A 55734-nucleotide genomic window follows, 5' to 3' on the forward strand; every position below is an offset into this window, starting at 1 on the left:
CGATCACGTCCGCGCGGGCCCGCGCGAGCGCCTCCCGCTCGGCCGCACCCACCGATTCGCTCATGTGTTCGACGGTAGCCCCGACCCCCGACAGTCGAGGCCGGAACGCTGAGACCCCCTCAGGAACCCACCGCCTCGCGCGATGAGTCCCGGCCCTCCCGCCCGTCCACCTCTCGACGCACCTACGCGGAAGGGACCCCCATGACCGCGACCGACCCGGCCGACACCGCGACCCTGCTCGCCGCCACCCGCACCGAGCGGGCCGCGCTCGCCGACGACCTCGCCGGCCTCACCGCCGCGGACTGGGCGACGCCGTCGCTGTGCGACCGCTGGTCGGTCGAGGACACCGTTGCCCACCTCACCGCCGCGGCCAGCGTCGGACCCTGGCGGTGGCTGCGCAGCGTGCTCGGCGCGCGCTTCGACTTCGACCTCCACAACGACCGGCGCCTGGCCGAGCAGCGCGGCGCGACGCCGGCCGAGACCCTCGCGCGGTTCCGGGCGATCATCGACAGCACGACGTCGACCTGGGGCCCGAAGGCGGCGTGGCTCGGCGAGGTCGTCGTGCACGGCGAGGACGTCCGCCGGCCCCTCGGGCTCGTGCGCATCCCGCCGGTGGCGACGACGACGCCGGTCGCGGACTTCTTCGCGTCCCGCGACTTCACGGTCAGCGGAAAGACGGTCTCCACCGGCCTGCACCTGCGCGCCACCGACGGCCCGTTCGAGGCCGGCGAGGGACCCGAGGTCACCGGCCCGACCCTCGCGCTCCTCATGGTCATGGCCGGTCGCGCAGCGCACCTCGACGACCTCGACGGCCCCGGGGTGGCGACGCTGCGGGAGCGCCTCAGGTAGACCGGGGGTCAGCCGTCATCGTCATCGTCGTCCCCGTCGGCGTCGGCGGGCTGCTCCGCCGGCGCCGGCTGCTGGACCTGCCCACCCGGCGCGGGCTGCTGTCCGGGGACGGGCGCCGGCGCCTCGACGACCTGCCCGGTCGCGGGGGCGTCGTCGTCGTCCCCGCCCGGGGCCTCCATCTGCGGGAACTGGAACACCAGCACCAGGCCGATGATCGCTGCGAGCACCGCGAGGCCGGCGCCGACCCGATCCTTCGTCATCCCTGTCCTCCTGGTCTCGACGGGCCGGTTCAGTCGTCGACCGGGACCTCGCCGAAGAGCACGAGGCTCAGGACGAAGTAGGTGACGTAGAGGGCGAGCAGGACGACGCCGTGCCAGCGCCGCAGGCGCCCGGTGGCGAGGAAGACCGCCGACAGCACGGTGAACACGAGCAGGACCGGCATGTGCCACGCGAGCGTGTCGTCGTCGACGAGGATCGCGCCGCCGATGAGCAGGACGATCCCGAGCTTGCCGGTCACCGAGAACACGACGCTGCCGATGACGTTGGCGATGCCGATCTCCGGCGCGCCACGCCGCGAGGGCTCGACGGACAGCAGGATGTCCTCGAGCGTCAGGGCCAGCGTGGCGATGGTGACGCCGAAGACGGTGCCCTCGATCTCGAAGTTCTCGAGGATGCCCTCGGTGCCCTGGCCGGCGATGAGCGCGCCGACGACGAGGCCGATGAGGGCGATCACCGCGAGCACGATCGTGCCCGCCGGCGAGGTCTGCCGGGCCTTGAGGAAGCCCTGGTCGACGTGCAGGTCGGGCGGGAGGTGGAAGCCGCCCCCGTTGTCGTCGCGGCCCTCGGGGCCGTCACCGCCCCGCGGGCCGCTGCCGGTACCGCTGCCGGTGCCGCCGTCGCCCGGGCCCTCGCGGGTGAGCGTGGCGGTGCCGCCCCCGCCCGCGCCGACGCCGGCCTTCTCGAGCTGCTCGTAGAGCTCGGCGTTGCGGAACACCGGGCGGCGCGCGGAGTACTCGCGGTAGGCGATCCAGCCGACGAACGCGACGAAGAGCAGCAGCAGGACGACGCCGATGCCCACCGACAGCGCGCCGGTCAGCGCCAGCGCGTACATGACGACGGGCGCGGCGACGAACAGCGCGAGGTAGCTCTTCGGCACGTCGACCGGGCAGGGCGCCACGATCGCCATCAGCGCGAGCACGATCCCGGTCATCGCGATCGTCGTCCCGATGACCGTGCCGAGCGCGACCTCGCTGAGGTCCTCGACGTTCAGCGCGATCCCGAACGCGAGGTCGTCGAACTCGATGCCGGTGAAGACCACGGCGATGAGGAACAGCGAGACCGCCCACCGGCTGGCGACGCCGACCAGGTAGCCGATCAGTTTCTCGGCGCTGTAGACGAGCACCGCGATGCCCAGGACGAACTCGATGATGGGTATCGCGGCCATGCGTCAGCTCCTCGAGTACGCCGATGTCACCAGAGATCGCGCCGTGGGTGATGGTGATCGGGATCATCCGTTGGTGCAACGGGTTGACGTGGGTCACAGATCCGCGTAGGGCCGGATGGCGCAGTGACGTCCGGACCGGGCGGGTGACGCCGTCGGCACGGGTGGCGCCCACGGGCGCGGGGCCCGGAGGATGCCCCCGACGCGCCCAGCCCGCGAGGAGGAGTCGGACGGATGAGCGACCTCGAGGTCGACGTCGTGGTGATCGGCGCCGGTCCGGTCGGCGAGAACGTCGCCGACCGCGCGCACCAGCAGGGCCTTTCGGCCGCCGTCGTCGAGGCACGCCTGGTCGGGGGCGAGTGCTCGTACTACGCGTGCATCCCGTCGAAGGCGCTGCTACGGCCGGTGGACCTGTACGCGGCGACGCAGCGCATGCCGGGCGTCGCCGAGGCCGTGTCGGGCGGCGTGGACGTCGCGGCGGTGCTCGCGCGGCGGGACGCGTTCGCCGCCGAGGACGACTCCGGGCAGGCGGACTGGCTCTCCGGCGCCGGGATCACCCTGCTGCGCGGGCACGGCCGCCTGGCCGGCGAGCGCGCGGTCGAGGTGACCCACCACGACGGTACGACCACCTCGGTCGCGGCCCGCTACGTCGTCGTCGCCACCGGCTCGACGCCGGCGCAGCCGCCGATCGACGGGCTGGACACGGTCGACGCCTGGACCAACCAGGAGGCGACGCAGGTCAAGGAGGTCCCGGCGTCGCTGCTGATCCTCGGCGGGGGCGTGGTCGGGGTCGAGATGGCGACGGCGTTCCGGCGGCTCGGCGCCCAGGTCACGCTCGTCCAGCACGGCGAGCGGCTCATCCCGGGCACCGAGCCCGAGGCCGGGCGCCGGCTGCAGGCCGCGCTCGAGGCCGACGGCGTCGACGTCCGGCTCGCGACGTCGATGACGGCGGTCCGGCGCGACGGCGACGAGGTCGTGGCGACGCTGGACGACGGGTCCGAGATCCGCGGGTCGGAGCTGCTCGTGGCCGCCGGCCGCCGGCCCGCCACGTCCGACCTCGGCGTCGACACCGTCGGGCTGGAGCCGGGCAAGCCGCTCGACGCCGACGAGAGCACCACGGTGCTGGGCGACTGGCTCTACGCGGTCGGCGACGCCAGCACCGGCGCGAAGCTGACGCACATGGGCAAGTACCAGGCGCGCATCTGCGGCGACGTGGTCGTCGCGCGCTCGCGGGGCCAGGAGCTGGGCGGGCGGTACTCCCACCACGCCGCCACCGCGGAGCACACCGCCGTCCCGCAGGTGATCTTCACCGACCCGCAGGTCGCGGCCGTCGGGTACACCGAGGCGGGGGCCCGCGACGCGGGGCTGCCGGTGCGCGCGGTGTCCTACGAGATCGGCAGCGTCGCGGGCGGGTCGCTGCACGCCGACGGGTACGACGGGTTCGCGACGATCGTCGTCGACACCGACCGGGGCGTGATCGTCGGCGCCACCTTCGTGGGGCAGGACGTCGCGGACATGGTCCACGCGGCGACGATCGCGATCGTCGGCGAGGTGCCGCTCGAGCGGCTCTGGCACGTCGTCCCGTCGTTCCCGACGATGAGCGAGGTCTGGCTGCGCCTGCTCGAGACCTACGGCCTGTAGCCCAGCGCGGTCCGCGTGGCGTCGTCGAGGCGGCGGGCGGCCTCGTCGTAGGACGTGTCGTCGGGCTGCAGGCTCAGCACGACGACGACGGTCGCGGAGCGTCCCACGGGCACGTTCGCACCGCCGGTGGTGGCGGCGGGCACCGTGGTGCCGGAAGCTGCACCGATCACCGGTGATCAGCGGTGACCGTCGTCGGAGAGGACCCCGCGTGCCCGGATTCGTCCCGACGGGCGCCCTGCTGACCCCGCGCTCGTCGTTCGCCGCGACGCGGCTCGACGACGGGCGGGTCCTCGTCGCGGGCGGCACCGCCCCCGGCGGGGCGGGCGTGCTCGACGCCGAGGTGTACGACCCCGCGGCCGGTACGTGGAGCGCCGCCGGCGCGCTGACCGGCGTCCACGTCGCGCCGCAGCTCGTCGCCACCGACCGGGGCGCCGCGGTGGTGGGCGGCGACCCGGGCGGGGTCGACGTCCTGCTCGAGACGTGGGACGCGGCGACGAACGGGTGGAGCGCGCACGTCGTCGAGCCCTCGCTGGCCGCCGCGGACGGCGTGCGGCGGGCGTCGGACCACCTCGACGTGCTGTGCGGCACCCGGGGACAGCCGGACCCGTTCGGGGCCGCGCGTCTCGTCGAGGTCGGCCTGGCCGACGGCCAGGTCAGGCCGCGGCCGACGCCCGGCTACAGCCGGTCCCACGCCTTCGTGACCACCCTGGCGGACGGCACGCTCCTCGCGTGCGCCGGCGTCGGGCTCGCCGTGGGCGCCGGCGGGGCGCCGGTCGAGTACGTCGCGCGGACCTCGGAGAGCCAGGACCCGGTGACCGGGGCGTGGACCCCGACCGGGCGCCTCGCCGTGCCCCACCTCACCGTCGACCGCTCCGGCCCCTACCTCGTCGCCCTCGGCACCGACGCCCTCCTCGTGGCCGGCGGCGACCAGGTCGACGGCCGCACCGACGTCGTCGAGCACTTCTCCGCCGCGACCGGGCGGTGGATGCTGCGGGCGCCGCTGCCCGACGCCCGCGACGGCCACGCCGTGGTCGCGCTCGGCGAGGAGACGGTGCTCGTCATCGGCGGGGAGACCGCGGACGGGGTGCGGGCGGACGGCTACACCTACGACGTCGCCACCGACGCCTGGAACGCGACCGACGCCATGACGCGGCCCCGCACCGGCCACGCGGCGGTGGCCCTGACCGACGGCTCCGTGCTCGTGGTCGGCGGCGCCGACGGGAGCTGCGAGCGCCTGAACTGAGAGCCCCCGCCGGGGATGACCGCGCCGGACAACGGGAACCAGCCCCGGTGCAGACGCTGCGGATCGTGCCGGACCTGCGGAGCTCGGTCGTCGAGGAGATGCCCGCGACCCAGGCCCTGCTGTTCACGTCGCGCCGCGCCGACGCCGACCCCGCCCTGCTCGCCGACCCGCGGGTGTCGCCCTTCACCCCGTGCCGGCTGGTCGCGGCGCTGCGCGACCCGGAGCTCGCCGTGCTCGAGGTCGCCGAGCCGCTGTGGACGGGGGAGTGGGTGCGGGCGCTGCGCTGGATCGCGCTCGCGAAGCTGCTCCGGCCGCGGATCACGGTCGCGACCTACGCCATCGAGAACCTCGACGCCCGCGCGCGCCTGGCCCCTCGCGCGCTGGCGCACCGGCCCGTCCTCGGGGCCGTGGTGACGCGCCTGGCCGTCGTCGCCATGGGTGTCTCGCTGCTGCTGGGGCTCGACGCCGTGGTGTTCGGGACGAGTGGCGCCGCCGAGAACTACCGGCGCGCGTTCGGGTGGGCGCTGCGCCGGACCCGCCAGACCGTGCTCACCCCGCGACTGAGTGCGTGCAGTGTCTGCGGCCCCCGGGTCGAGGACGTCACCCGCGAGCCGACGGTGCTCTTCCTCGGCACACCCAGCGAGCGCAAGGGCTTCGCGGTGCTGACCGCGGCCTGGGAGCGGGCCGGCGCGTCCGAGCGGGGCTGGCGGCTGGTGGTCGCCGATCCGAGCGGGGCGACCGACCGGGCCGTGCCCGCCGGGGTGTCGATCGTCGCCGACCCGCCGCGCGCGACCGTCCACGCCCTGCTGCGCACCGCCGCCGTCGTCGCGATGCCGTCGGTGCGGCGGCCGGGGTGGCGCGAGCAGATCGGGCTGCCCCTGGTCGAGGGCCTCACCCACGGCTGCCGCGTCGTCACGACCACCGAGACCGGCCTCGCCGACGACCTGCGCGACCACCCCCGCGTCGTGCTCACCACCCCCGGCGACGTCGCGGACCTCGCCGCCGGGCTGCGCCGCGCGATGGACGCCGACGACCGCCCCGCCCCGCCCGGTCCGCGGGGCGCCACGAAGAGCGACGTCGTGGCCTGGTGGCTCGATCCCCTTGACACGTCCGCGGATCGGCGCTGATCTCCTCACGAGGGGGGATGAGCGTGATCGGCTGGCGACGGCGTCTCGGGGTGGTGCTGGCGGGCGCCGCGCTGCTGGCGGCGGGGTGCTCGGGCGGTCCCGACCGGTCCGCGCCGGCCCCGTCCGACCCCCCGTCCGACCCGCCGTCCGACACCCGCCTCGCCGAGCAGCTCGCCGCGACGACCAGCGGCGACGCCGCGTTCGTCCACCTCCGGGCGCTGCAGGGGGTCGCCGACCGGAACGGCGGGCAGCGCGCCGCGGGCTCGCCGGGCTACGACGCGAGCGTGGAGTACGTCGCCGGGGTCCTGCGCGACGCCGGGTTCCGCGTGGAGACGCCGGTCGTGACCGTCGAGTCCGACGAGGGCCCGCCGATCACCACGCGCAACGTCGTCGCGCAGACCACCACCGGACGCACCGACGAGGTGGTGCTCGTCGGCGCCCACCTCGACAGCGTCCCCGAGGGCCCCGGCATCAACGACAACGCCAGCGGGTCGGCGGCGCACCTCGACGTCGCGCTGGCCCTCGGCAGCGCACCGCCGGTGCAGAACGCCGTGCGGTTCGTGTGGTTCGGGGCCGAGGAGGACGGGCTGCTCGGCGCCCAGGCCTACGTCGACGGCCTCACCGAGGAGCAGCGCCGCGACATCGCCCTGATGCTCAACACCGACATGATCGGCTCGCCCAACGCCGCCTACCTCACCTACGACGGCGACGACGCCGACCGCACGGCGGACGATCCCGCGCCGCCGGGCTCCGCCGTCATCGAACGCCGTCTCAAGGCGCGGCTCGCGGCGATCGGCGTCCCGGCCGGGGACGTCGACCTCGCCGACGACTCCGACTACGGCCCGTTCGTCGACGCCGGCATCCCCGCCGGTGGCGTGAACACCGGCGACGCGCCGCTCAAGACCCCGGAGCAGGCGGCACTGTGGGGCGGCGAGCCCGGCGTGCCCTACGACCGCTGCTACCACCGGGCGTGCGACACCCTGACCAACATCGACCGCGTCGCGTTCGACCGGATGGTCGACACCATCGCCTTCGGCGTCGGCCTGTTCGCGGTCGATCTCGGTGGCGTGCCGGACCGCGCCGCCCGTGACCGGTAGTGATCGCGCCGGCGCGCGGGGTACCGAGTGCGGATACCTCTGGTCTCGCCCCACCCCGACGGAGTGGAATCACGTCTCGCCGCGCTCGTCCGTGAGCCCCGCGTCGGGCTAGAGAGTCCCAGGAGTGGAACCGTGAAGAAGCTGCTCAACGACCCGGCCGACCTCGTCGCGGAATCGCTGCGCGGGGTGGAGCGTGCGCACCCGGAGCTGCGCATCGACCACGAGAACCGGATCCTCTACCGCGCCGACGCTCCCGTGTCGGGCAAGGTCGGGCTGCTCTCCGGCGGGGGCAGCGGCCACGAGCCCGCGCACGCCGGGTTCATCGGCCCGGGCATGCTCGACGCGGTCTGCGCCGGCGAGGTCTTCACCTCCCCCGTGCCCGACCAGATGGCCGAGGCCACCAAGAACATCGACGGCGGCGCGGGCGTCCTGCACCTCGTCTGGAACTACACCGGCGACGTCATGAACTTCGACATGGCCGCCGAGCTCGCCGCCGCGGAGACCGACACCGAGGTCCAGGCGGTCGTCATGAACGACGACGTCGCCGTCGAGGACAGCCTGTTCACCGCCGGCCGCCGCGGCACCGGCGCCGCGATCGCCGTCGAGAAGATCGTCGGCGCCGCCGCGGACCAGGGCCGCAGCCTGTCCGAGCTGGCCGACCTGGCCCGCCGCGTCAACGACAGCTCCCGCAGCATGGGCATGGCGCTGACGTCCTGCACCGTCCCGGCGAAGGGCACCCCGACCTTCGACCTCCCCGAGGACGAGATCGAGATCGGGATCGGCATCCACGGCGAGCCGGGCCGCCGGCGCGTCCCGCTCACGTCCGCGCACGAGATCGCCCAGATGCTCGTCGACCCGATCCTGGCCGACCGCGACTTCACCGGCGGCGAGGGCGTGTTCGTGTTCGTCAACGGCATGGGCGCCACCCCGCAGCTCGAGCTGTACCTGATGTACAACGAGGTCGCCGCGCTCCTCGACAAGGCCGGGATCGTCCCGGTCCGCTCGCTGGTGGGGCCCTACGTCACCAGCCTCGACATGGCGGGCTGCCTGGTGTCGATCACCCGTCTCGACGACGACATGCTCCGGCTCTGGGACGCCCCGGTCGCCACCGCCGGCCTGCGCTGGGGCATGTGATGGCGGGGGTCGACACCGACGCCCTGCAGCGCTGGCTGCGCGCGTTCGCCGCGTCGGTGGCCGCGGAGAAGGACGCCCTGACCGGCCTCGACGCCGCGATCGGCGACGCCGACCACGGCGCCAACATGGACCGGGGCATGGCCGCGGTGGTCGCCTTCCTGGACGCGACGCCGCCCGCGGACCCGGCGGCGCTGTTCAAGCAGACCGGGATGACGCTGGTGAAGTCGGTCGGCGGAGCCAGCGGCCCGCTCTACGGCACCCTGTTCCTGCGCATGGCCCCCGCCACCGGCGGCGCCGCGGCGCTGGAGCCCGACGTGTTCGCCAAGGCGCTGCGGGCCGGGCTCGACGGGGTCGTCGCGCGCGGGAAGGCCGAGCCCGGGGACAAGACGATGGTCGACGCCCTCGCCCCGGCCCTCGACGCGCTCGACGCCGCCCTCGCCGCGGGGGAGTCCCTCGCGGCGGCGTTGCGGGCGGCCGCGGACGCCGCCGAGCGGGGCCGCGACGAGACGACGCCGATGCTCGCGCGCAAGGGGCGGGCGAGCTACCTCGGCGAGCGCAGCATCGGCCACCAGGACCCGGGCGCCACCTCCGCGGCGCTGCTCGTCGCCGCGGCGGCCTCGGCCGTCGCCGACCAGGAGGCCGCGTGACGGTCGGGATCGTCGTGATCTCCCACAGCCGGGCCCTCGCGGAGGCGGCGGTGGCCCTGGCCGGGGAGATGGACGCCGGCGGCGGCGTGCCGGTCGAGGTCGCCGCCGGCGCCGACGACGGGGGCTTCGGCACCGACGCCGTCGCCATCTCCGAGGCGCTCGCGAGCGCCGACCAGGGCGACGGCGTCGTCGTGCTCATGGACATGGGCAGCGCCGTGCTCTCCGCGGAGCTCGCGCTGGAGCTGGTCGACGACGAGGTCCGCGAGCGGGTGGTGCTGTGCCCGGCGCCGCTGGTCGAGGGCCTGGTCGTCGCCGTGGTCAGCGCCGCCGGCGGGGCGTCGGCGGGCGAGGTCGCGGCGGAGGCGGGGGACGCGCTGGCGGCGAAGTCGGGCCACCTGGGCGGCCTGGACGGGACAGCCCCCGCCGCGGCCGTCCCCGCGCCGGCGCCGGCCGGCGCGGGCGAGGAGACCGGCACCTTCACCGTCCGGATGCCGCACGGGCTGCACGCGCGCCCGGCGGCGGCGCTGGTCGCGGCGGTGCGGGCTCTCGACGCCGACGTGCGCCTGCGCAACGTCACCCTCGAGGGCCCCGAGGTGTCGGCGGCGAGCATGTCGAAGGTGGCGACCCTCGGCGCGCTCCAGGGCCACGAGGTCGCCGTCCGCGCGTCGGGTCCCGACGCCGGCCGGGCGGTGCACCGGCTGCAGGAGCTCGCCGAGGACTCCTTCGGGGAGACGGCGCCCGCGGCACCCGCGCCGGCGCCGGCCGCCCGGGGGACGGGGCGCCCGATCCCCGCCTCGCCCGGGGTGGGGATCGGCGCGGTGAGCGTCGCGGCGCCCGCCGGGATCACGCTCCCCGCGCCCGTGGCCGGCACCCCGGCCGAGCAGCGCGCCCGCCTCGACGAGGCCCGGGCGCGCGGCCGCGAGCACCTGCGCGCCGTCCGCGACCGGGCGGCCCGCGAGATCGGCGAGGCCGAGGCGACGATCTTCGACGCCCAGCTGCTGCTGCTCGACGACCCCGACGTGCTCGCCGACGCCGAGACCCGCATCGAGGGCGGGGCGGACGCCGCGGTGGCGTGGGCGGACGCCATGGACGCCGTCGAGGCGGCGCTCGCCGCGGCCACCGACGAGTACCTGCGCGGGCGGGCGCGCGACGTGCGCGACGTGCGCGACCAGGTGCTGGCCGCCCTGGGTGGTCACGCCGAGCAGGCCGCGGCGTCCGACGGCGTCCTCGTCGCCGACGACCTCACGCCCGCCGACGCGGCGGCCATCGAGCCGGGACGCACGCCGGCGGTGGTCCTCGCCGGCAGCAGCCCCACCGCGCACGCGGCGATCCTGCTGCGCGCCCGGGGCGTGCCCGCGGTGGTCGGGGTGGGCGCCGAGCTGGCGGCCCGCGCGCGGGAGGCCGGGGTGCTCGCCGTCGACGGCACCACCGGCGAGCTGGCCGTCGACCCCGACGAGACCGTCCTCGCCGACTTCCGCGCCCGCGCCGCCGCGCACACCCGACGCCGCGACGACGCGCTGCGGCGAGCGCACGAACCGGCGGTCACCCGGGACGGCACCACCGTGCTCGTCGGCGCCAACGTCGGCTCCGTCGACGACGCCGCGGCGGCGGTCGGGGCCGACCTCGCGGGCCTCGTGCGCACGGAGTTCTCCTTCCTCGACCGGCACGACGCGCCCGACGTCGACGAGCAGGAGGCGGCGTACCGCGCGATCGCCGAGGCGATGGGAGGGCAGCGCATCACCCTGCGCACCCTGGACGTCGGCGGTGACAAGCCGCTGGACTACCTGCCGATGCCGGCCGAGGCGAACCCGTTCCTCGGGGTCCGCGGGCTGCGGCTCGCGCTCGCCCGCCCGGAGCTGCTCGCCGACCAGCTCGAGGCCGTCGTGCGGGTCGCCCACGACCACCCGGTCGACGTCATGTTCCCGATGGTCAGCACGGTCGACGAGCTCGACGCCGCCCGCCGGGCGCTCGACGGCGCGGTCGAGGCCGTCGGCCGGGGCCGCCCGGACCTGCGCGTCGGGATCATGGTCGAGGTGCCGGCGGCGGCCCTCAAGGCGGCCTCGTTCGCGCCGTCGGTCGACTTCCTCTCGATCGGCACGAACGACCTCACCCAGTACGCCCTGGCCGCCGAGCGCGGCAACGAGGACCTCGCCGCCCTCGCCGACGCCCTCGACCCCGGGGTGCTCGCGCTGATCGCGGCGACGGTCGCCGGGGCGGGCGACGACGTGCTGGTCGCGGTGTGCGGGGAGGTGGCCGCCGACGAGCAGGCGGTCCCGCTGCTGCTCGGGCTGGGCGTGCGCGAGCTGTCCGTCGCCCCCGCCGCCGTCGGCGTCGTCAAGCAGGCGGTGCGGGAGGTGGACCTGGGCGCGGCGGGGGAGCTTGCCCGCACGGCGCTGACGTGCCCGGACGCGGCGGCGGTGCGGGGGCTGCTCGGGTAGCGCGCCGCTACGAGGGCGGGCGGGAGACGTCGTCGACGGTCAGCGTCCCCAGGTCGGTGTTGGCGATCCAGACCTCGGTGCCGTCCGGCGACACGGCGAGGGCGACGCCGTCCGCGTACTCCTCGACGAACCATCCGCTGGTGACCGCGAGCGTCGCGACGTCGACGGCGGCGAGCACCGGCGGGTCGGTGGCCAGCGTCGCGAACACCCGGGTGCCGTCGCGGGCGACCGCGAGCCCCGACACCGGACCGGGCAGGGCCACCTCGTCGACCGGGGTGGTGCGGCGGGGGTCGACGACGGTCAGGGCGTGTCGCGGGTCGGTGCTGCCGAGGTAGACCACGTCGCCGTCGGGTGCGGCGACCGCGAGGTGGGCGGGCGCGCCGAGGCGGATCGACGTCGCGGGGGCGCCGGTCCGGACGTCGACGACCTCGGCGGTGGATCGGCGGTCGTCGACGGCCAGCAGCCGGGAGCCGTCGGTGCCCGCCGCGAGGTCGGTGGCCCGGCGGTCGAGCCGGCCCACCACCCGCCCGGTCGCCAGGTCGACGACCGCGACGCCGCTGCGGACCGGGACGAACACGGTCGTCCGGCGGGCGTCGACCACCGGCGCCCCCACCGTCGGCTCGGGCAGCGGGACGGTGGCCGTGACGGCCGAGCGTCGCAGGTCGACCACGACGAGCTCGTCACCCGCGCGACGGGTGGTGGCCACGAACAGCCGCTCCCCGGCCGCGTCGGCGACGGCGCCGACGGTGCGGCCGTCGCCGAGCCGGATCTCCGTGATGACCGTGCGCCCGCGGACGTCGAGCACCGTGACCGTCCGGCTGCCCGCGTTGGCGATGACGGCCTCGGTGCCGCTCGCGGTGAAGGCGACGGCGACCGGGCCGACGCCGATGGAGATGCCGGTCCCGGTGTAGCGGCGCACGGCGGCGACACCCGCGACGAGCACGACGGCGACGAGGGCGACGACCAGGGCGCGGCGGAACCACGGCGGCCACGGCCAGGGCGTCAGGGAGGACCAGCGGTGCGGCGCGACGACGCGGTCGGTCGGCGCCGTCTCCGGCGGGGGCAGGGGAGCGGTCGGCCGGCGGCGCAGGGCCGCCGCCGCGTCCGCGGCCAGGGCGCCGGCCCGCGCGTACCGCGCCCCGGGGTCCTTGGCCATGCCGCGCGCGACCACCTCGCCCAGCGCGGCGGGGACGTCGTCGGGCAGGACCGGGGGCGAGCGGTAGAGGTGCGCCCCGACCAGCGCCGACGCGTCCCCGTCACCGAACGGCGCCGTCCCCGTGAGGCACTCGTGGAGGACGCAGGCCAGCGCGTACACGTCGGACCGGGCGTCCGCGGGCTCGGCGCGCAACCGCTCGGGCGCCATGTAGGCGAGCGTGCCGATCACCACGCCGTCCTCGGCGGCGAGGCTCACCGACCCCGCGGCGCGGGCGATGCCGAAGTCCGCGAGGTGGGCGAAGTCGTCCGGGCCCACGAGGACGTTCGACGGCTTGACGTCGCGGTGCACGAGCCCCGCGGCGTGGGCGGCGTCGAGCGCGGCCGCGACCTGGGTGATCAGCGCGACCGCGCGGCGCGGCTCGATCGGTCCGGACCGGAGCAGGGTGCCGAGGTCGGTGCCGTCGATGAGCCGCATGTCGAGGTAGAGCTGGCCGTCGATCTCGCCGTAGTCGTGCACGGGCACGACGTGCGGCTCCCGCAGCTCGGCGGCCGCCTCGGCCTCGCGGCGGAACCGCTGCCGGTAGGCCTCGTCGGCGCCGAACCGGGGGTGCAGGAGCTTGAGGGCGACCCAGCGCGAGCGACGGGTGTCCCACGCCCGGAACACCTCGCCCATCCCGCCGCTGCCCAGCGACCGGCCCAGCCGGTAGGGACCCAGCTCGGCGGTCACGCGGCCCAGCGTCCCCGAGCGGCGACGCGGTCACCAGCGTCCGTCGGCGTCAGGGAGCGTCAGGCGGGCGCGGTCGCCTCGGCGCGACTGAGCGCGAAGCCCTCGTAGCCCTTCGCGGCGACGTCGTCGCAGATGCCGCGGTAGACGCCGACGCCGCCGACGTAGGGATAGAGGCTGCGGTGCTTGCCGGGGATGTTGGCCCCGACCCACCACGAGTCCGCGCGGGGCAGGAGCGTCATCCCCGTGACCTCGTCGTGGTGGGCGACCCAGCCGTCCTCGGCCTCGACGGTCGGCTCGATGCGCTCCACGCCCTGCTCGTGCAGGTGGCGCAGGCAGTCGGCGATCCAGTCGACGTGCTGCTCGATCGAGACCGGCATGTTGGACAGCACCGACGGGCTCTGCGGGCCGGTGATGATGAACAGGTTCGGGAAGTCGTGGGTGGCGATGCCGAGGTAGGTCCGCGGGCCCTGCGCCCACTTGTCGGCGAGCGAGAGCCCGCCGCGCCCGGTGATGCCGAGCTTGTAGAGCGTGCCGGTCATGGCGTCGAATCCGGTCGCGTAGACGATGCTGTCGACCTCGTACTCGCCGTCCGCGGTCCGCACGCCCGTCGGCGTGATGGCCTCGATCGGCGAGCGCCGGACGTCGACCAGGGTCACGTTCTCGCGGTTGTAGGTCTCGTAGTAGCCGTTCTCCAGCGGCGGGCGCTTGGTGAAGAACGGGTGGTCCTTCGGCGCGAGCATCTCGGCGATCTCCGGGTCGTGCACCCGCTCCCGGATCTTGTTGCGGAGGAACTCGGCGGCCGTCTCGTTGGCGTCCTCGTCGAGGAGCAGGTCGTTGAACGTCGTGCCGAGTCGGAAGCCGCCCTGCGCCCACGCCTCCTCGAAGATCACTTGGCGCTCGTCGTCGGGGACGGACAGGGCGGTCCGCTCGGCGACGTCGTAGGGGAAGCCGAAGGCCGTCTCGCGGGTCCGCGCCCAGATCCGCGGGTAGTCGTCCTTGATCTTCCGGTCGAAGTCCTCGGTGACCGGGTGGTTGCCGCCGGCGATGTCGTAGTTCGGCGTGCGCTGGAAGACGGTGACGTGCGCGGCCTCCTGGGCGACCTCCGGGATGAGCTGCACGCCCGTGGCCCCGGTGCCGATGACGGCGACGCGCTGCCCGGTGAAGTCCACGCCCTCGTGGGGCCAGAGCCCGGTGTGGTACCAGGCGCCCTGGAAGCTGTCGCGGCCCGGGAAGTCGGGCAGGTTCGTCGTCGACAGGCAGCCGACCGCGGTGATGAGGAAGCGCGCCGTGATGCGCTCGCCGCCCGCGGTCCCGACCGTCCAGCGCCCGGCGTCGTCGTCCCACGACGCACTCGTCACGGTCGTGCCGAAGCGGATGTCGCGGCGCAGGTCGAATCGCTCGGCGACCGTCTGCAGGTAGCGCAGGATCTCCGGCTGGGTCGCGAAGCGCTCGCTCCACGTCCACTCCTCGAGGAGGTCGGTGGAGAGCCGGTCGGAGAAGCTGTAGAAGTAGCTCTCCGAGTCGCACCGCGCGCCCGGGTACCGGTTCCAGTACCAGGTGCCGCCCACGTCGTCGGCGGCCTCGAGCACCAGCGCCGACAGCCCGAGGGAGTCGCGCAGGCGGTGGAGCATGTAGAGGCCGGAGAACCCGGCCCCGATCACGAGAGCGTCGAGATCGCTGCGGTCGGTCGACACGGCATCGGACATCGGTGTCCTCCTCGTCCGGCGTCCCGACGGACGCCGTCGGCGCACGCCCGCGGTCGCCGGCCCCCGAGGACCGGCGTGTGTCGAGCGTCACCACATGGTGACGGAGAGGCGTCGGATCCTCGACCGCCGGACGGCCGCTGCATCGGTCCGCCGGGCCGCTCAGGCCGCTGCGACGGGCTCCTCGGCCGGCTCGAGGGCGGCCGCGACGGCCCGGACGGCGTCGGGGTGGGTCAGCAGCGCGAGGTGCCCGACGCCGACCTCGACGTTCTCGGCGTGCGGGTCGGCGCTGGCCTGCCAGGGCACCGCCGCGTCGTGGCGGCTGTAGATGCTGGTGAACCGGACGCCGGGCGCGGTCGGGGCGCGCAGCCCGGCGCGGAACTCCGCGCAGCAGGACCCGGTCAGGCACGACAGGCGCGCCAGGCCCCGGACCCCGACCGTCCCGGCGGCGACGACGCCCGCGGCCTGCAGCAGCAGCGGCCAGCGCAGGCCGTAGAGGTCGAACGGACTGCCCAGCGTCACCAGCGACGCGACGCACCCGGCCGTCGTCGGCCGGGCCGCCGCGACCCGCGCGAAACTGCCCGCCGCGGCTGTGCCCGACGACCCCGACCCGGCCGCCCACGGCGTCGGCGGCCTCGACGACGCGGGCGCTGACGGCGTCGACGGCGGCGCCCGCGCAGCCCAGCCCGGCCGCGCTGGTGACGGTGGCGACCTCGTGCCCGTGCCGCTCGAGGCGACGCGCCAGCGGCAGCAGGACGGGCTCGGTGGCCGCCATCCCGCCGACCAGCACCACCGGCCCGCCGTCCGCGCGTTCCCGGGGGTCGCGGTCGTCGTCCACGTCGTCGAGCAGCGCCATCACCGCGCGCCCGGCCCGCTCCAGGACGGCCGTGACCGCCTGCTCCCAGCCCACCTGTGTCATCGGTCGACCTCCTGCCCCTCGCGCGGCGGCTGCACGGTCAACCGATCCCGCTGGCTACCCGCCCGGGCCCGCGGCCGCACCCGGGCGTGTGGGAGGCCGGAGGGGCGGGGACACCTCCCGGGTTCGTGATCGGGGAGGCCGTCGGGGGAGGCAGCATGCGCGTGGCCGGTGCCGGCACCCCGCCCGTCGTCACCCGGCCGTCCGCGGGCGGGCTCCTCGCGGCCGCCCACCCGGGCCCCGCGGTCGCGGTGGCGACGGTCGCGGCGCTGCTCGCCGTCGACGCCGGGCTCCCGGCCGGGACCGCGGTCGTCGTGACCGGCGCCGTGCTCACCGGCCACCTCACGCTCGGCTGGGCCAACGACCTGCTCGACCTCCCGCGCGACCGCGCCGTCGGCCGCGCGGACAAGCCCCTGACGACGGGGCGGACGAGCACCCGCGCGGTCGCGACCGCGCTCGCCGTCGCCGCGCTCGCCTGCGTCGTGCTGTCGGTGGCCCTCGGGTGGCGCAGCGGGCTGGTCCACCTCGTGCTCGGCATCGGGTCGGGGCAGGCCTACAACCTCGGCCTCAAGCGCACCGCGCTGTCCTGGCTGCCCTACGCCGTGACGTTCGGGACGCTGCCGGCCGTCGTCGGCCTCGCCGCGGACGTCCCCGCGTGGCCGCCGTGGTGGCTGGTCGCGGCCGGCGCCGCGCTCGGGGTCGGCGCGCACGTGGTCAACGCGCTGCCCGACCTGGCCGACGACCTGCGCACCGGCGTGCGCGGGCTGCCGCACCGGGTGGGGGAGCCCGTCGCGCGTCCGCTGGCCGCGGCGCTGCTCGTCGCCGCCTCGCTGCTGGCCGCGTTCGGACCGGCCGGTGTGCCCGCGGCCTGGGTCTGGCCGGTCCTGCTCGTCGTCGTCGCGCTGGCGGCGGTCGCGCTCGCGGGCCGGGGCCGCACGCCCTTCCGCGCCGCCCTGGCGATCGCGCTGCTCGACGTCGTGCTGCTCGTGGCCGCCGGCTGATGCGGGCCTCCCGGGATCGCTACGACCTGGCCGTCGTCGGTGCCGGACCCGCCGGGACCGCCGCCGCCCTCGGCGCGCTGCACGCCGAGCCCGGGCTGCGCGTGGCGCTGCTCGACCGCGCCGACTTCCCCCGCGACAAGGCCTGCGGCGACGGCGTCGCCCCGCACGTCCTCGACCGGCTCGCCGACGTCGGCGTCACGGGCCTGCTCGACGACCGGGTGCCCGTCGCGCGCCTGCGCCTCGACCGCGGCGGCCGGGGTGCCGAGCGCACGATGGCGCGCCCGTCCTACGTCGTGCCGCGCCGGGTCCTCGACGCCCGCCTCGTCGAGGCGGCGCAGGCGGCGGGTGCGGAGCTGCTCCGCCACCGTGTCCGCGACGTCGCGATCGGCGCCGAGGTGGTGCTCGACGACGAGGTCCGCGCGCCGCTGGTCGTCGGCGCGGACGGGGCGCGCTCGGTGCTGCGGCGCCGGCTCGGTTGGGCGCCCGGTCCGACCGCGCTCGCCCTGCGCGGCTACGCGCCGGTCACCGCGGGCCGCGAGGGCGCGCAGGTCATCGCGTTCGGCACCCTGCGCCAGCCGTCGTACGCGTGGTCGTTCGACCGCGGCGACGGGTTCGCCAACGTCGGGTACGGCGAGGTGCTCGGTGACGGGCCGGCTCCGGGCAAGGCCGAGCTGATCGGCCACCTCGAGGACCTGCTACCGGGCAGCACCCGCGACGCGGGCGACTGGCGCGGCCACCACCTGCCGCTCTCGGGGCCGCGCTGGCGCCCGCCGGACAGCCGGGTGCTCCTCGTGGGCGACGCGGCGGGGCTCGTGAACCCGATGACCGGCGAGGGCATCTACTACGCGGTCGCGACGGGCATCGCCGCCGGTCGGGCCGCCGCGCGGGCGCTCGTCGACGGTCGGCCGGCGACGGCGGGGCGGCGCTACGCCCGCACGGCCCGCGCGCACCTCTTCCCGCACCTGCGCCACACCGCCGCGGCCGGGGTCCTCAGCCGCACCGGACCGGTCCTCGACGCCGGGCTGCGCGCCGCGGCCGGCGACCAGCGGGTGTTCGACGACCTCGTGGAGCTCGGGCTCGCCCGCGGCCGGATCACCCCGGCCGTCGCCCGCGGCCTGGCCCGCTCACTAGTGCCCGCCCTCGGAGAGAAGAGGCGACCATGCGCGTCCTGAGCGTCCGCGGCGCCCTGCCCGACCACCGCCACCGGCAGGAGGACATCACCGAGGCGTTCGCCGGGGCGATGCTGCGCGGTGCGGTGAACCGGCCGGTCCTCGACCGGCTGCACCGCAACGCGGGCGTCGAGACCCGCCACACCGCGCTGCCGCTGGAGCGCTACGGCCGGCTGCGCGACTTCGGCGAGGCCAACGACGCGTTCATCGCCGCCGGCGTCGAGCTCGGCGCCCGCGCCGTGGTCGACGCGCTCAAGGCCGTCGACCTCGCCCCGTCCGACGTCGACGTCGTCGTCTCCGCGACCGTCACCGGCCTCGCCGTCCCCTCGCTCGACGCGCGCATCGCCGCGGCGATCGGGATGCGGGACGACGTCGTGCGCGTCCCGATCGTGGGCCTCGGCTGCGTGGCCGGGGCCGCCGGCGTCGCCCGCCTGCACGACCTCCTCGCGGGCCGGCCGGACGCGATCGCGGTGCTGGTCAGCGTCGAGCTGTGCTCGCTGACGCTGCAGCGCGACGACGTCTCGACGCCGAACCTCGTCGCCAGCGGGCTGTTCGGCGACGGCGCGGCCGCGGTCGTGGCGGCGGGATCGGCGCGGGCCGCCGAGCTGGTCGACGACCGGCGCGTGCAGCCCGAGGTGGTGGCCACGCGCAGCCGGCTCTACCCCGACTCCGAGCGCACCATGGGCTGGGACGTCGGCGCGGGCGGGCTGAAGATCGTGCTCGACGGCGCGGTCCCCGACGTCGTGCGCCGGTACCTCGGCGACGACGTCCGCCGCTTCCTCGCCGACCACGGGCTCGACCGCGAGGACATCGGCTTCTACGTGGCGCACCCCGGCGGTCCGAAGGTGCTCGAGGCCCTCCAGGACGCGCTGGGCGTCGACCGCGCGGCGCTGGCGGTCACGTGGGACTCGCTGCGCCGCATCGGCAACCTCTCCTCGGCCTCGGTGCTGCACGTCCTGGCCGACACGCTCGAGACCCGCCCGCCGCGTCCCGGCTCGTCCGGGCTGATGCTCGCGATGGGCCCTGGGTTCTGCTCCGAGCTGGTGCTGCTGCGGGTGCCGGCGTGAGCGCGGTGCTCTACGCGCTGCTGGTCCTCGCCGTCGGGGCCCAGCGCCTCGGGGAGATGGCGCTGTCCCGGCGGAACGCGGCGTGGGCGTTCGCGCGGGGCGGCGTCGAGACCGGGCGGGCCCACTTCCCGGCGATGGTGGTGCTGCACACCGGCCTGCTCCTCGGCTGCCTCGCCGAGGTGTGGCTCGCCGGGCGCCCGTTCGTGCCCGCGCTGGGGTGGCCGATGCTCGCGCTGGTCGTCGCCTGTCAGGGCGTGCGGTGGTGGTGCGTCGCCGCGCTCGGGCCGCGGTGGAACACGCGCGTCATCGTCGTGCCCGGAACGGCGCCGGTCCGGACGGGCCCGTACCGGTGGCTCGCGCACCCCAACTACGCGGTGGTCGTCGTCGAGGGCGTCGCGCTCCCGCTGGTGCACACGGCGTGGGTCACGGCTCTGGTGTTCACGGTGGCGAACGCGGCCCTGCTGACGGTGCGGCTGCGCGTCGAGCGGCGGGCCCTGCGCGCGGCGGTGCCCGCGTGACCCGCCGCGTCGACCTGCTCGTCGCCGGCGGCGGACCGGCGGGCCTGGTCACCGCCCTGCACGCCGCCCGCGCGGGCCTGGACGTCGAGGTGTGGGAGCCACGCCCGGGCGCGGTCGACAAGGCCTGCGGCGAGGGCCTCATGCCCGGTGCGCTGGCCGACCTGCTGGAGCTCGGCGTCGACCCGCCCGGCCACGCGTTCCACGGCATCCGCTACGTCGCCGGCGAGCGGCGCGCCGACGCCGCGTTCCGCGCCGGCGCGGGCCGCGGCATCCGCCGCACGACGCTGCACGGCGCGCTGATCGCGGCCGTCACCGCGGCCGGTGCCCGCGTCGAGCAGCGGGCCGTCGGCGACCTGCGCCAGGACGACGAGGCGGTCGTCGTCGACGGCGTGCGCGCCCGGCACCTCGTCGCCGCCGACGGGCTGCACTCGCCCGTGCGCCGGGGGCTGGGCCTCGACCCGGCGCCCGCGCGCCACCGCCGCTACGGGGTGCGCCGGCACTTCCGCACCGCGCCCTGGTCACCCTTCGTCGAGGTGCACTGGGCGCCCGACGTCGAGGCGTACGTGACCCCGGTGGCCGACGACCTCGTCGGTGTCGCCGTCCTGGCCTCGAGCCGCGGCACGTTCCCCGACCGACTCGCGGCCCTCCCCGGCCTGGAGGCGCTCCTCGACGGAGCCGAGCCGGCGAGCGCCGTCCGCGGGGCCGGACCGCTGCGCCAGCGCGTGCGCCGGCGCGTCGCGGGGCGGGTGCTGCTGGTCGGCGACGCCGCGGGCTACGTCGACGCGCTGACGGGGGAGGGCCTCGCCCTGGCCTTCGCGCAGGCCGGCGCCGCCGTCCGCGCGATCACCGACGGCGCGCCGCAGCGCTACGACCGCGAGTGGGCCCGGCTGACGCGGCGCTACCGCTGGCTGACCGGGGCGCTGCTGCTCGGCACCCGTCCCCGCCCCGCCCGCCGGGCGCTGGTCCCCGCCGCGCGGATGCTGCCGCCGCTGTTCGACGGCGCGGTGAACGGGCTGGCGCGCCCGGTGGGGGCGTGACCGCCGACCGAGCGGCCGAGCTCGCCGACCTCGCCGCGCGGATCGCGGACTGCACGGCGTGCCCGCGGCTCGTCGCGTCCCGGCAGGCGGCCGCCGCAGCCGGTACCGGTCCGTACTGGGCGCGCCCCGTCCCCGGCGTCGGTGACCCGGCCGCGCGGGTCCACGTGCTCGGCCTCGCGACCGCGCCGCACGGCGGCAACCGCACCGGCCAGGCGTTCACCGGCAACCCCACCGCCGACACGCTCGTCGCCGCGCTGCACCGTGCCGGCCTCGCGAACCGGCCGACCTCGGAGCACGCCGGCGACGGGCTGCGCCTGGGCGGGGCCTGGATGGCGTCGGCGGTGCGCTGCCCGCCGCCCGACCACCGCCCGACCCGCACCGAGCGGGCCACGTGCGCGGGCTGGCTGACCGCGGAGCTCGCGGCCCTGCCGGACGTGGCGGTCGTGCAGTGCCTGGGCCGTCTCGCGTGGGAGGCGGCGTGCGACTGGGCAGGGGAAAGGCCGCGACCGCGGTTCGCCCACGGCGCCGAGCACGTCGTCACCGCCGGACCGCGCCCGGGCCTGCGGCTGCTCGCGTCCTACCACCCGAGCCCGCAGAACACCCGCAGCCGGCGCCTCACGCCGGCGATGCTCGACGCGGTGCTCGCCCGCGCGGTGACGGCGTCGTCACCGCACCCGTAGGCGCCGCCCGGCCCGCACCACCCGGCCGACCTTCAGCGGCACCCACCGGGCCAGGGCCCGCACCAGCTGCGTGTAGCCCGGCGTGGGCCCGACGTAGAACGCGATGCCGCGCGGCCCACCGACCATCTCGCCGTTGCGGACGTCGTAGCGCGCGCCGTGCCACGGGCAGACCAGGCAGCCGTCCTCGTCGACCCGGCCGTCGGACAGGTCGCGCAGCTGGTGGCGGCAGCGTCGCCCCACCGCGAACGGCTCGCCGCGGCTCGTGCCCACCGCCCACGCCCCGACCCGGCGGACCTCGCCGGGGGCGGGCTCCTCGATCTCGGTCCAGGTGCTGGTGTCCTCGGTGCCCTCGGCGTGCGTCACGCGCTGCCTCCCCGCGTCGGGCGGCCGCCGGCGACGGTCCGCGCAGGAGGGTGTCCGAGGGGCTCACGTCGAAACGGCCGGCCGCACGAGGACGCCCCCGCCCGCGGACCGCGGCGCCCCGATCGCGCACGCGATCGGTCGTTCCTCGGGCTCAGGAGTCGGAGAACGCCTCGCGGCCGAGGACGCTCGCGGCGCCGTCGAGGTAGGCCTGGCGGTAGGCCGGCGGGATCCACTCCGCGGTCCGGAAGACGGTGAGCGCCGGGTCGTCGTACGTGGCCTCGAGGTGCAGCGGCGCCCGAGCGTCACCGGCGTCGGGGTCGCCCTCGGCGTGGGTGTCGTCCGGGGTCGTGGTCATGACGTCACAGGATGCCCGCCCCGCGCGCGGCGAACCACCTCATACCGGTGGAGATGCGCGACGCGGATGAGGGCGAAAGCGCTTTCGCGGGCGCGGGCGAGATCGCCACGACTCACCAGGCCGTCGGCTCCAGCTCGGCGGTCACGGCCCGCCAGGAGAGGGGTTCACCGCAGTGCGAACAGGTCGTGCGCGGCTCGGCGAGGTGCCCGCACGCGCGGTGCACGAGGCGCACGGGCGGTACGTCGTTCTCGTACCTGTCGCCCCACGCCATGAGGGCCAGGAGGACGGGGTAGAGGTCGGCACCCTTGGTGGTGAGGCGGTACTCGTGGCGCACGGGGCTGTCCTGGTAGGGGACCCGCTCGAGGACACCCTCCTCGGTGAGGACCCGCAGCCGGTCGTTGAGCACGTTGGCCCCGAGGCCGAGCTTGGTGCGGAAGTGCTCGTAGCGGCGGTGCCCGCGGAAGCACTCGCGCAGGATCATCATCGTCCAGCGCTCGCCGATCACCGACCAGGTGCGGGCGACCGAGCAGTAGACGTCGCCGAGGTCGTCGTGTCGCACGACGATCAGCGTAGGACTCTTTTCGAGTCGGAGCAGCTTGTCGGCGTGCACGGGGCTGGCTACGGTCACGTGCACGGCGAGTGCGACACCGAGACCGGGAGGTCGGCGTGCCCTTCTACCAGTTCACCGTGCCCAGCGGAGACCCGACGTTGGAGCACAAGGCCGAGGTGGCGGCGGCGATGACCAAGGTGCACTCCGAGGTCACCGGCGCCCCGAGCGCGTACGTGCACTGCTCGTTCGTCGAGGTCCCCGCGGGGAGCGTCTTCGTGGCCGGCGAGCCGGTGACGGGCCCGCGCATGGTCGGGATCATCCGGGACGGCCGCTCCGCGGAGGTGCGCGGCCGCCTGCTGCACGGTCTCGCCGACGCGTGGTGCGAGATCACGGGGATCGCGAAGAAGGACGTCGCGATCTTCCTGCAGGAGGTCCCCGGGGCCAACGTGCTCGAGGACGGGGAGATCCTCCCGGAGTCGTCGCAGGACCCCGGCGCCATCTCCTGAGCTCGGCCGCACCGATCAGCTCCTCGCGCCGGACCCGTCTGTCCGTGTGGGATCGACACACAGGAGGCGGCACGATGCGGACACTGATCTTCGGCATGAACGCGAGCCTGGACGGCTACGTCGCCGCGCCCGGCGACGACCTCGGCTGGAGCGCGCCGAGCGACGAGCTGTTCGGGTGGTGGCTCGAACGGGAGCAGATGATCGGGACGTTCCTGTACGGGCGCCGGCTGTGGGAGACCATGTCCGTCTGGTCGACCGGCGACCAGCAGCCGGGCGCCACCCCGGCGCAGGTCGCGTTCGCGCGGAACTGGCGGGACACGCCGAAGGTGGTGTTCTCCTCGACGCTCGACGAGGTGGACGGGGCCCGCCTGGTCACCGGCGACGCGATCGCGGAGGTCACCCGGCTCAAGGCCGGGGACGGCGCACCGATGCGCGTCGGCGGCCGCACGCTCGCCGCGGCGGTGATGCGGGCCGGCCTGGTCGACGAGTACGAGGTCGTCACCCACCCGGTCCTGCTCGGCGGCGGCGCGCCGCACTTCGGCGCGCTGGACGGCTGGGTGGACCTGGACCTGCTGGAGACGCGGACGTTCCCCGGCGGTGTGGTGCTCACCCGGTACGCGACGAGGCGGTGAGCACGCCCGGCGTCACCGCGTCACCGTGTCATCGCCTCACCGCGTCGCGGGGAGGCCCAGCCAGGGCTTGTCGGCCGCGTCGAACCCGGTGAGCTCGGCGATCTCCCCGTCGACGACGTGCAGGACCGCGAGGGTGAACAGCCGGTACTCCGGGTCGTCGGGAGCACGGCGGTACAGCGCGGCGGCGGGCATGCGGTTGAGCGTCGTGGCGGTGCAGCGCCAGTCGTCGTAGCCGGGCCCGAAGAGCCCCGCGGAGACCCAGCCGTCCACCGCCTCCCGGGCCGTCCTGCTCACGGTGCCCGGGTCGGGCAGCATCGCGAAGCGCAGGTCCGCGCGCATCAGGGCGGCCAGCCCGTCGAGGTCGTGGCGCTCGTGGGCGTCGATGTAGGCCGCCAGCACGCCCCGCTCGTCGCTCGACAGCTCGTGGGTGGCGGGAGTCCGCCAGTCGAGGCGACGGGCCGGGAGCTGCGCGCGCACCGTCACCCGAGCCCGCTGCAGGGCGTTGGTCACCGAGGCGACGGTCACCCCGAGGGCCTCGGCGGCCGTCGACGCCGGCCAGCCGAGGACGTCGCGCAGCACGAACACCGCCCGCTGCCGCGGCGGCAGGTGCTGCACGGCGACGACGAACGCCAGCTCGATCGTCTCCCGCGCCACCACCGCGTCCTGCGGGTCCTCGGGGAGCATCCGGTCCGGGTACGGCTGCAGGTACGGCACCTCGACCTCGGGGTCGGGCACCCCGGACGGCACGGGTGTGCGGTCGGTGCGCTTCGCCAGGAAGTCGAGGCAGGCGTTCGTCGCGATCCGGTAGAGCCAGGTCCGCACCGTGGCGCGGCCCTCGAACGAGGCCCGCTTGTGCCACGCCCGCAGGAACGTCTCCTGCGTCAGGTCCCGGGCGTCCTCGACGTTCGCGAGCATCCGGTAGCAGTGGACCTGCAGCTCGCGGCGGTGGGGCTCCGTGACGAGAGCGAACCGCGCCGCGTCGCCCGATCGGGCCGCCGCGATGAACGCGGCCTCGTCGGTGTCCGGCAGGCCGGTGTCGGTCATGGTCGTCGATCCTTCCAGCGGCGTCAGGGGACGCCAGGACCGACGACGGGGCGCGGGATTCCTGATCGGTGTCCCGCTCGGGCGGCCGGTGACGGGTGCGGCGAGGGCGGGCGGCGGGCGACGAGAGGCCTGCTCGGACCTGGGCGCCCCCGGCAGGATTCGAACCTGCGACACCGGCTTTAGGAGAGCCGTGCTCTATCCCCTGAGCTACGGGGGCCCGGGCCCAGGGTAGCGGTCGCCCCGATCGATCCCCGCGCGCCGTTTCGCACCGGCGCCGGTTCGGGAAACGGTTCGTCACCGCCGGCCGGAGGCCGGCGGTCGGGACGGCTCCGCCGGCCGTTGAGCCAGCAGCACCGGCGGAGTCGTCGCCGCTCGCCCGCGGCGCGCTCGCGCCGGGTGTCCTCGGTCAGGACACCTCGGACGGCGCGGGCACCGCCTCGGCCGGCAGCCGCGAGGACGGCACGTCGACGCGCCGGGAGCGTTCCGCGGCCTCGGCGAGCGCGCGGTGGAAGCGGTCGGTCTCCGGTCCGCCGTCGGTGACGACCACCCGGGAGCCGCGCTCGGTGGCCCCGACGGGCGTGGACAGCAGGCCGATGCCCGGCTCGGGTCCCTCGACGCGCGTGACCTCGAGCTGGGGGAGCCGGTGGAACGCGACCTGCGCGTCCGGGTCGGGCCCGTCGCGATCGGGATCGCGATCGGTGACCACGAGGACATCCTGCGTGAGCAGGAGCTCGGTGGTCCGGCGGCGCGGGCGGCCCCGCCCGAACCACCCCGTGGTCCCGACGACGACGTCGGTCCGCACGGCGTGCGTGACCTCGGGCAGCGGGTCGCGACCCAGCCCGCGGACCTCGGCCTGCTCCTGGATGAGCGAGATGACGGCGGTCGGCAGGCTGTGCACACCGATGACACGCGATGACGGCTGACGGTGGGTCCCCACGACACCCCTCCCCGGTGGGCGCCCGAGCCGGGGATCCGTCACCCGGAGGTGCTCGCGACGCCGCACGGGTGAGTTCGGGGTGAATGAAGGGCGTGTTACACGTGCCCTCCGTGTGGGGGACGGTGGGGGCATGAGCGACCACGCCGACGCCGCTGCCGAGGTAGCTGCCGAGGATGCCGACGTGGCCCGGGCCGCGGACCTCCTGGCGCGGGCCGAGCGGGTCACCGTGCTCACCGGCGCGGGGGTGTCCACCGACTCCGGCATCCCCGACTTCCGCGGCCCGCAGGGCGTCTGGACACGTGACCCGTCGGCCGAGCGGCTCTCGACGCTGCAGGCCTACGTCTCCGACCCGGAGGTGCGGCGCGAGTCGTGGCGCCAGCGCGCCGTGCACCCGGTGTGGCGGGCGCGCCCCGGTCCTGCGCACACCGCGCTCGTCGAGCTCGAGCGCTCCGGGCGGCTGCTCGCGCTGCTGACCCAGAACATCGACGAGCTGCACCAGGCGGCCGGGTCGTCGCCGGACCTGGTCGTCGAGCTGCACGGGACGGTGCACCAGACGCAGTGCCTGTCGTGCGGCGCCCGCGCACCGATGCCCGAGACGCTCGCCCGCGTCGCGGCCGGCGAGGAGGACCCGCCGTGCGTGCTCTGCGGCGGTGTCCTCAAGTCGGCGACGATCTCGTTCGGCCAGGAGCTCGACGCGGGCGTGGTCATGCGGGCCCGGCGGGCCGCGGTGCAGGCCGACGTGCTGCTCGCCGCCGGGACGTCGCTGGGCGTGCACCCGGCGGCGGGCGTCGTCGACCTCGCGGCGGCCGCGGGCGCGGCGGTGGTCATCGTCAACGCCGAGCCGACGCCGTACGACGACGTCGCCACGGTGGTGCTGCGCGGCGGGACCGGCGAGCTCCTCCCGCGGCTGGTGGCGGGCCTGGACTGATCAGCGCGTGAAGTCGGTGAGCACCCGCTGCACCGGCGCGGGCGCCACCGCGACGTCGCCCCGGAACGGCTGGTCGATCGCGACGGCGACGAAGAGCAGCACGCCGATCGTGGCGGCGAGGCTGCCGGTCATCAGCAGGTGCAGCGCGGTGCTGCGCAGCCCGAAGATCATGCCGAAGCCGATCGTGACGACCGCGCCGAGCACGAGCGCGATCCACAGCACGACGGGCAGGCCCTGGCCGACGAAGTCGAGGCGCTGGGAGCGGAAGGACACGACCTCGGCGAAGCGGTCGGCCTCGACGGCGACGTACTGCTGCTGGATCGGCGTGTCCGCGGGCAGCGTCGCGAGGCGGGCGGCCATGCGGTCGAGGACCTCGGCCACCGCCGGGTCGCCGGGCTCCCCGCGGCCCATCGCGGGCCACTCCTCGGTCACCACGGCGGCGGCGTAGTCGCGGACGTCGGTCTGGATGCCGGCGCGGACCTCCGGCGGGAACGCGGCGCTCTCGCGGTAGAGCCCGCGCAGGGCGCTCGCCTCCTGGCCGACGACCTCGGAGGCCCGGCTGAACTGCTGCCAGGTCACCACGACGACGAAGGCCAGCAGCACCGCGTAGATCACGCCGACGATGGCGATGAGGTAGCCGGCGACGTCGTTGTGCTCGCCCTCGGCGAGGTGGGGCCACCGGCGGCGGACGAGCACCTGGAGCCCGATGACCAGCGCGGGGACGACGACGACGAGCAGGACGAACAGCGCCCAGACGGGCAGCACGGTCATCGGGGCCCCGGGTCCGCGGCGGACACGGGCGGAGCCTAACGGCAGAGCGGGGTGGGCCGACCGGCCCGGCCGTGCGAGCGCGCGGCCACCGGAGCACGATGCGCCCATGCCTTCCGTCGACCTCGCCCAGGTGCCGCAGCGTCTCGCCACCGGGGCCTTCATCCTCAACTCGGGCCTGCAGAAGTGGTCCGGCGACGAGGAGACCGCGTCCGGGCTGCACGGCTTCGCCTCGGGCGCCTACCCGTTCCTCAAGGACATGGACCCGCCGACGTTCCTCAAGGTCCTGTCCGTGGGGGAGATGGCCGTCGGCGCGACGTTGCTCGCCCCGTTCGTCTCCGGCCGCGTCGCCGGCGCCGCGCTGACCGGCTTCTCGTCGGGCATGCTCGGGCTCTACCTGCGCACGCCGGGGATGCACGACGGCAGGCTGCGCCCGACCCAGCAGGGCACGCCGATCGCCAAGGACATCTGGATGCTCGGCATCGGCGTCGCGCTCCTGCTCGGCACCGGGCGCCGGCGCGCGGAGAAGAAGGCCGAGAAGCGGGTGTGGAAGGCCGAGCGGCGGGCGGCGCTGGCGGAGGCGAAGGTGTCGCAGACCGCGGCCCGGCTCGCGGAGGAGCGCGGTTGACACGCCGCGGATCGGTGACCCCGTCCCCATGACGGGCGCGGCGGCGGTGACCGATGACGACCTCGGGGACGTCGGGGACCTCGGCCTCTTCGGTCCGACGTCGGTGACCTGGCGGGTGCAGCTGGAGCCGGTGCTGTGGGTGGCCGGGATGCGGGCGCTGCTGCTGCAGTCGCTCCACCCGCAGGTCATGCGGGCGACCTTCCAGAACTCCGCCCTGTTCGACCCGAAGAAGGCGTGGCCGCGCTTCCAGCGGACCGTCGGGTTCGTCGGCACCCGCACGTTCGGCTCGCGCGCCGACGTGGAGGAGGCGGGCTCGCGCGTCCGCCGCCTCCACTCGACCCTGCGCGGCCGCGACCCGGACGGCACCGAGATCGCCCTCGACGACCCGGAGAACCTCCTCTGGGTGCACAACGCCGAGATCGACTCGTACGTCGACGTGGCCCGCCGCGCCGGGGTGGTCGACGACGCCGAGGCCGACGCCTACGTCGCCGAGAGCGTGCGGGCCGCCGAGGTCGTGGGCCTCGACCCGGCGATCGTCCCGGCGTCGCGGGCCGAGCTCGCCGCGTACTTCGAGCGCGTGCGCCCCCGGCTGCGGCTCACCGACGAGGCGCGCCGGGGCGTCGGGGGCCTGCTCACGCCGCAGCCCGGCGCGCCTACCGGGATCGCGCTGACGCTGTCGTCGGTCGCCGCGATCTCGTTCTCGACGCTGCCGCGGTGGGCGCGGAGGATGTACGGGCTGCCGGGCCTGCCGACCACGGACCTCGGCGTCACCCTCGCCCTGCGCGCGCTCTACACGGCGACGACCCTGCTGCCCGACATCCCCGCGCCGCCCGACGTCGCCCGCGCCCGCCGGCTCGTCCGCGAGGCCCGCGAGGTCCGCGAGGCCCGCGAGTCCCGCGCGGGCTGACCGGTCCCGCGGTGACCGCGCGGGAGTGACGTGGTCACCCCTGGTGTCAGCCTGGCGGCCACGCTGACACTGGACGTCAGGGAAGCCCCCACGATCACTCACCGAGGAGAGCCCGTGGCCGTCACCGAGGCGTACATCGTCGACGCCGTCCGCACGCCGGTCGGCACCCGCAAGGGCGTGCTGGCCGACGTGCACCCCGCCGACCTGGGCGCGCACGCGCTGACCGCCCTGGTGGAGCGCACCGGCATCGACCCCGGCGCCGTCGAGGACGTCCTCATGGGCTGCGTCTCGCAGCTGGGCCCGCAGGCCGGCGTCATCGGGCGCACCGCGTGGCTCTCGGCCGGCTTCCCCGAGCACGTGCCCGGCACGACGATCAACCGCGCCTGCGGCTCCTCGCAGCAGGCCCTGCACTTCGCCGCCCAGGCGGTGCTGTCGGGCACCCAGGACATGGTCATCGCCGCGGGCGTCGAGAACATGGCGATCGTCCCCATCGACGCCAACGCCGCCGTGCTCGAGCGCATGGGCACGCGCCGCGAGGGCCCGGGCTGGATCGAGCGCTACGGCGAGCAGGAGATCAGCCAGTTCCGCGGGGCCCAGCTCATCGCCGAGAAGTGGGGCCTGCGCCGCCCGCAGCTCGAGGAGTTCGCGGTCGAGAGCCACCGCCGCGCCGCCCGGGCGACCGACGAGGGTCGCTTCACCGGCCAGATCGCGCCGCTGAACGGCCTCGACCGCGACGAGGGCATCCGCCCGGACACCAACGTCGAGAAGATGTCGACGCTGCCGCCCCTGCGCGAGGGCTACGAGATCACCGCGGCCGTGTCCAGCCAGGTGTCGGTCGGCGCCGCGGCCCTGCTCGTCGTCTCCGAGGATGCGCTGCGCACCCACGGCCTCACGCCGATCGCCAAGGTCACGACGCTGTCGGTGGTCGGCGAGGACCCGGTCCTCATGCTGACCGGCCCGATCCCCGCCACCCGCGCCGTCCTGCGCCGCGCGGGGCTCTCGATCGACGACATCGACCTCTTCGAGTGCAACGAGGCGTTCGCGCCCGTCGTGCTGGCCTGGGCGCAGGAGACCGGTGCCCCGCTGGAGCGCACCAACGTCAACGGCGGCGCCATCGCCATGGGCCACCCGCTCGGCGCCACCGGCGCGATCCTCGCGACCAAGCTGATCCACGAGCTGCACCGCACCGGCGGCACCCGCGGGCTGCAGACGATGTGCGAGGGCGGCGGCCAGTCCAACGCGACGATCATCGAGCGGGTCTGACACCGTCACCGCATGGAGCTGACTGATCGCGTCGCCGTCGTCACCGGGGCCGGCGGCGGCATCGGGCGGGCACTGGTGGACGCGCTGCGCGGGGCGGGCGCCCGGGTCGCGGCCACCGACCGGGACGGGGCCCTCGGCGGTGTCGACGCGGACCTCGTCCGCCCCCTCGACGTCACCGACGCCGACGCCACCGCGGCGATGCTCACCGAGGTGGCGGGCGCGCTCGGGCCGGTCGACCTGTTCTTCGCCAACGCCGGCGTCGCCGCGGGCACCGATCCGGTCGAGACGCCCGACGACGTCTGGGACACGGTCCTCGACGTCAACGTCCGCGCGCACATCACCGCCGCGCGCCTGCTGCTGCCCGGGTGGCTCGAGCGCGGCGAGGGCTACTTCGTCGCGACGGCGTCGGCGGCGGGCCTGCTCACCCAGATCGGGTCGGCGCCCTACGCGGTCAGCAAGCACGCGGCGGTGGCGTTCGCCGAGTGGCTCTCGGTGACCTACGGCGGGCGCGGCCTCCGGGTGAGCACCGTCTGCCCCATGGGTGTGGCGACGCCGATGCTCGAGGTCGACCCGGGCGGCATGGGCTCGCGGGCCACCGGCGCGGTCCGGGCGGCCGGCGAGGTGCTGACACCCGAGGCGGTGGCGGACGCCGTCGTCGAGGGCGTGCGGCGCGAGGAGTTCCTGATCCTGCCCCACCCGGAGGTGCTGACCTTCTTCCGGCGCAAGGGCGACGACTACGAGCGGTGGCTCGCGGGGATGCGCCGGCTGCAGGACTCGCTGGGCTGACCGGCGACTCGTGCGCCGCTGCGCCCTGCTGCCAGGATGCCGCGCATGGCCGACGTGCTCGCCCTGGCCCGCGAGGAGCGCGGGGAGCTCGCCGACCTCCTCGCCACGCTCACCCCGGAGCAGTGGGACGCGCCGACGCTGTGCTCCGGGTGGTCGGTGCGCGACGTCGTCGCCCACGTCATCAGCTACGACGTGCAGGGCATGACGGGGTTCGTGCGCACCCTGGTGCAGTCGGGCTTCTCCCCGGACCGCGCCAACCGTCGTGCCGTCGACGCCCTGCACGAGCTCGACCCGTGGAACCTCGTCGACCTCGTGCGCCGCTACCGCACCCCGGAGGGGGTCGCGGCGCGGTTCGGGTACCGGGTCGCGCTCACCGACGGCACCATCCACCACCAGGACATCCGCCGTCCCCTCGGACTGCCGCGCACCATCCCGCCCGAGCGGCTGCGCACGGTCCTCGCCTTCGCCGTGATCGCCCCGCCGATCCACGCCGCCCACCGCATCCGCGGGCTGCGCCTGGTGGCCACCGACGTCGACTGGACGTGGGGGAAGGGTCCCGAGGTGACCGGCCCGGGCGAAGCGGTGCTGATGGCCGCGGCCGGGCGGGCCGACGCCCTCGACGAGCTCGACGGCCCGGGCCTGGGCACCCTCGCCGGCCGGGTGCGGGCCTGATCACGCCGACCTAGGGTCTCCGGCGTGGACGTCCGCTTCTGGTTCGACCCGATCTGCCCCTTCTGCTGGATGACGAGCAAGTGGCTGCGCCTGGTCGCCGGCCAGCGCGACCTCGCCGTCGAGTGGCGCTTCATCTCGTTGCGCCTGGTCAACGCGGGGGTGGACTACGCCGCGCAGTTCCCGCCGGAGTACGAGGCGGGCCACACCGCGGGCCTGCGCGGGCTGCGCGTGGCGGCGCGGACGCGCAAGGAGCACGGCACCGAGGCCCTCGACCGCCTGCAGGAGGCGTTCGGCCGCCACGTCTTCGAGCAGGAGCCGGTGCCCGACACCGCCGCGGCGCGCGAGGCGCACGGCTCGGACGCGTTCCTGGGGGCCGTGCTGACCACGGCGGACCTGCCGACGTCGCTGGCGGAGGCGGCCGACGACACCGCCTGGGACGAGGTCGTGCAGGCCGAGACCGACGAGGCGCTCGCCCTGACCGGCCGGGACGTCGGCACCCCGATCATCCAGGTCGACCCGCCGGAGGGGCTCGCGTTCTTCGGCCCGGTGATCAGCCGGATGCCGACCGCGGAGCAGGCGGGCGAGCTGTGGGACCACGCGGTCGGGCTCGCACGCTTCCCCGGGTTCGCCGAGCTCAAGCGCTCGCTGCGCGAGCAGCCGCAGCTGCCGTCGTTCGGCGTCTCCACCGACGAGGTGGGCGTCGTGGAGGACTGGCACGGCGGGAGCCGCCGCCAGCACCGGTGATCTAGCTGGCGCGCAGCTGGTAGTCCCCGCGGCCCTCGTCCCACTCCATGGTCACGAGGTCGCGGGCGCGGGCGGCGCGGGCGAAGGACAGGAAGTTCGAGAACCCGTAGCGCTTCTCCGAGAACCCCGGCTCGCGCTTGCGCATCTGGTCCTTGAGCCCCGAGAGCTGGGGCGGGCCGCCGGCTCCCTGCAGGTCGCGGACGGTTTGCGCGAGCAGCGCGAACGCCTCGTCCTCGGCCGACGCGTTCTCCGGGAAGGCGACCTCGGGGTCGCCCGCCGCGGTGCCCGGCGCGAGGGCGAGGACGCCGCGGTTCTCGAGGTGGCGCAGCAGCTCGCCGAAGCCGCGGAAGCCCTGGTCGCCCTCGTCGAAGGTCGGGTCCTTGCGGAGGATCGCGCGCTTGAGGGTGGAGGCGCGCACGGGGCCGTCGGTGGCGCGGGCGAGGCCGGCGAGGGTGCTGGTGACGACGGCGTCGAGGTCGGGGTCGGCGGCCGCCGGCGGCTCCTCCCGCTCGACGGCCGGGGCCGGCTCGGGGGCGGCGGGCTCCGACGGCGCCGCGGCGCCCGGGCGGCGGCGCGCGGGCCGGCTCGTGACCGCGCGGCCCTCGACGCCGGGCAGCCGGTCGTAGAAGAGGAACTCGTCGCACGCCGCGGGCAGGAGCTTCGACGTCGACGACTGCACGCCGATGCCGATGACGCGCTTGTCCATCTCGCGCAGCTTGTGCATGAGCGGGGTGAAGTCGGAGTCGCCGGTGCCGATCGCGAAGGTGGTGACGAACCCGCGCTCGTAGGCGAGCTCGATCGCGTCGACGGCCATCTTGATGTCCGCGGCGTTCTTGCGGGACCCGCCGATCCGCTGCGGGATCTCGATGAGCTCGACCTGCGCGCGGGCGAGCAGGCGGCGGTCCTCGTCGAAGGCGGACCAGTCGCCGTAGGCGCGGCGCGTCACGACGCGGCCCCGCTCGGCCAGCGCGTCGGCGACCGGCCCGAAGTCGAAGGGGGACACCCCCAGCCCGTCCCGCGCCCCGATCGCGAGGTTCTCGTAGTCGAGGAACAGGGCGATGCGTTCGTCCTCGGGAGCCACCGGGGCAGCGTAGGCCCCTGGTCCGGACAGCGGTCCGGGCATGACGATTGCGTTGCAGACCTTGCGTGCTCGGATAGTACGTGCTCGGATTGAAGCGGAGGTGGTCGACCGATGGACCAGAACCTGTTCAACGACATCTGCCTGCAGCAGCTGCGGCTCTCCGGCGTGCACGAGGGCGAGACCGTGGCCGTGCTGACCCGCGGGGCCGAGCGCGGGGAGTACGCCGACGCGTTCCTGTGGGCGGCCCAGCAGCTCGGGGCAGCGACCTTCCACCTGCGCCTGCCCCCGCCCGCCAGCGCGTCGGGCGCGTGGGCCGTCGGCGACTCCGGCCTCGGGAACATCCCGCTGGCCGTCGAGGCGCTGAAGTCGGTCGACATGCTCGTCGACTGCACGTTCCTGCTCTTCTCGCCCGAGCAGTTCGCGATCCAGGACGCCGGCACCCGCATCCTCACCGCCGTCGAGCCGCCCGAGCTGCTGGCCCGGCTCATGCCGACGACCGAGCTGCGCGAGCGCGTCGAGTACGGCGCCGACCTGCTGGCCAAGGCGCAGACGATGCGCATCACCAGCCCCGCCGGCACCGACGTCACCTACCGCCTCGGCGTCTACCCGACGATGAGCGAGTACGGCTACACCGACACCCCCGGGCGCTGGGACCACTGGCCCGCCGCGTTCGTGTTCACCGGCGGCGCCGACGACGGGGTCGACGGCCAGATCGTGCTCTCGCCGGGCGACGTGCTGCTGCCGTTCAACACCTACGTGCAGACGCCGGTGACGCTGACGATCGAGCAGGGCTTCATCCGGGACATCCGCGGCGGTCTCGACGCCGAGCTCCTCTCGAGCTACATCACGAGCTTCGACGACCCCCGCGGCTACGGCATGAGCCACGTCGGCTGGGGCCTCGACGAGCGCGCCCACTGGCACGGGCTGACCCAGTTCCCGGGCGGCATGGGCATGGAGCTGCGCAGCTTCTACGGCAACGTCATGTTCTCGATCGGCCCGAACAACGAGCTCGGGGGCCCGAACGACACCCCGTGCCACTTCGACATCCCGATGCGCGGCAACTCGCTCTACCTGGACGACGAGCTCGTCGTCGACCAGGGTGAGCTGACCATCCCCGAGATGAAGCCGGTGGCGACGCGGTGACCGATCACCACATCGGGATGATCGTCCCGAGTTCCAACCTGACGATGGAGACCGAGCTCCCGCGCATGCTCGCCGCGCGGGAGCGGGTGCTGCCCGACGACCGGTTCGTCTTCCACGCGGCCCGGGCGCGCATGCAGCACGTGACGCCCGAGCAGCTCAAGGCCATGAACGAGCAGGCGGCCCGCGCGGCCACCGAGCTCGCCGACGCCCGCCCGGACGTCGTCGCCACCGCCTGCCTCGTCGCGATCATGGCCCAGGGCCCCGGGTTCCACTGCACCGCCGAGGACGACATCACCGCCGCGCTGCGGGCCGAGGGCTCGTCGGCCCCGGTCGTCTCGAGCGCGGGCGCCCTGCTCTCGGGCATCGCGGCGCTGGGGGCGAAGCGCGTCGCCATCGTGACGCCGTACATGGAGCCGCTGACCCAGGCCGTCGTGGCGTACCTGGAGGACGCGGGCGTCGAGGTCGTCGACTCCCTGTCGCTGCAGGTGCCCGACAACCTCGCCGTCGCCCGGCTCGATCCGCAGGACCTGCGGGAGCACCACAAGAAGGTCGACGTGAGCGGCGCCGACGCCCTCGTGCTCTCGGCGTGCGTGCAGATGCCCTCGCTGCCGGTGCTCGAGGCCGTGCAGGACGAGGTCGGCCTGCCGGTGCTGTCCGCGGCCACGGCGACGACCTTCCGCATCCTGTCCGAGGTGGGCCTCGAGACGCGCGTGCCCGACGCCGGCGCGCTGCTCGACGGCACGCACGCCGACCCGGGAGCGCTCACCCGCGTGGCCTGACGCCGTGCCCGGTCGTGACCGGAGGGCCCCTTCGCTCGCATCGATCGAGCGAAGGGGCCCTTCGCTCAGACCAGGGAGCGAAGGGCCTCGCGCGTGGCCTCGAGCGCGGCGGCGGGGTCGTCCCAGAACACCATGTGCCCCGTGCCCGGGACGTCGACCACCGAGGCCTCCGGGTTGGCCTTCGCGGCCTCCTCGGCGCCGGCCGCGGTGACGACGGGGCTGTCGCCGCCGTGGATGAGCACCGTCGGGGCGGGCACCGAGGGCCAGATCGCGAAGAAGTCCTCGGACTCGAAGCCCGCGTGGGTCGCGACGATCGCGTCGCGCGAGATCGACCCCATCCACCGGGCGCGCAGCTCCTGCTCGCGCCGGGGCCAGCGGGGCCAGGACGCGGCGACGTCGTCGGCGGTCGCGCCCGCACGGGCCTGGTCGAGCTGGCCGAGGAACGTCTCGAGCGTGGTCGGGTAGGGCCCGCGCCCGGGCCCGCTCATGGGCGGGTCGACGAGGACCGAGCCGCGCGCGTCGATCCGCCCGGCGGCGGCGGTGGCCGCGACGATGCGCGCGCCCATCGAGTGCCCGAGCAGGATCGGGCGCTCCAGGCGCAGCCCGCGCACGACGGCCTCGACGTCGCGGGCGTAGGTGTCGAGGTCGTAGGCGTCGCCGTTGTCCGACAGGCCGCGGCCGCGGACGTCGAGGACGACCGGACGGACGAGGTCGGTCAGCCCGCGCACGACGAAGTCCATGCTGATCGCCGGGCTCGTGATGCCCGGGACGACGACGAGCGGCGGGCGACCCTCGGGGCCGTAGTCGAGCAGGTGCAGCAGCGGGCCGCGCGAGCGCACCCAGCGGCTGTCGGCCGGGACCTCGCCGAGGTCGGCGAGCGCCGGCTGGGACAGGACGCGGCGGTCCGCGGGCTCGGGCTGTGTCACGTGTCGGCCTTCCGGAAGGGGTCGTCGAGGTAGGACACGGCGTCGTCGAGGGCGACGACGTCGGCGTACTTCGCCTGCAGGTCGAACAGTGCCGCGTCGTGCGGGGCGCGGGCACGGTCGCCGCAGGCGTCGGCGACGACGAGGGTGTCGAAGCCGGACTGGACGGCGTCCACCGCGCTCGCCCGCACGCAGCCCGAGGTCGTGGCGCCGCAGATCACGGCCGTGTCGACGTGCAGGCCGGTGAGGAGGGACGCCAGCGCCGAGCCGTGGAAGGCCGAGGCGCCCTTCTTGACGACCACCGGATCGTGCTCCCGGCGGTCGAGGCGCGGGTCGAGGGCGACGGCCTCGCTGCCCTCGCGCAGGGTGCGCATGCCCGGGGCCTTGCGCAGCCAGGCGATGGCGTCGCCGTCGGCCTCGGCGGGGGTGTAGCTGATGACGGTCCAGACCACCGGCGCGCCGCCGCGGCGGGCGGCCTCGACGAGGCGGTTGGTCGCCGCGACCTCGACGGTCAGGTCCGAGCCCGACGGGAACGCGGCCTCGGTGAAGCCGCGGGTGAGGTCGACGACGACCAGCGCCGGGCGCGGCCCGCGGGGCACGGCGGCGCCGAAGCCGGCGCGGGCGTAGACGGCGTCGACGTGGTGCTCACCGGCCACGGCGCAGCTCCCTGATGAGGTCCTTCTGGCCGCGCAGGCGCCCGAGCAGGTAGCCCTGGAACACGCCGACCGCGGCGACGCCCGCCAGCGCGGCCCAGCGGCCGGCGTTCGGGGGCAGGAGCATCGCCAGGCCGTCGAGCGCCTCGCCGCTGTCGGGGGTGGCGGGTGCGGGCGAGGTGGGGGATTTCCTGCTGTCTGACGCCGGCGTGGACGCCACGCTGGCATCCCCGGGTGCCGGCGCGGCGTCGGTGGACGCGAGCTCGGCGGCGAGGTTGCGGGCGAACTGGTCGAGCAGGCGGCCGGAGACCGTCGTGATCGCGCCCTTGCCGAACTGCGCGATCTTGCCCCGGATGAGCAGGTCGGTGTGCAGGTCGAGGGTCGAGCCGCCGGCGGCCTCGGCCACCGACAGCACGACGTCGGCCTCCGCGTCGCCGGCGCCGTGGGCGTCCGACGCCCGGGCGGACATGCGCAGCGTGCGCTCCTCGGGCACGACCTCGGTGAACCGCAGCGTCCCCGCGTAGGCGGCGCTGATCGGGCCGACCTTGACCTTCACGCGGCCCTTGTACGCCTCGCCGTCGCGGCCCTCGAGCGTCGCGCCCGGCAGGCACCCGGCGACCCGCTCGACGTCGTTGAGCAACGAGAACACCGCGTCCGGCGCGGCCGGCACGTCGAGGTGGTTGTCCAGGATCACGCGTTCGTCCCCCGTCGTGAGCAGGCCGTCGCGTGGACCGCGTCGACGATGGTCTGGTAGCCGGTGCAACGGCACAGGTTCGCCGAGAGCGCCTCGCGGATGTCCTCGCGCGACGCGTCGGGCTGCTCGGCCAGCACGCCCTCGGCGAGCATGAGGAAGCCGGGCGTGCAGAAGCCGCACTGCAGGGCGTGGTGGTCGCCGAACGCCTGCTGCAGGTCCGAGAGCTCCCCGTCCCGGGCGAGCGACTCGACCGTGCGGACGTCGGCGCCCTCGGCCTGCACCGCGAACACGAGGCACGCGCGCGCCGGGGCGCCATCGATCAGCACGGTGCACGCCCCGCACACCCCGTGCTCGCAGCCGACGTGGGTGCCGGTGAGGCGCAGGTCGTGGCGCAGGACGTCGGCGAGCGTGCGCCGCGGTTCGACGACGACCTCGTGCTCGGCGTCGTTGACCGAGAGCGTCAGCAGGTGCGGGTCGTTCACGGGGTGGCTCACGAGGTGCCCTCCAGCGCGTCCAGGACCGTCCCGGGGTGGATCGGGGTGGTGTCGAGCTCGACGCCGGTGTGGCGCAGGGCGTCGTTGACGGCGTTGAGCACCGCCGCGGGCGCGCCGATCGTGCCGCCCTCGCCGGCGCCCTTCGCGCCGTTGGCGGTGAACGCGCACGGCGTCTCCAGGTGCGCGATCGAGACGTCGGGGATCTCGGTGGCGGTGGGCACCAGGTAGTCGATGAACGACGCGGCCGACGGCTCGCCCTGCGCGTCGTAGGTGACCTCCTCGAACAGCGCCCCCGCGATGCCCTGCGCGATGCCACCGCGGCACTGCCCCTCGACGACCTGCGGGTGGACGACGACCCCGCAGTCCTCGACGCAGACGTAGCGTAGGATGCGCACCTGCCCGGTGCCCGGGTCGGCCTCGACGACCACGGCGTGCGTGGCGTTCGAGAAGGTGCCGTCGCCGGGGACGTCGAAGCTCGCGGTGGCCGTCAGCGTCGGGTCGACGTCCTTGGGCAGCAGGTGCGCGCGCAGGTGGGCGACGTCGGCGATGTCGGCGAACGGCAGGCGCCGCGACGGGTCGTCGAGCTGGACCACGCCGCCGTCACCGTCGAGCGCGACGTTCTCCGGACGCGTCTCGAGCAGGTGCGCGGCGATGCGGCAGAGCAGCTCGCCGAGCCGCTCGGAGGCCAGCGCGACCGCGGAGCCGCCGATCGTCACCGACCGGGACGCGAACGTGCCCCACCCGTAGGAGATGCGCTCGGTGTCGCCCTGGCGCAGCTTGACGTGCTCGGGGTCGAGGCCCAGCCGGTCGGCGACGATCTGCGCGAACGTCGTCTCGTGCGACTGCCCGTGGTTCATCGTGCCGCTGGTGACGACGACCGAGCCGGTGGTGTCCATGCGGATCTCGGAGATGTCGAACCCGGGGACCACGGTCATCTTCCGCTTCGCGAACGCCTCGGAGCCGTAGCCGGTGCGCTCGGAGAAGCAGCAGAAGCCGATGCCCAGGTGCCGGCCGCCGTCCTGTCGGCCCCGCTCCCGCGCCTCGTACCAGCCCTCCTCGCGGATCGTGGCCTCGGCGAGGTCGAGCGACTCGCGGTAGGTGCCCGGGTCGTAGGTGACGCCGTTGATCCCCGTGTACGGGAACTCGGTGATGACGTTGCGCCGCCGCACCTCGACCGGGTCCAGGTCGAGCGCGCGGGCGGCGCGCTCCATGACGCGCTCGATCGCCATCACGTACTGCGGGCGGCTGACCCCGCGGTAGGGCGCGGTCGGGGCCTTGGTGCTGGTGATCGCGCGCCCGCGCACCCGGTAGGCGGGCACCCGGTACACGCTGGGCATCTCCGCCGAGGCCATGAGCGGCTCGATGCCGGCGGTGAAGGGGTAGCAGGAGTAGGCGCCCATGTCGCAGACGACGTCGACGTCGAGCGCGGTGATGTGCCCGTCGGCGTCGAACGCCGCGCGCGTGCGGTAGGTCTGCTCGCGGGCGAGGAAGCCCGCCGTCAGCGCCTCGCGACGGTCCTCGATCCACTTCACGGGACGGTCGAGCCGCCGTGCGGCCGCGGCCACCGCGATCTCCTCGCGGCCCACGACGCACTTCTGCCCGAAGCCGCCGCCCATGTCGGGGACGGTGACGCGCACCGTGCGCTCGGGGATCCCGAGCGAGCGGGCGAGCACCGTGCGGACCTGGTGCGGGACCTGGGTGCAGGTCTGCACGAGCAGCTGGTCGTCGCGCGCGTCCCAGGCCGCCACCGCGCCCCGGGTCTCCAGCGGCAGCGCGTTCTGCCGGCCGCTGCGCGTCGTCACCTCGACCGTGACGTCCGCGTCGGCGAACGCCTCGTCGACTCCCGGGGTGTCGAACATCGACACGTCGAGCAGGACGTTGTCCGGGGCCTCCTCGTGCACCACCGCCGCCCCCGCGGCGAGCGCGCCCTCGGCGGACGTGACGGCGTCGAGCACGTCGTAGGACACCTGCGCGGCCTCGATCCCGTCCTCCACCGCGTACGGGTCGGACGCGACGACCAGCGCCAGCGGCTCGCCGACGAACCGGACCTTGCTCCTCGCGAGCACCGGCATCGCGGTCGGCGTGAACTCCTCGGCCGGGCGGTCGAGGATCGCGACGATGTCGCCGAGGGCGAGGTCGGCGGCGTCGAACGCGGCGACGACGCCGGGCACCGCGCGGGTGGCGGAGAGGTCGAGGGCGGTGAGGTGGGCGTGCGCGACGGTCGCGCGCACGAAGCCCGCGTGCAGCATCCCGGGCAGCGCGATGTCGTCGACGAAGCGGCCGCGGCCGGTGAGCAGGCGCGGGTCCTCGCGCCGCGGCACCGACGCGCCCACCCACCGACCCCGGCGCCCGTCGAAGCGCGGCTCGTCGGGGGAGTGCTCGTGACCGCCGTGGACCGGACGGTCGGGGTCGGCGGCCTCGTGGGGAACGCTGTGGTCGGGGAGGTCGGTGGTGGTCATCGCTGCGGTTCCCTCGCGGCCTGCCGGCAGGCGTCCGCGACGAGGGTGCGGGTGAGCCGGCGGCGGTAGGTGGCGGTGGTCTGCGGGTCGTCCGGCGGGTCGATGGCCGTGGCGGCGGCGTCCGCGACCGCCGCGACCAGCGCGTCGTCCCCGGCGTCGCCGCCGGCCGCCAGCACCGCCTCGGCCTCGGGCACCCGCACCGGGGCGGGGGCCACGCCGCCGAGGACGACGCGGCCACCGGTCACGCGGTCGCCGTCGAGGTCCAGGGCGACCGCGGCGTCGACGATCGCGAAGTCGCCGTGGCGGCGGGCGAACTCCGTGAGCGCCGCGTGCGGGGCGGGCCGGGTGAAGCGGACCTCGACGACGACCTCGTCGGGCTCGACGGCGGTGGCGTAGAAGCCGTGGAAGAGCTCGTCGGCGGGGATCTCGCGACGCCCGCCTGGGCCCTCGGCGACGACGACCGCGTCGAGCAGCAGCGCGAGCAGGCACCACTCGGCGGTGGCGTCGCCGTGCACGAGGCTGCCGGCGACGGTGCCGCGGCTGCGGATGGGCAGGTGCCCGACCCAGCGCATCGCGCGGGCGAGGACGGCAAAGCCCGCGGGCAGGGTCGCGGTCTCGACGGCGTGGTGGGTGACCAGCGCGCCGAGAGTGAGCGCACCGGCCTCCTCGCGGATCGCCGTCATCGCCGGCACCCGGCGCAGCGGGCCGAGGTCGACCAGCGCCGAGGGCCGGGCGAGGCGGAAGGTCATCATCGGCATGAGGCTCTGCCCGCCGGCGATGATCTTCGGGTCCTCGCCCGCGGCGGCGAGGTCGGTGAGCAGGCCGACGGCGTCCGCGACGTCGTGCGCGCGGTGGTAGGTGAACGCGGCGGGCTTCACGGCCCGGCGCCTCCTCTCGAGAGCGGCCGGCTGGCTGGTGCGGAATCCGGCGACGGGCGCCCCTCGCCCGCCGGGGCGAGCGAGGGGGCCCGTCGCTCGGGACGACCTCAGGCGCGGGTGCGCTCGGTGTCGGTCGGGGTGTTCGCGTCGAGCGGGGCGCCGGGCACGTCGGTGGTGATCCGGTCGAGCTCGCGGCCCGCGGTCTCCGGCGCGCCGACCCACATGAAGACCACCGCGGCGAGGACGAGCACCCCGAGCAGCGTGAACGTCAGCGGCAGGCCGAGCACCGGCCAGAGCACGCTGCCGAACAGCAGCGGGGCGAAGCCGGTGACCGCGCGGCTCGACGACGACGCCCAGCCGAAGCCCGAGGCGCGCAGCTCGGTGGGGTAGAGCTCCGAGACGTAGGCGTACATGACCGGGATGACCACCAGCGCGAACAGCCCGAACGCGCCGATGGCGACGACCGCGAGGGTCGGCGTGCCGAGCAGCAGCGAGAACGCGACGAGCGTGGCGGCGGCGATCGGGCCCGCCAGCGCGATGACCTTCTTGCGGCCCCAGCGGTCGACCACGAGCACCGAGAGCGCGACACCGACGATGCCGAGCGCGTTCATCAGCGTCGTGGACGCGAACGCGGCGATCTCGCCGAAGCCCTCGGCGCGCAGGATCGAGGGCATCCAGCTCAGGGCGGCGTAGTAGACGAGCATGACGGCGATGAACAGCGACCACGCGACAGCGGTGATGCGCGGGTTGAACGCCCAGACGCGGCGCAGCTGGTCGACCGCGGCGGCCCAGGCGCCGCCCCGCTTGTCCTCGGCGACGGGCTCGGGGATGGCGTAGGGCTCGGGGGTCGCACCGGTGCGGGCCACCATGTCGTCGATGACGGCGCGGGCCTCGTCCTCGCGGCCCATGCGCGACAGGTAGAGCGGCGACTCCGGCACCCCGCGGCGCACCCAGAACAGCAGCAGCGCCGGCAGGATCATCAGCACGAGCATCCAGCGCCAGTTGCCGTCGACGGGCACGAGCAGCGTCGCCGAGACGCCGGCGAGCGTGGCGCCGATCGGCCACCAGCCGTCCATGGCGGCGAGCACCCGGCCGCGCTGCTTCTTCGGCGAGAACTCGCTGACGATCGCGTAGTCGACCGGGATGCAGCCGCCGAGGCCGACACCGGCGAGGAAGCGCAGCAGCAGGAACATCTCGATGTTCGGCGAGAGCGCGCCGAGCACCGAGAACAGGGCGAAGACCAGCAAGGTGATGCTGAAGGCCTTCTTGCGCCCGATGCGGTCGGCCACCGTGCCCCAGGCGACGGCGCCGACCGCCATGCCGATGAGGTTGGCCGTCGCGACCAGGCCCTTCTGCCCCGGCGTCAGCCCGAACTCGGTGCCGACCAGCGGGGTGAGGAACCCGTTGAGGGCGACGTCCCAGGCGTCGAACATGTAGCCGAGGCCGCCGATGAGGAAGATCTTGCCTTGGACGCCCCAGCGCCAGGGCAGGTCCTGGACGATCTGGTCTCCGGTGCGCATCTGCGTTCGCTCCCGTCGCGGAGGGGGTGGGGGGTTCGGTCGGTCCGCGCGTCAGCGGGCGAACTGGTAGTGGATGGACTCGGTGTCGTGGTCCTGCAGCGGGCTGCCGTGCCACAACCAGTCGTAGGAGACGTCGGATTCCCCGTCGAACCGGCGCAGCTTCTCGTCGCGCTCGCGCTGCTCGGGGCCGTCGGGCAGGTGGTAGAAGGCCATGTTCTGCAGCGACGCGTCCTGCACCATCCCGGCGTGCTTGGCCCGCCGGTCGACGTAGCGCACGAGCGCGCCGTCGATGCCCTCGCGCGTCACCCGACCGAGCTCCTCGGCGAGCACCGCGGCGTCCTCCATCGACTGCGAGGCGCCCTGGGCCTGGTAGGGGAGCATGGCGTGGCACGCGTCGCCGAGCAGGGCGACCCGGCCGTCGACCCACACGGGGTCGCGCCGCCGGCGGTACATCGCCCAGAGCGAGACGTCCTCGGGCTTGGCCTTCGACAGCATCGCGGGCACGCGGTCGTCCCAGTCGCCGAAGTCCGCGGCCAGCCGCTCGGGGGTCGCGGGCTCGCTCCAGTCGTCGGCGATGGTCTCCGAGCACGGCACGATCGCGACGACGTTGAGGTACTGCCCGCCGCGGATGACGTAGTGCACGAGGTGCTTGTCCGGGCCGTACCAGATCGTCGAGTGGTAGCGGTCCACGAGGAAGCGCGTCGCCGGGTCGGCGGCGATCAGCTCGCCGGGGATCAGCGCGCGGTAGGCCATCTCGCCGGAGAAGACGAGGGTGTCCTCGAAGCCGGCGAGGTCACGGACGGCCGAGCGGATGCCGTCGGCACCGACGAGGACGTCGCCGGCGAAGCGGCGGCCGTCCTCGGCGACCGCGACGGGGCGCAGCGGGTCGGTGCGGTCGAGCTCGACGACCTTGGCACCGGTCGCGAGCTGGACGGCCGGCCCGGGCACGTCGGGGTCGACGCAGGCGTCGAGCAGGACCCGGTGCAGGTCGGCGCGGTGGTAGTGCCAGTACGGGGCGCCGTACTGGTCGATCACCCGCTGACCCAGCGGCAGCTGCGCGATGATGCTGCCGTCGGCCCAGCGGCGCCGGACCTGGTCCTCGGGCTGGGTGCGGATCGCCTCGAGCTGGGCGCGCAGCCCGAGCCCGATGAGGATGCGGCTCGCGTTCGGGGCGGTCTGGATGCCGGCCCCGATCTCGCCGAGCTCCGGGGCGGCCTCGACGACGGTGACCCGCAGGCCGCGCTGGCGCAGCGAGAGCGCCGCGCAGAGCCCGCCCAGACCCCCGCCGACGATGGTGACCTCGAACGACTGGCTCGCCATGGTGCCGTTCCTCCGATGTGGTGCTCGCGTCCGGCTGCGTTCAATCCGAGCACGTACTATCCGGGGACGCAATACCCTGGCGGGTCCCGAGACGTGGCCGTAACAGATCGACGGGTCCCTGGAGATCCCGTCGGCGAGCCCGTCGGGGAGGTCAGAGCTCGGTGCGCTCCGCGACCTGCTCCCAGTGCGCGCCCAGGTCGTTGAACAGCGACGCGAGGTGCGGACGCTGCTCCGGCGGGCAGCCCGCGAGCAGGGCGTCGTCGAGCGCGCGGGCGCGGCGGAACGTCTCCGCGAGCGCGGCGGCGCCGTCGTCGGTGAGCGTCAGGACCTTCGCCCGCGCGTCGTGCGGCGAGGCCGTCCGCGTGATGAGACCGCGGCGCTCCATGCGCCGGCAGACGTCGGCCATCGTCGAGGTGTCGAGCGCGACCGCCCCGGCCAGCGCGGTCTGGTCGGCGTCGGGGTAGGCGCGGATCGCCGAGAGCACGGCGAACTGGGGGCCGGTGAGCACGCCGTCGACGTGGCGGTTCCACGCGGCGAGGTAGGCCTGGTAGAGGCGGCGCGCGCCGTAGCCCGGGGCGGCGACGAGGTCCGCGGGCGGCGCGAGGCTCACGCGCTGCCGGGCGGCGCCGCGGGACTCGCGCTCGGTCCCGTCGTGCCCGTTCTCTGCGGGTGCCGACCTCGCCGTCACCGGCCCACCTCGCCCCTCGGTGCCGGCCCGGGCACGTGAGGACTGCCGGGTCGACGGTCCCCCGGGCCCCGCCCGTCGCTCCCGCCCCAGATAGTACGTGTCCGGAACGGCGGGCGGGGGTCGGCGACGTCACCGTTCGGCGAGGCTCCCGTCCGTGGCGAACGCCGGGTCCCGGCCAAGCCAGCCGACGAGGCGGGTGTACGGGTCGGCGTCGGGCGCGGTGGGGACGGGCGGGTCGAAGGGGATCGGGCCGCCGCGGGGCTCGGCGGGCAGCACCCGGTGGGCGGTCTCCTCGACGGCCTCGGCGAGGGCCGGGTCGAGGCCGGCGGTGCGGCCCGTGGCGACGGCGAGGTCCCACGCGTGGACGGTGAGCTCCTGGACGTAGCCGAAGCCGACGAACCGGCCGGGCATGGTGCCCCACGGCACCGTCAGCACGCGGTCGAGGACGGCGTCGTCGAGGAACCACACACGGTCGATGTCGGCGCGCGCGGTGGCGATCTCGGCGGCGTGCGTGCCGGCCGCGACCGCGGGCACGGCGTCGACGTCGGCGAAGTGCCCGCCGGCGCCGACGTGCGCGACGCGGCGGTGCACGCCGACGAGGTGGCCGAGCAGGGCCCGGACGTCCCAGTCGGTGCACGGCGTCGGGCGGTCGAGGGCGTCGGCGGGGGTGTCGGCGGGGGTGTCGGCGACGAGCGCGCCGACCTGGTCGAGGGCGGTGCGCAGCAGGGGACGGGGGTCGGGAGCGGTCATCGGGTGCCTCCTGGCGTCGGGGTGTGCGGAGGATCGTGCGCCCCGATACCGGACACGTGACGTCCTGTTTTCCTGACATCCTCGACGGCGTGCGCTCGGACCGTCTGCTCGCGACGTTGCTGCTCCTGCAGACCCACGGCCGGCTGCCCGCGCCGGAGATCGCGCGGCGCCTCGAGGTCTCCACGCGCACCGTGCGCCGCGACGTCGACGCCCTCTCCTCGGCCGGCGTGCCGGTGTACTGCGAGCGGGGGCGCCGCGGCGGGGTGGCGCTGCTCGAGGGCTACCGCACCGACGTCACCGGGATGACCGACGACGAGCTGCGCGCGCTCGTCGCGCTCGGGTCGTCGGACGGCGCGCTCGGCCCGGCGCTGGCCTCCGCGACGCGCAAGCTGGTGGCGGCGCTGCCCGCCGCGCGCCGCGAGGGTGTCGACCGGGCCCGGCGGCGCCTGCTCGTCGAGCACCAGGGCTGGCGGCACGAGCCCGAGGACCTGCCGGCCCTGCCCGCGCTCGACGCCGCGCTGGTCGCCGACGAGCGCGTCCGCCTGCACTACGCGACGGGCGACGCCGCCGTCGCCACCTGGCGCACCGTCGACCCGTACGGCCTGGTCAGCAAGGGCGGCACCTGGTACCTCGTCGCCGCGCACCGGGGGCGGCCGAAGATGTACCGGGTCAGCCGGGTCCGCGACGTCGCCCGCACCGGCACCCCCGCCCGCCGTCCCGACGACCGCGACCTCGCCGAGGTGTGGGCCGAGCTGCGCGACCGCCTGCAGGAACCCACCGAGGAGGTCTGGGTCCGGGTGCTTGCCGACCCGGCGTGGGCGCCGACCCTGCGCCGCGTCGCCCTCGCCGTGCTCGCGGGCCCGTGGCGCCAGGAGGGCACCGCCTCCGACGGCCGGGAGGTCCTCGTCGCCCCGTTCCGGTCGGTCCTGGCCGCGCGGGCGGGCCTGCTCGGCTACGGCGACGCGGTCGAGGTGCTCGAGCCCGCGAGCCTGCGGGTGGAGATGGCCGAGGCGGCGGCGCGCGTGGTGGAGCTGTATTCATCGGAAAGGTGAGGAATTTACTCGATCACCGGTCCGCGACGGGCGGAGATGGCCAACCCGTCGTCGAATCGACGGTGAATCCGGATTCGTCGTCGATCGTGCTCCGATGACGAAGTAGATATCCGGTCGCGGTGTACGTCCTATCGGGGACGCGGACCGGAAAAAAGGGAAGGGGGGGTCGTCCGGATCGGCCACGCGCGACGAACACGACGAGCCGGGCGGAGGCCCGGGGCGACCGCCCGGCTCGTCGATCAGACGTCGGTCACGGGTTGCAGGGGCGGCCCTGTGAGGATTCCGGGTTGCAGGAGCTCGTGTCCTCCAGGTCCTGCTGCTCCTCCGGGCTCTTGTTCCTGGTGTTCCCCTGGGTCTCGGTGCTGGTCGTGGTGCCCACCCCGGCCTGGTTGTTCCCCGGACCCTCGAAGGTCGTGCACGTGACCGTCCCCTGGTCCCTGGTGCAGTTGTCCGGCAGCGGGGCGGCGTTCGCCACACCCATCCCGCTGAACACCAGGGCCACCGTCGCGAGAACAGCGAAGATCATTCTACGGATCACGGGATGTCCCCCTTCTGTGCGTCGGCGACGTCGCCGATCAATTCAGATGCCCCGGTCACGCCGCCCCTTTGCAGATGCTTCGCCAGAGTGGCGAGGCCGAATATCCGGGTCAACACCATGACGGCAGATTGGAATCGTTCTATTCGGCCTCCACCTCTCCCGTGACACGGGGAGCGACAACGATCTCGTCGACGGGTCGATGTCGGATCGCGACCGAATGTTTTCCTCCGTGCGCCGAAGGGAGCACGAGCCCCGAGAGTGCGCGACGGCTGACCCGTCCGGAACGAGTAACTGCCGCAGGCCGGTCGGAGGCGGATCAGGGTGACCGAGCCCCATGGAGCGGAGAGCATCGGCGACGCTGTGTGCTCGCGGCGGGACCCTCGAGGTCGTCGACCTCCGGAGAGGGCCGGGGACCGGAGAGGTGACCCGCGACTCGACCGATCACTCCTGCCGGACCCGGTCGCGCCCGATTAGGGTCACGCGCCATGACGACGGTGTTGGTGACCGGTGGCGGCGAGCGACTGGCGGAGGTGGCCGAGGCCATCCGCGCGACGGGGGCAGAGACCACGGTGGTCGACACCCTCGACCGCCTCGGCGAGGCGGTGCGCGGGACGACCTTCGACGCCTACGTGCAGCTGCCGGTGGCCATGACGCCGCGGAGCGGCAGCCTCGTGTCGCGCGTCGAGCAGTTCCTCTCCGAGGGCCTGCTGTCCCGCTTCCGCGCGGCGGAGACCGTGCTGCCCGTGCTGTCGGACTCGGCGACCGTGATCCTCGTCGGCGGGCAGACCAACGTCGACACGGACGCCCCGGACGACCAGGAGGCGCGCACCGCCCTGATGCGGGTGCTCGCCCACGCCCTGCGTGCCGAGCGGGCGCCCGGCCACCTGCGGGTGCGCACCGCGGGCCCGGGCTGGAGCGGCGCCGACATCGCCGCGGCGCTGTCCGGGGGCGCGCCGGGCGGGGACGGCGGCGCGACCGAGCAGGGCGGCGACCGCCAGGCGATCGGCAAGGCCTACGCCGACTGGCGCGCCGAGGTGCTGGGCCTCGCCCGCGTGGAGTTCTGAGGCCCGACGCTGTCGGGGCCCGGTCGTAGCGTGCGCCGGCATGGGCGAGTCACCGGTCCCCGACGGCAACCCGATCATCCGGTCGGTCGACACGTCCGACCCGGCGGTCCTCGTCCACGACGGGGTCGCCTACCTCTACACCGGGCACGACGAGGCGCCGGAGGACGCGGCGCGCTACGTCATGCGCGACTGGCTGTGCTTCTCGTCGACCGACCTGCGGACGTGGACCCCGCACGGCCCGCTGCTGCGCGTCGAGGACTTCGCGTGGGCCCGTGACGGGGCGAAGGCGGGTTGCGTCGTCGAGCGGCACGGCCGCTTCTGGTGGTACGTCGCGACCAACCACGCGACGGTGCCGGGCGGGGCGATCGGGGTGGCCGTCGCCGATCACCCCACCGGTCCGTTCCGCGACGCGCTCGGGCAGGCGCTGGTCACCGACGACATCCCCGACGGCCGGGTCCCCGACGGGCCGGACCACACCAACGACCCGTGGGTGCACGTCCACGACGGGCAGGCCCGGCTGTGATGGGGCAAGCACCGCTGCTTCTCCGCGCCGCTCGACGACACCATGACCGCCCTGGCCGGCCCCGTCACCGAGATCGACCTGCCCGACTTCGAGGAGGGCGTGCACGTCCACGAGCGAGAGGGCTGGTTCTACCTCTGCTACGGCCACGGCTACCCGCAGCGCGTCGCCTGGGCCCGCAGCCGCCGGCCCGACGGCCCGTGGACGGTCGAGGGGATCGTCAACGAGCTCGCGGGCAACTGCGCGACCAACCGCCCGTGTCCCGTGGCGTTCGGGGGACAGTGGTGGTTCTTCTACCACAACGGCGGGCTGCCGGGCGGGGGCAGTCGACGTCGCTCGGTGTGCGTCGACCGCCTCCACCACGACGCCGACGGGCGCCTCGCGCGGGTCCGGATGACGAGCGAGGGGCCGCTCGCGTCAGGCTGACGCGAGCGCCGAGCCCCGCCGGTACTCGTCCCACGGGATCGTCCAGTCCGCGATGTCGCCGTCGCGGGTGGTCAGCGGGCGGCTCGAGCCGACGATCTCCACCGGGTCGCCCATCTGCACCCAGTTGTAGAAGAACTCGCCGTTGGCGGGCGAGAGGTTCACGCAGCCGTGCGAGACGTTGCGCCGGCCCTGCGCGCTCACCGAGTCCGGGTTGACGTGCACGAACTCGCCGTTGTTGGAGATGCGCACGGCAAGCGGCAGGTTCTGGTCGTAGAACCCGGGCTGGCCCTCGGCGGGCCCGCCCCACGTGTCCGAGCGCATCCGCTTGATCTCGTGCTTCTCGAATGCGACGTGGATGCCGTACTGCGTCGGGTAGATGTCGCGGCCGTACGACGCCGGGAGGCTGCGCAGCTCCTGGCCGTCCTGGTAGAGCACCAGCGTGTGCTGGTTGACGTCCCCGCGGGCGCGCTGGTCGCGGCCGACGGTGAACGAGAACGACCGGTCCTCCTCGCCCCAGACGCCCCCGCCGCTGTCGACGCCGTGCAGGCGCGCGGCCACGGTGACCTGCGTGCCGGGGCGCCAGTACTCCTTCGGGCGCCAGTTGAGCTGCTCGTCGGACATCCACCGGAACGAGCCCTCGGTGGGCACCGAGGTCTGCACCGACACGCGGCGCTCCACCGCGGCCCGGTCGGTGACCGGCGTCTCGAAGGTGATCGAGACGGGCATCGCGACGCCCACGGTCTGCCCGTCGGTGGGCCGGATGCTCGCGATCTCGAGGGTCTCCTCGGGGGCGACCGTGCGGAAGGTCTGCTCGAGCGGGGCGCCCGGGCGGCCCTGCCCGTCGACGCCCGCGGCCGACACGCGGTACTCCGTGCCGTAGGCGAGCTGCGGGCTCGTCCAGCGGGTGCCCGACGGGTCGAGGGTGCCCTGCACCGGGGCTGCGCCGGTGGGCGTCACGGTGACCGAGGTCAGGCGACCACCCGCGGCGGACACGACGAGGGGCTCGGCGGGCGCGACGTCGACCGCGCCCGGGGCGATCGAGGCGGTCAGGGCCACCGGCGGCACGGGCGGCGGGGGCGCGACCGTGCCCGCGCAGCCGGCCAGCAGGGCCACCACCGCGAGCAGCACCACGAGCGGGCCCATCGTCGCCCGTCCGGGCCCGGCACCCCGCCCCACGCGGTCGCGCCGGCTGCACTGCGTCCTCGCCACGCCGTCCCCCTTGTCCCGATCCGGGGAGATCCTGCCCCGACATCCTCCCCGACCGAGACGCCGGGGGACCCTGCGCGGTTGCGTGTCGTGGGTGTCGATCTCATATCGGACATCCCGGGCGTGCCCCGTCGTCTCAGGACGATCTCAGGCCGCGGCCCCACACTGTCGCCATGCGGATCCTCGTCGCGGACGACGACCGGGCGGTGCGCGACTCCCTGCGCCGCTCGCTGGCGTTCAACGGCTACCAGGTCGAGCTCGCCGCGGACGGGCAGCAGGCGCTCGACGCCATCGCGGGCCAGCGCCCCGACGCCCTCGTCCTCGACGTGATGATGCCACGGGTCGACGGGCTCGAGGTGTGCCGGCGGCTGCGCAACGCGGGCGACGACATCCCCGTGCTGGTGCTCACCGCGCGCGAGGCGGTGTCCGACCGGGTCGCCGGGCTCGACGCGGGCGCCGACGACTACCTCGCCAAGCCCTTCGCGCTCGAGGAGCTGCTGGCGCGGCTGCGCGCCCTGCTGCGCCGCACCACCCCCGAGGAGGCGGGCACGCCCGACCCCGAGCCGCTGCGCTTCGCCGACCTCTCCCTCGACCCCGTGACGCGGGAGGTCCGCCGCGGCGAGCGCCCCATCAGCCTGACGCGTACGGAGTTCTCGCTGCTCGAGCTGTTCATGGCCAACCCGCGCCGTGTGCTGACCCGCAGCCGCATCCTCGAGGACGTCTGGGGCTACGACTTCCCGACCACCGGCAACGCCCTCGAGGTCTACGTCGGCTACCTGCGCCGCAAGACCGAGGCCGAGGGCGAGGCGCGCCTCATCCACACGGTCCGCGGCGTCGGCTACGTGCTGCGGGAGACGCCGCCGTGAGCTGGTCGTGCGTGATCTCCTGAGCCATCGCTCAGAAGATCACGCACGACGGGTCAGCCCTTCGCGGCCACCTCGTCGGCGTACTTCTTGGTCATGTGGTCGACGGCCTCGAGCTGCGTGGCCGCGAACTCGTCGCGCCGCAGGCCCGCGCGCTCCTTGGCGGCCTGGGTGGACTCGGCGTGGGTGCGCCCGCCCCACGTCGCGCCCTGGAAGTGGGGCATGACCTCCTGGGCGAGGAGCTCCCACGAGCGCTTCGTCGCCGCCGGGTTGGCCCACTCGTGCCCGAGCAGCAGCATCGCGCCGAAGCCGCCGGACTGGTCGGCGAGGCGCCTGACCTGGGCCCGCGCGTCCTCCGGCGTCCCGATCGCCCCGATGCCGGCCTCGTTGATGAAGTCGATCATCTCCTTGACGTCGCCGCCCTCGACCGCCATCTGCGGGAACGCCGCGGTCTTCTGGAAGTAGCGGAACCAGGACTCGATCCCGTACTCGACGTCGCGGTAGGCCTGCTCCTTGGTCTCCGCGATGTGCATGAGCCCGACCAGGCGCCACTTCTCGCGATCGGGGGTCGGCTGCCCGAAGTGCTGGGCGCGCTCCTCCACGACGTTCCAGTGGTGGGCGAGCGCGTCGAACCCGTCCTGGGTCAGCGTCGCGCCGATCGAGAGCAGGCCCACCCCGTGCCGGCCCGCCATGCGCGGCCCGGTGGGCGACGCGACGGCCGCGACCGCGATGTCGAAGCACGGCTCGGTGTAGGGCCGCAGCTGCAGCTGGGCCTCGATGAGGTTGTGGGTCCTGGTCTGCTCGGTGACCACCTCGCCGCGCAGCAGCCGCATGATGATGTCGAGGTTGACGTCGAGCAGTTCGCGGGTGTCGGTCGGGTTCAGGCCGATCATCGACGAGTCGCTGGGCAGCGAGCCGGGCCCGACGCCGAGCATCGAGCGGCCGCGGGTGAGGTGGTCGAGCATGACCATGCGGTCGGCCACCCAGAGCGGGTTGTGGTAGCTCGCCGAGGTCACGCCGGTGCCGAGCTTGATCCGCCGGGTCCGCTCGGCCGCCGCCGCGATGAAGATCTCCGGCGACGCGATGATCTCGCTGCCCGCCGAGTGGTGCTCGCCGATCCAGGCCTCGTCGACGCCCAGCGCATCGAGGTGCTCGATCAGTTCGAGGTCGCGCTGCAGGGCGAGGGTCGGGTTCTCCCCGGCGCGGTGGAACGGGGCCAGGAACGTGCCGAAGCGCAGTCTGCTCACGGGTCTCCCTCTCGGCGTGCTTGTATCCAAGCCCGACCGTAAGCCGGGTCACAGGGATACGTACAGACCGGGTGACGCTCCGTGAGCGATCTGTGGAACGTCAGCGGCGGGGCATCCAGAAGCGCAGGAGCGCGCCGCCCTCCGGGGCCCGGTGGGCCGAGACGCCGCCGTGGTGGCGGTCGGCGACCTGGGCGACGATCGACAGGCCGAGCCCCGACCCGCTCATCGTCCGCGCGTCGAGCGAGCGGTAGAAGCGCTCGAAGACGAGGTCGAGCTCCTCGTCGGCGATCCCGGGCCCGCTGTCGGCCACCTCCAGCACCGCGGTGCCGGGCCGCTCCGGCGCCACGCCGGGCCGCAGGGTCACGCGCACCGTGCCGCCCGGGGGGCTCCACTTCGCGGCGTTGTCGAGGAGGTTCAGCGCGGCCCGCTCCAGGGCGTTCGCGTCGCCGGTGACCTCGCAGGAGGCGAGGTCGACGTCGAACGTCACGTTCTCGGCGGTGCCGCGGCGCCGGGCCCGGTCGAGGGCGCGTTCGACGACGTCGGCGAGGTCGAGGGGCTCGGCGGCGACCTCGGGCGGGTCGTCGCGCGCGAGCTCGACGACGTCGCCGATGAGGTTCGCCAGCTCGTCGACCTGCGCGCGCAGGTCGGCCTGGAGCTCCTCGCGGTCCTGCGCGGAGAGGGTGGGCGCGCCGGGGCGGTCGGAGGCGCGATCGGAGGCCATGAGCAGCTCGAGGTTGGTGCGCAGCGAGGTCAGCGGCGTGCGCAGCTCGTGCCCCGCGTCGGCGACGAGCCGTCGTTGTCGCTCGATCGACGACGCCAGCGCGGCGAGCATCGCGTTGAAGCTGCTGGTCAGGCGGGCGATCTCGTCGCCGCCGGTGACCGGGATCGGCCGCAGGTCGCCGGTGCGCGCCACCCGCTCGGTCGCCGAGATCAGCCGCTCGACCGGGCGCAGGCCGGCACGGGCGATCGCGACGCCGGTCAGGGCGGCGAGCAGCACGCCCGACGCGCCCGCGACGAGCAGGACGACGGCGAGCTTCGAGAGCGTGCGCCGGGTCGGCTCGAGCTCCTGGGCGAGCACCAGCGCCCGCCCCTCGCCGGCGTACACCGCGACCACGCGGTAGACCTCGCCGTCGACGACCCCCGTGCGCACCGACGTCGGCGGGTCCTGGCGCGCCGCGGACACCTCGGCGGCGCCGAGCGGCGGGCTGCTGCCGCGCAGGGTGACGAACTCGCCGCCGGAGGTCACGATCGCGACCCGCACCTCGCCCGCGGCCAGGGCGTCGGACGAGACGCGCAGCAGGATCGCGGGGTCGGCGAGGTCGCCCGACGCGGCGACCGTGGCGCGCTGGACGAGGCTCTCGTCGAGCTGGTCGTAGAGCGCCCGCTGGGCGGTGAAGAACACCGCGATCGCGATGAGCGCGACGAGCAGCCCGCCGCCGACCGAGACGAGGATGCCGACCCGACGGCGCAGCGGGATGCCCTGGAGGATGTGGCGCACCAGCCCGGGCGGTGGGTCGTCGGTGCCGTCGTCGTCCCGGTCGGTCGGGGCGGTGCTCGGGGTGGTGCTCGGGGCGGTGCTCGGGGTGGTGCTCGGGGCGGTGCTCGGGGCAGGGCTCGGGGTGGGCGTGGCCGTGGCCGGCGTGCGAGCCGACGTGCTGGCCGGGATCTCCGCCCGGTCGTGCGGGTCCGCCGGGGGACGGTCGTCGGCGACCGGCGAACCGGCGTTCGACGGGCCGGTGACGGGACGTTCCACCCCTCCAGCTTCCCCCGTCCGCGCCCCGGTGGGCACGGGCGCCGGGCGACGCGCCGCCAGGGGCGATGCGAGAGGGTTGGGACATGAGCGAGAACGACGCCGCGTCCTCCGTCCCGGACGGCACCGGCCGGGCGGGATCCGACACGCCCGCGGACCCGGCGTCGGCCTCGGCGGGGTCGTCGGGGACGTCGGGCTCGTCGGGGACGTCGGGCTCGTCCCCGTCCGGTCCCGGCGGTGTCCGCTGGGCCGAGGGCACGGGGCGCGAGTACGACACGGCGCCGACCGGCCGCGCCGGCGCGGCCGAGGGCGCGACGCCCTACAGCGCGCCCACCCCTGCGGCCGGCGTGCCGGCGGGGCCGGGGGCCGCGGGCCCGGGGCAGGGCGCGGGCCCGGGGCAGAGCTCGGGGCAGGGCGCGGGGTACGGGCCGGGCCCGGGGCCGTCGTCGGGGTACGGCCAGGGGCCGGGGTACGGGCCGGGCCCGGGTGCGACGGCCGAGATCGGGCAGGGCACCGGATCGGCGCCCGGCTACGGGTCGGGCACCGAGTACGGGCCGGCGACGGGGTACGGGCAGGGCTCGGGTCCCGGGCTCGGCGGCACGCCGGCGTCGTCGGGTCCGGGCGGGGTCTCGCCCGGGTCGGGGTCGGCGCCGTCCGCGGGCCCGACGGCGGCCTTCGGCACGATGCCGTCCTACCCGGCGACGGCGCCCCAGACCCGCGAGGCGCCGGCGGTCGGGCCGGGCGGTGCGCCCCAGGCCGCCGGCGGCTACGGCTGGGGGAGCAGCGGGGCGGGTCCGGCGACGCCGCCCGGCGGCTGGCCCCGCGACGCCGGCGGGGGCTGGGGAGGATCGCCCACCCCGGGGCAGGGCGGGTACGGCGGCGGTGGCGCGGGCGGCGGGTCGTCCAGGCGCCCCGGCACGGCCGCGCTCGTCGCCCTCGCGCTGGTCGCGGGCCTGATCGGCGGCGCGCTCTCAGCGGTGGTGCTCGGTGGGATCGGCGGCGGCGGGTCGTCG

Annotated in this window: 56 protein-coding genes, 1 tRNA gene and 1 pseudogene (1 of these 58 only partly in view); 30 read left to right on the forward strand and 28 right to left on the reverse strand. The window is 75.3% G+C overall.

Annotated elements, in window-relative coordinates; genetic code table 11:
- Nucleotides 1-201: 201 nt before the first annotated feature.
- Nucleotides 202-849: a maleylpyruvate isomerase family mycothiol-dependent enzyme gene (locus PH190_RS27385; protein ID WP_274234704.1), complete on the forward strand. Its 648-nt coding sequence runs from the start codon at nucleotides 202-204 to the stop codon at nucleotides 847-849.
- Nucleotides 850-857: 8 nt separating this feature from the next.
- Here PH190_RS27385 and PH190_RS27390 read toward each other — a convergent pair whose 3' ends face one another.
- Both PH190_RS27390 and PH190_RS27395 read right to left on the reverse strand, forming a co-directional pair.
- A complete protein-coding gene (locus tag PH190_RS27390; RefSeq protein WP_274234705.1) occupies nucleotides 858-1109 on the reverse strand; it encodes a hypothetical protein in 252 nt (83 codons plus the stop codon).
- 29 nt (nucleotides 1110-1138) lie between these two features.
- The gene (locus PH190_RS27395; protein WP_274234706.1) at nucleotides 1139-2293 is read right to left on the reverse strand and encodes a sodium:calcium antiporter; all 1155 of its coding nucleotides are present in this window, start codon (nucleotides 2291-2293) and stop codon (nucleotides 1139-1141) included.
- A gap of 231 nt (nucleotides 2294-2524) precedes the next feature.
- Here PH190_RS27395 and PH190_RS27400 point away from each other — a divergent pair, with 231 nt between their 5' ends.
- Entirely contained in the window at nucleotides 2525-3931 is a 1407-nt protein-coding gene (locus PH190_RS27400) for a dihydrolipoyl dehydrogenase family protein (RefSeq protein ID WP_274234707.1), read from the forward strand.
- Here the strand turns inward: PH190_RS27400 and PH190_RS27405 are convergent.
- Entirely contained in the window at nucleotides 3919-4101 is a 183-nt protein-coding gene (locus PH190_RS27405; RefSeq protein ID WP_274234708.1) for a hypothetical protein, read from the reverse strand. The genes PH190_RS27400 and PH190_RS27405 overlap by 13 nt on opposite strands.
- Nucleotides 4102-4139: 38 nt before the next feature.
- Between PH190_RS27405 and PH190_RS27410 the strand changes: the two genes are divergently transcribed.
- The 6 genes from PH190_RS27410 (at nucleotide 4140) to ptsP (ending at nucleotide 11617) form a co-directional block, all read left to right on the forward strand.
- A complete protein-coding gene (locus tag PH190_RS27410) occupies nucleotides 4140-5174 on the forward strand; it encodes a Kelch repeat-containing protein (protein ID WP_274234709.1) in 1035 nt (344 codons plus the stop codon).
- Nucleotides 5175-5239: 65 nt separating this feature from the next.
- Nucleotides 5240-6301 carry a glycosyltransferase gene (locus PH190_RS27415; RefSeq protein WP_274234710.1) on the forward strand — a complete coding sequence of 354 codons (1062 nt, stop codon included), beginning with the start codon at nucleotides 5240-5242 and terminating at the stop codon, nucleotides 6299-6301.
- 17 nt (nucleotides 6302-6318) lie between these two features.
- A complete protein-coding gene (locus PH190_RS27420; protein WP_274234711.1) occupies nucleotides 6319-7398 on the forward strand; it encodes a M28 family metallopeptidase in 1080 nt (359 codons plus the stop codon).
- 132 nt (nucleotides 7399-7530) lie between these two features.
- A complete protein-coding gene (gene dhaK, locus PH190_RS27425) occupies nucleotides 7531-8532 on the forward strand; it encodes a dihydroxyacetone kinase subunit DhaK (protein ID WP_274234712.1) in 1002 nt (333 codons plus the stop codon).
- Nucleotides 8532-9179 (forward strand): dihydroxyacetone kinase subunit DhaL, encoded by a 648-nt coding sequence (dhaL, locus tag PH190_RS27430; RefSeq protein ID WP_274234713.1) that lies wholly within the window; start codon nucleotides 8532-8534, stop codon nucleotides 9177-9179. Before dhaK ends, dhaL begins: the two co-directional genes overlap by 1 nt.
- A complete protein-coding gene (gene ptsP / locus PH190_RS27435; protein WP_274234714.1) occupies nucleotides 9176-11617 on the forward strand; it encodes a phosphoenolpyruvate--protein phosphotransferase in 2442 nt (813 codons plus the stop codon). Before dhaL ends, ptsP begins: the two co-directional genes overlap by 4 nt.
- A gap of 7 nt (nucleotides 11618-11624) precedes the next feature.
- Here the strand turns inward: ptsP and PH190_RS27440 are convergent, their stop codons facing one another.
- The 3 genes from PH190_RS27440 to PH190_RS27450 form a co-directional block, all read right to left on the reverse strand.
- Nucleotides 11625-13499, reverse strand: coding sequence for a serine/threonine-protein kinase (locus tag PH190_RS27440; RefSeq protein WP_274234715.1), 1875 nt, complete (start codon nucleotides 13497-13499; stop codon nucleotides 11625-11627).
- 59 nt (nucleotides 13500-13558) lie between these two features.
- A complete protein-coding gene (locus PH190_RS27445) occupies nucleotides 13559-15205 on the reverse strand; it encodes a flavin-containing monooxygenase (protein ID WP_274234716.1) in 1647 nt (548 codons plus the stop codon).
- Nucleotides 15206-15364: 159 nt separating this feature from the next.
- Nucleotides 15365-15724, reverse strand: a complete 360-nt coding sequence (locus tag PH190_RS27450) for a hypothetical protein (protein ID WP_274234717.1) — start codon at nucleotides 15722-15724, stop codon at nucleotides 15365-15367.
- Between the two features lie 552 nt (nucleotides 15725-16276).
- On the opposite strand from PH190_RS27450, the gene PH190_RS27455 reads away from it, so the two are divergent.
- From PH190_RS27455 to PH190_RS27480, 6 genes are read left to right on the forward strand one after another with little or no spacing between them, the layout of a single operon-like run.
- Complete coding sequence (locus PH190_RS27455) at nucleotides 16277-17119, forward strand: UbiA family prenyltransferase (protein WP_274234718.1); 843 nt, start codon at nucleotides 16277-16279, stop codon at nucleotides 17117-17119.
- Complete coding sequence (locus tag PH190_RS27460) at nucleotides 17119-18291, forward strand: NAD(P)/FAD-dependent oxidoreductase (RefSeq protein WP_274234719.1); 1173 nt, start codon at nucleotides 17119-17121, stop codon at nucleotides 18289-18291. Before PH190_RS27455 ends, PH190_RS27460 begins: the two co-directional genes overlap by 1 nt.
- Nucleotides 18279-19355 (forward strand): type III polyketide synthase, encoded by a 1077-nt coding sequence (locus PH190_RS27465; protein WP_274234720.1) that lies wholly within the window; start codon nucleotides 18279-18281, stop codon nucleotides 19353-19355. Before PH190_RS27460 ends, PH190_RS27465 begins: the two co-directional genes overlap by 13 nt.
- Complete coding sequence (locus tag PH190_RS27470) at nucleotides 19352-19873, forward strand: isoprenylcysteine carboxyl methyltransferase family protein (RefSeq protein WP_274234721.1); 522 nt, start codon at nucleotides 19352-19354, stop codon at nucleotides 19871-19873. Before PH190_RS27465 ends, PH190_RS27470 begins: the two co-directional genes overlap by 4 nt.
- The gene (locus tag PH190_RS27475; RefSeq protein ID WP_274234722.1) at nucleotides 19870-20910 is read left to right on the forward strand and encodes an NAD(P)/FAD-dependent oxidoreductase; all 1041 of its coding nucleotides are present in this window, start codon (nucleotides 19870-19872) and stop codon (nucleotides 20908-20910) included. Before PH190_RS27470 ends, PH190_RS27475 begins: the two co-directional genes overlap by 4 nt.
- Nucleotides 20907-21590 (forward strand): uracil-DNA glycosylase family protein, encoded by a 684-nt coding sequence (locus tag PH190_RS27480; RefSeq protein WP_274234723.1) that lies wholly within the window; start codon nucleotides 20907-20909, stop codon nucleotides 21588-21590. The genes PH190_RS27475 and PH190_RS27480 overlap by 4 nt, the downstream gene beginning before the upstream one ends.
- Here PH190_RS27480 and PH190_RS27485 read toward each other — a convergent pair.
- The 3 genes from PH190_RS27485 to PH190_RS27495 form a co-directional block, all read right to left on the reverse strand.
- Nucleotides 21576-21953 carry a Rieske (2Fe-2S) protein gene (locus PH190_RS27485; RefSeq protein WP_274234724.1) on the reverse strand — a complete coding sequence of 126 codons (378 nt, stop codon included), beginning with the start codon at nucleotides 21951-21953 and terminating at the stop codon, nucleotides 21576-21578. The genes PH190_RS27480 and PH190_RS27485 overlap by 15 nt on opposite strands.
- A 151-nt stretch (nucleotides 21954-22104) precedes the next feature.
- Nucleotides 22105-22308 (reverse strand): hypothetical protein, encoded by a 204-nt coding sequence (locus PH190_RS27490; RefSeq protein WP_274234725.1) that lies wholly within the window; start codon nucleotides 22306-22308, stop codon nucleotides 22105-22107.
- 112 nt (nucleotides 22309-22420) lie between these two features.
- Nucleotides 22421-22867, reverse strand: coding sequence for a winged helix-turn-helix transcriptional regulator (locus tag PH190_RS27495; protein ID WP_274234726.1), 447 nt, complete (start codon nucleotides 22865-22867; stop codon nucleotides 22421-22423).
- A gap of 107 nt (nucleotides 22868-22974) precedes the next feature.
- On the opposite strand from PH190_RS27495, the gene PH190_RS27500 reads away from it, so the two are divergent.
- Together PH190_RS27500 and PH190_RS27505 are read left to right on the forward strand one after the other, a co-directional pair.
- Entirely contained in the window at nucleotides 22975-23364 is a 390-nt protein-coding gene (locus PH190_RS27500; RefSeq protein ID WP_274234727.1) for a tautomerase family protein, read from the forward strand.
- A 74-nt stretch (nucleotides 23365-23438) separates the two neighbouring features.
- The gene (locus tag PH190_RS27505) at nucleotides 23439-23996 is read left to right on the forward strand and encodes a dihydrofolate reductase family protein (protein WP_274234728.1); all 558 of its coding nucleotides are present in this window, start codon (nucleotides 23439-23441) and stop codon (nucleotides 23994-23996) included.
- 36 nt (nucleotides 23997-24032) lie between these two features.
- Here PH190_RS27505 and PH190_RS27510 read toward each other — a convergent pair whose 3' ends face one another.
- The 3 genes from PH190_RS27510 to PH190_RS27520 all read right to left on the reverse strand — a co-directional run bounded on the left by PH190_RS27510 (nucleotide 24033) and on the right by PH190_RS27520 (nucleotide 25938).
- On the reverse strand, nucleotides 24033-25040 hold the full coding sequence (locus PH190_RS27510) for an RNA polymerase subunit sigma-70 (protein WP_274234729.1): 1008 nt from the start codon (nucleotides 25038-25040) through the stop codon (nucleotides 24033-24035).
- Nucleotides 25041-25184: 144 nt separating this feature from the next.
- Nucleotides 25185-25257: transfer RNA gene (locus PH190_RS27515), tRNA-Arg, on the reverse strand.
- A gap of 189 nt (nucleotides 25258-25446) precedes the next feature.
- Nucleotides 25447-25938: a hypothetical protein gene (locus PH190_RS27520; protein WP_274234730.1), complete on the reverse strand. Its 492-nt coding sequence runs from the start codon at nucleotides 25936-25938 to the stop codon at nucleotides 25447-25449.
- Nucleotides 25939-26107: 169 nt separating this feature from the next.
- Here PH190_RS27520 and PH190_RS27525 point away from each other — a divergent pair, with 169 nt between their 5' ends.
- On the forward strand, nucleotides 26108-26905 hold the full coding sequence (locus PH190_RS27525) for an SIR2 family NAD-dependent protein deacylase (RefSeq protein WP_274234731.1): 798 nt from the start codon (nucleotides 26108-26110) through the stop codon (nucleotides 26903-26905).
- Here the strand turns inward: PH190_RS27525 and PH190_RS27530 are convergent, their stop codons facing one another.
- Nucleotides 26906-27676: a bestrophin-like domain gene (locus tag PH190_RS27530; protein ID WP_274234732.1), complete on the reverse strand. Its 771-nt coding sequence runs from the start codon at nucleotides 27674-27676 to the stop codon at nucleotides 26906-26908.
- A 106-nt stretch (nucleotides 27677-27782) separates the two neighbouring features.
- Here PH190_RS27530 and PH190_RS27535 point away from each other — a divergent pair, with 106 nt between their 5' ends.
- From PH190_RS27535 to PH190_RS27560, 6 genes are all read left to right on the forward strand, one after another.
- Entirely contained in the window at nucleotides 27783-28301 is a 519-nt protein-coding gene (locus PH190_RS27535) for a hypothetical protein (RefSeq protein ID WP_274234733.1), read from the forward strand.
- Between the two features lie 28 nt (nucleotides 28302-28329).
- The gene (locus tag PH190_RS27540; protein WP_274234734.1) at nucleotides 28330-29208 is read left to right on the forward strand and encodes an oxygenase MpaB family protein; all 879 of its coding nucleotides are present in this window, start codon (nucleotides 28330-28332) and stop codon (nucleotides 29206-29208) included.
- A gap of 114 nt (nucleotides 29209-29322) precedes the next feature.
- Nucleotides 29323-30471 (forward strand): acetyl-CoA C-acetyltransferase, encoded by a 1149-nt coding sequence (locus PH190_RS27545; protein WP_274234735.1) that lies wholly within the window; start codon nucleotides 29323-29325, stop codon nucleotides 30469-30471.
- A gap of 12 nt (nucleotides 30472-30483) precedes the next feature.
- A complete protein-coding gene (locus tag PH190_RS27550; protein ID WP_274234736.1) occupies nucleotides 30484-31257 on the forward strand; it encodes an SDR family oxidoreductase in 774 nt (257 codons plus the stop codon).
- 45 nt (nucleotides 31258-31302) lie between these two features.
- On the forward strand, nucleotides 31303-31929 hold the full coding sequence (locus tag PH190_RS27555; protein WP_274234737.1) for a maleylpyruvate isomerase family mycothiol-dependent enzyme: 627 nt from the start codon (nucleotides 31303-31305) through the stop codon (nucleotides 31927-31929).
- A 24-nt stretch (nucleotides 31930-31953) separates the two neighbouring features.
- Nucleotides 31954-32673 carry a DsbA family protein gene (locus PH190_RS27560; RefSeq protein ID WP_274234738.1) on the forward strand — a complete coding sequence of 240 codons (720 nt, stop codon included), beginning with the start codon at nucleotides 31954-31956 and terminating at the stop codon, nucleotides 32671-32673.
- Between the two features lies 1 nt (nucleotide 32674).
- Here PH190_RS27560 and PH190_RS27565 read toward each other — a convergent pair whose 3' ends face one another.
- A complete protein-coding gene (locus tag PH190_RS27565; RefSeq protein ID WP_274234739.1) occupies nucleotides 32675-33754 on the reverse strand; it encodes a PIN domain-containing protein in 1080 nt (359 codons plus the stop codon).
- 111 nt (nucleotides 33755-33865) lie between these two features.
- On the opposite strand from PH190_RS27565, the gene PH190_RS27570 reads away from it, so the two are divergent.
- Both PH190_RS27570 and PH190_RS27575 read left to right on the forward strand, forming a co-directional pair.
- On the forward strand, nucleotides 33866-34897 hold the full coding sequence (locus PH190_RS27570) for a 2,5-dihydroxypyridine 5,6-dioxygenase NicX family protein (protein ID WP_274234740.1): 1032 nt from the start codon (nucleotides 33866-33868) through the stop codon (nucleotides 34895-34897).
- Nucleotides 34894-35676 carry a maleate cis-trans isomerase family protein gene (locus PH190_RS27575; RefSeq protein ID WP_274234741.1) on the forward strand — a complete coding sequence of 261 codons (783 nt, stop codon included), beginning with the start codon at nucleotides 34894-34896 and terminating at the stop codon, nucleotides 35674-35676. Before PH190_RS27570 ends, PH190_RS27575 begins: the two co-directional genes overlap by 4 nt.
- A gap of 65 nt (nucleotides 35677-35741) precedes the next feature.
- Here the strand turns inward: PH190_RS27575 and PH190_RS27580 are convergent, their stop codons facing one another.
- The 10 genes from PH190_RS27580 to PH190_RS27625 form a co-directional block, all read right to left on the reverse strand.
- Complete coding sequence (locus tag PH190_RS27580) at nucleotides 35742-36602, reverse strand: alpha/beta fold hydrolase (RefSeq protein WP_274234742.1); 861 nt, start codon at nucleotides 36600-36602, stop codon at nucleotides 35742-35744.
- Nucleotides 36599-37255, reverse strand: coding sequence for an isochorismatase family protein (locus PH190_RS27585; RefSeq protein WP_274234743.1), 657 nt, complete (start codon nucleotides 37253-37255; stop codon nucleotides 36599-36601). The genes PH190_RS27580 and PH190_RS27585 overlap by 4 nt, the downstream gene beginning before the upstream one ends.
- Nucleotides 37245-37946, reverse strand: coding sequence for an SRPBCC family protein (locus tag PH190_RS27590; protein WP_274234744.1), 702 nt, complete (start codon nucleotides 37944-37946; stop codon nucleotides 37245-37247). The genes PH190_RS27585 and PH190_RS27590 overlap by 11 nt, the downstream gene beginning before the upstream one ends.
- Nucleotides 37943-38428, reverse strand: a complete 486-nt coding sequence (locus tag PH190_RS27595; RefSeq protein WP_274234769.1) for a (2Fe-2S)-binding protein — start codon at nucleotides 38426-38428, stop codon at nucleotides 37943-37945. Before PH190_RS27595 ends, PH190_RS27590 begins: the two co-directional genes overlap by 4 nt.
- An 8-nt stretch (nucleotides 38429-38436) precedes the next feature.
- Nucleotides 38437-40899, reverse strand: a complete 2463-nt coding sequence (locus PH190_RS27600; RefSeq protein ID WP_274234745.1) for a xanthine dehydrogenase family protein molybdopterin-binding subunit — start codon at nucleotides 40897-40899, stop codon at nucleotides 38437-38439.
- Nucleotides 40896-41777, reverse strand: coding sequence for an FAD binding domain-containing protein (locus tag PH190_RS27605; protein WP_274234746.1), 882 nt, complete (start codon nucleotides 41775-41777; stop codon nucleotides 40896-40898). The genes PH190_RS27600 and PH190_RS27605 overlap by 4 nt, the downstream gene beginning before the upstream one ends.
- A 107-nt stretch (nucleotides 41778-41884) precedes the next feature.
- Nucleotides 41885-43297 (reverse strand): MFS transporter, encoded by a 1413-nt coding sequence (locus PH190_RS27610; protein WP_274234747.1) that lies wholly within the window; start codon nucleotides 43295-43297, stop codon nucleotides 41885-41887.
- A gap of 51 nt (nucleotides 43298-43348) precedes the next feature.
- Complete coding sequence (locus tag PH190_RS27615) at nucleotides 43349-44617, reverse strand: FAD-dependent monooxygenase (RefSeq protein ID WP_274234748.1); 1269 nt, start codon at nucleotides 44615-44617, stop codon at nucleotides 43349-43351.
- A 151-nt stretch (nucleotides 44618-44768) separates the two neighbouring features.
- Nucleotides 44769-45227 (reverse strand): MarR family winged helix-turn-helix transcriptional regulator, encoded by a 459-nt coding sequence (locus PH190_RS27620; RefSeq protein ID WP_274234770.1) that lies wholly within the window; start codon nucleotides 45225-45227, stop codon nucleotides 44769-44771.
- 207 nt (nucleotides 45228-45434) lie between these two features.
- Nucleotides 45435-46055, reverse strand: a complete 621-nt coding sequence (locus tag PH190_RS27625; protein ID WP_274234749.1) for a TIGR03086 family metal-binding protein — start codon at nucleotides 46053-46055, stop codon at nucleotides 45435-45437.
- 89 nt (nucleotides 46056-46144) lie between these two features.
- Between PH190_RS27625 and PH190_RS27630 the strand changes: the two genes are divergently transcribed.
- Nucleotides 46145-47107, forward strand: a complete 963-nt coding sequence (locus PH190_RS27630) for a helix-turn-helix transcriptional regulator (protein WP_274234750.1) — start codon at nucleotides 46145-46147, stop codon at nucleotides 47105-47107.
- A 250-nt stretch (nucleotides 47108-47357) separates the two neighbouring features.
- Here the strand turns inward: PH190_RS27630 and PH190_RS27635 are convergent, their stop codons facing one another.
- Nucleotides 47358-47633, reverse strand: a complete 276-nt coding sequence (locus PH190_RS27635) for a hypothetical protein (protein ID WP_274234751.1) — start codon at nucleotides 47631-47633, stop codon at nucleotides 47358-47360.
- A 497-nt stretch (nucleotides 47634-48130) separates the two neighbouring features.
- On the opposite strand from PH190_RS27635, the gene PH190_RS27640 reads away from it, so the two are divergent.
- Together PH190_RS27640 and PH190_RS27645 are read left to right on the forward strand one after the other, a co-directional pair.
- Nucleotides 48131-48709, forward strand: coding sequence for a hypothetical protein (locus PH190_RS27640; protein WP_274234752.1), 579 nt, complete (start codon nucleotides 48131-48133; stop codon nucleotides 48707-48709).
- 40 nt (nucleotides 48710-48749) lie between these two features.
- Nucleotides 48750-49655 (forward strand): annotated as a pseudogene (locus PH190_RS27645) (family 43 glycosylhydrolase).
- Here the strand turns inward: PH190_RS27645 and PH190_RS27650 are convergent.
- On the reverse strand, nucleotides 49647-50864 hold the full coding sequence (locus PH190_RS27650; protein WP_274234753.1) for a L,D-transpeptidase: 1218 nt from the start codon (nucleotides 50862-50864) through the stop codon (nucleotides 49647-49649). The pseudogene PH190_RS27645 and the gene PH190_RS27650 sit on opposite strands and share 9 nt — an antisense overlap.
- Nucleotides 50865-51034: 170 nt before the next feature.
- Between PH190_RS27650 and PH190_RS27655 the strand changes: the two genes are divergently transcribed.
- A complete protein-coding gene (locus PH190_RS27655; RefSeq protein ID WP_274234754.1) occupies nucleotides 51035-51727 on the forward strand; it encodes a response regulator transcription factor in 693 nt (230 codons plus the stop codon).
- 53 nt (nucleotides 51728-51780) lie between these two features.
- On the opposite strand, the gene PH190_RS27660 is transcribed toward PH190_RS27655, so the two are convergent.
- Both PH190_RS27660 and PH190_RS27665 read right to left on the reverse strand, forming a co-directional pair.
- The gene (locus PH190_RS27660) at nucleotides 51781-52971 is read right to left on the reverse strand and encodes an LLM class flavin-dependent oxidoreductase (RefSeq protein ID WP_274234755.1); all 1191 of its coding nucleotides are present in this window, start codon (nucleotides 52969-52971) and stop codon (nucleotides 51781-51783) included.
- A 100-nt stretch (nucleotides 52972-53071) separates the two neighbouring features.
- Entirely contained in the window at nucleotides 53072-54724 is a 1653-nt protein-coding gene (locus tag PH190_RS27665) for a sensor histidine kinase (RefSeq protein WP_337993864.1), read from the reverse strand.
- Between the two features lie 83 nt (nucleotides 54725-54807).
- On the opposite strand from PH190_RS27665, the gene PH190_RS27670 reads away from it, so the two are divergent.
- Nucleotides 54808-55734, forward strand: the 5' portion of a protein-coding gene (locus tag PH190_RS27670) for a S1C family serine protease (protein ID WP_274234756.1). The gene runs 969 nt beyond the window's last position; 927 of the gene's 1896 nt are visible here — the first part of the coding sequence; its start codon is at nucleotides 54808-54810; its stop codon lies beyond the right edge, outside the window.

It is taken from the genome of Actinomycetospora straminea, assembly GCF_028737255.1.
GTDB lineage: Bacteria > Actinomycetota > Actinomycetes > Mycobacteriales > Pseudonocardiaceae > Actinomycetospora > Actinomycetospora straminea.

What these genes read in the sequence shown, in the direction of transcription:
- PH190_RS27535 (WP_274234733.1), top strand. Translation starts at nt 27,783, where the DNA reads ATGCCTTCCGTCGACCTCGCCCAGGTGCCGCAGCGTCTCGCCACCGGG.
- PH190_RS27550 (WP_274234736.1), top strand. Translation starts at nt 30,484, where the DNA reads ATGGAGCTGACTGATCGCGTCGCCGTCGTCACCGGGGCCGGCGGCGGC.
- PH190_RS27400 (WP_274234707.1), top strand. Translation starts at nt 2,525, where the DNA reads ATGAGCGACCTCGAGGTCGACGTCGTGGTGATCGGCGCCGGTCCGGTC.
- PH190_RS27610 (WP_274234747.1), bottom strand. Translation starts at nt 43,297, where the DNA reads ATGCGCACCGGAGACCAGATCGTCCAGGACCTGCCCTGGCGCTGGGGC.
- dhaL (WP_274234713.1), top strand. Translation starts at nt 8,532, where the DNA reads ATGGCGGGGGTCGACACCGACGCCCTGCAGCGCTGGCTGCGCGCGTTC.
- PH190_RS27505 (WP_274234728.1), top strand. Translation starts at nt 23,439, where the DNA reads ATGCGGACACTGATCTTCGGCATGAACGCGAGCCTGGACGGCTACGTC.
- PH190_RS27540 (WP_274234734.1), top strand. Translation starts at nt 28,330, where the DNA reads ATGACGGGCGCGGCGGCGGTGACCGATGACGACCTCGGGGACGTCGGG.
- PH190_RS27510 (WP_274234729.1), bottom strand. Translation starts at nt 25,040, where the DNA reads ATGACCGACACCGGCCTGCCGGACACCGACGAGGCCGCGTTCATCGCG.
- PH190_RS27530 (WP_274234732.1), bottom strand. Translation starts at nt 27,676, where the DNA reads ATGACCGTGCTGCCCGTCTGGGCGCTGTTCGTCCTGCTCGTCGTCGTC.
- PH190_RS27635 (WP_274234751.1), bottom strand. Translation starts at nt 47,633, where the DNA reads ATGATCTTCGCTGTTCTCGCGACGGTGGCCCTGGTGTTCAGCGGGATG.
- PH190_RS27640 (WP_274234752.1), top strand. Translation starts at nt 48,131, where the DNA reads ATGACGACGGTGTTGGTGACCGGTGGCGGCGAGCGACTGGCGGAGGTG.
- PH190_RS27455 (WP_274234718.1), top strand. Translation starts at nt 16,277, where the DNA reads ATGCGCGTGGCCGGTGCCGGCACCCCGCCCGTCGTCACCCGGCCGTCC.
- PH190_RS27460 (WP_274234719.1), top strand. Translation starts at nt 17,119, where the DNA reads ATGCGGGCCTCCCGGGATCGCTACGACCTGGCCGTCGTCGGTGCCGGA.
- PH190_RS27385 (WP_274234704.1), top strand. Translation starts at nt 202, where the DNA reads ATGACCGCGACCGACCCGGCCGACACCGCGACCCTGCTCGCCGCCACC.
- PH190_RS27445 (WP_274234716.1), bottom strand. Translation starts at nt 15,205, where the DNA reads ATGTCCGATGCCGTGTCGACCGACCGCAGCGATCTCGACGCTCTCGTG.
- PH190_RS27625 (WP_274234749.1), bottom strand. Translation starts at nt 46,055, where the DNA reads ATGACCGCTCCCGACCCCCGTCCCCTGCTGCGCACCGCCCTCGACCAG.
- PH190_RS27420 (WP_274234711.1), top strand. Translation starts at nt 6,319, where the DNA reads ATGAGCGTGATCGGCTGGCGACGGCGTCTCGGGGTGGTGCTGGCGGGC.
- PH190_RS27555 (WP_274234737.1), top strand. Translation starts at nt 31,303, where the DNA reads ATGGCCGACGTGCTCGCCCTGGCCCGCGAGGAGCGCGGGGAGCTCGCC.
- PH190_RS27465 (WP_274234720.1), top strand. Translation starts at nt 18,279, where the DNA reads ATGCGCGTCCTGAGCGTCCGCGGCGCCCTGCCCGACCACCGCCACCGG.
- PH190_RS27525 (WP_274234731.1), top strand. Translation starts at nt 26,108, where the DNA reads ATGAGCGACCACGCCGACGCCGCTGCCGAGGTAGCTGCCGAGGATGCC.
- PH190_RS27570 (WP_274234740.1), top strand. Translation starts at nt 33,866, where the DNA reads ATGGACCAGAACCTGTTCAACGACATCTGCCTGCAGCAGCTGCGGCTC.
- PH190_RS27390 (WP_274234705.1), bottom strand. Translation starts at nt 1,109, where the DNA reads ATGACGAAGGATCGGGTCGGCGCCGGCCTCGCGGTGCTCGCAGCGATC.
- PH190_RS27615 (WP_274234748.1), bottom strand. Translation starts at nt 44,617, where the DNA reads ATGGCGAGCCAGTCGTTCGAGGTCACCATCGTCGGCGGGGGTCTGGGC.
- PH190_RS27655 (WP_274234754.1), top strand. Translation starts at nt 51,035, where the DNA reads ATGCGGATCCTCGTCGCGGACGACGACCGGGCGGTGCGCGACTCCCTG.
- PH190_RS27600 (WP_274234745.1), bottom strand. Translation starts at nt 40,899, where the DNA reads ATGACCACCACCGACCTCCCCGACCACAGCGTTCCCCACGAGGCCGCC.
- PH190_RS27490 (WP_274234725.1), bottom strand. Translation starts at nt 22,308, where the DNA reads ATGACCACGACCCCGGACGACACCCACGCCGAGGGCGACCCCGACGCC.
- PH190_RS27395 (WP_274234706.1), bottom strand. Translation starts at nt 2,293, where the DNA reads ATGGCCGCGATACCCATCATCGAGTTCGTCCTGGGCATCGCGGTGCTC.